This is a genomic window from Bacillus sp. OV166 (genome assembly GCF_900177675.1).
Classification (GTDB): Bacteria; Bacillota; Bacilli; order Bacillales; family Cytobacillaceae; genus Neobacillus.
This window is the reverse complement of the sequence record NZ_FXWM01000001.1, coordinates 2,693,165-2,750,835: the sequence shown is the minus strand read 5'-3', so window position 1 is coordinate 2,750,835 and position 57,671 is coordinate 2,693,165. Positions and strand designations below refer to the sequence as shown.

Genomic DNA, 57,671 nt, shown 5'->3' with positions numbered 1-57,671 from the left:
TGTGTGCTTTGCACACATAAAATTACTATCCTTGCTCAGTTCGATCTTTTAGACAAAAAGCAGTATTCCCTTTTTTCATCCTTACCGACTAACAAAAATAATTCTCCTTAACTATAACAGATGGTCCCGAATAATGCAAATATATCTTAGGAATTTATTATTTCTTTTGTAAAAATATTGTAGAAATACTATTGTCTTTTTATCATTAAAAGGCAGAAACAGTACAATCCAGGCGGAATATTTCTAAGGCTATCACAAAACACTTTCATACATGATCCATAGGTTAGTTATTTTAAAATAATTTCGAAAAAATCAAGTATTCTTGTTGTATAATAGCTATAGAATTTTTATGAAGATGGTGGATGAACATGCGCACATACAACGAAAAAGTAAGTATCTATCATGGGATGGTGTCTACCATAGCTGTGAACCTTGCCAGTAATTTTTTTCCTATTTTCGCTATTTCCATTCTCGGCGCAAGCAACTATCAAGTCGGCTTGATCAGCTCGCTTCCGCCATTAGTTGCACTGATTATGACAATTCCAGCTGCTATCATGTTGAATCGTTTAGAGCAGCAAAAGAAGACCGTTGCCATGTCCGTTTTATGGGCAAGAATCTTATTTGTTTTTTTAGCTGGAGTCCTTTTTATTCGTTCGGATTATCAAGCATGGGCGTTTTTGATCATAGTGGCTTTAATGAATGTACCCGGAACGATATCAAATATCGGCTGGCAAACGCTTATTAGTGGAATGATAAACGAAGACCGAAGAGGAGCGTTTTTCAGTGATAGAAACCGACTGTTAACCATTGTAGGCATGATCACAACTTTGATCATTGGAATCGTTATGAAAAACCAAACCAACCATGCGGTCGCCTACCAGCTTTTATTTCTCATGGCCTTTCTTTTTGGATTATTAGAAGTATTTTTCTTAATGAGGCACAAGGAAACGGTACAACCGAAGTCGAACAAGGAGCAGGAGCAAAAGAATTCGTCTATGGATTGGTCAATTTTTAAGGATAAAGGATACAAATGGTTTCTGATCACTGCCTTATGTTTTAATTTCTCATGGCAAATGGCATGGGGATTATTCAATATTTATAATGTGAAATATGCTCATGCAACGATTCTTTGGATTAGTATATTTTCAGTAGCGAATCAATTAGTGCAGATATTTACCTTCCCATTATGGAAAAGATGGGCGGAACAAAAATCCAATACCTTAGTGCTCGTTTGGGTTGCTGCTGGAATGGCAACTGCACCGTTTTTGACCGTTTTGTCCACTAATCTAATCTATTTAACCTTTGTCTCGATGACTTCTGGGTTCTTTCTTTCAGGTACCATGCTGCTATTGTTCAACCTTTTGTTGGAGCAATCTCCAAAGGAAAAAAGAACGTATTGCATCACAACCTATAATGTCCTATTATCCTTTGTTGCCTTCATCGCGCCGCAAATCGGCATTTGGCTTCTCGAAGTAACCGGCATACAAAAATCAATGAACATCATATCCATCCTAAGATTCATCAGCGCAATCGTCTTCTTCTTAATGTACGTTAGATTTATGAAAAATAAAAAACTAGCAGATAATTGGAACTATTAGTTTAAAAGTTTCATATTTTTTTAGAAGGAGTGGATTAGGGAAGCAGGTGGGAAAATGATTAAAATAAATCAGCAAACGATTCACGTGGATGATCTTAGTCATACCCTTACAACGAAAGAACAGAAAGACATCGTTACTAAAATGGAGAAATATCCGGAAATTTATCAATATCAAACTTTAAGTCAATTCAAATTTGAGCTGCTGTTTCGAACCAAGACGCTGCAAGCTGCCCGAGAGCTTAATAAAAGTAAGGTACAGTTTACAACCTTTACTTATGCCTTTTGCAATAAAAGGTATTGGGATCGTCTAAGTAATGGCGGCTTTCTCTTGAAACCAAATGTAAGGCCCAGCGTCGCCATTCTTGATGTTATTAAAAATGGAGCCCTTTATGCCTTTGATTGTTCAACAGGAATCGCGATTGTCTTATATCTTGCTACCCTATATTCGATTGGAAGCACAAGGTTTGATCTACTTTTTAACCGGCTTCTCTTAATGGATTGGCAATTTGATAACGACCTGAAGATTTGGCAAAAATATGGGGATGATTTTATACCTGGTGACATCTTGCATTTCAACAATCCTGATTTTAACCCGAACGAGTCGCACTGGCGTGCTGAGAATGTGATTTTTATGGCGGATGACCAATACTACGGTCATGGAGTAGGCATTAAAAAAGCAGACACCATCATTACTTTCTTAAATAAAAAAAGAAAGCCCAATCCGCGGATCTCTGCTTATCTCATGAACCTTATCACAAGACCCGTGTATCGATCTTTTTTATAAAAAAGCTAAGACCGCTGCCATTGAAGCCGCGGTCTTTTGCATTTGATCATATGTTGCTAGTTTCTTATCTGTGCTAAAATAAACGGATCTTTGATTTTCTTATCTTCCGCGAGCAAAAGGACTTTTGAAACAATTTCGGCTGTTTTTGGGTCCTCGTCCATGAATGGCAGGAAGATTCGACCACGCTGCTGTGAATGGACGGGAACGATATAAATGGCACCTGCAGCCTGTTTATACACATTGGCACTACCCAGGTGAACACTATAATCCCCTAGACTTCCGTTAATCAGCGCAAATTTGCCCTCGATCCTTACATTTTCCAATCTCATTAATCGAACCGATTCAGTCACTATTACTTTTCTCATTTCAATCGTCGTTAGGCTCGCCTCTGGGTCCACCCCGCCCACATGGGCGATACTGACAACCAAATCAATGTCTCGCATCGTTTCCGAGAAGATCACCTTCGGAATACTTTTAATTTCTATAGGTTGATAGGTAAGACGGTCGAAAAATTCGATTGTTTCCAAGGTTGGACACTCAACATCCGATGGCGAGAACCAATCGGCTAAAGCATTTAGTTGCACGATAATATTTTCCTTGTAGTAGACTTTTTGAAGTCCCGTTTCATAGCTCGTCGTCCACAAGCGACTTTTTAATATGGCAACTGTTTTTTGCGGCTGGATTTGGTGACCCGCGTATCTTCGTGTTCCCGTTCCCAATGCAAGTTCATCCTGATTTGGTAAATATAGTTCTCGAAACACTTGCTTGAAAGGCTGTTTCACCTTCCGAGCGAATAAATCCCGTTGGAATTCACTCCATTGCCCACTCTCAAAGAGATGGACCGGGTGAGCGATGAAAATTTCATCAGTGGCCTGAATGGAATACTTGTCAACCGCCCCAACACCATATAGAGAACCGTCTTCAAAAAAGCCTAAATAGTTCCCCACTTTTAATACCAATGATGTCATCAGTGGCGTCAACACCGGATTTTTCATCATAGTATAAACTTCACTTAAAAGAAAACTATTTCCAAGCTCCATCGAGCGTTCCAACTCTTCCTTTGCTCGTTTGTATTGCTCCCTTAAATCTGATTTGATCCCTTTTAAGACAACAATATAATCATGTTTATTGTACTTGGCTGGGAGAGTTTTTAGTGCTTTATCCCCTTTTACAGCTTTGATATCTCCTCGCCCATTGGCATCAATCACGAGCTGTACAGTCAGATCATCCATCACTTTTGGCTCAAGAAATGGTGCAATCTCTTCCATTTTTTTCGCTTCCATTGCCCACTTTAACCTAGTTACATCCTTATAACCTGCATTTCTGGCGAGGTTATCAAGGGCAATCGTGACTGTTTTTGATTCACTGGCCCGGCGCTGGGCACCAAACTTCTTACTTTCCTGTAAAAATCTTTGTAAGAATATATACCGTTCGAGAACATCTTGTTCATTTTTCACTGGAATCAAACTGTAACATAATACTTGATCCTTTGTTCTTTTTTCCTGAACTAGGTTTTTAGTATTTTCAAGCGCTAATTTCCCCAAGACCGCATCCGCAAACAGCTGTGATCTGCGATGATTCGCACCTGCCGAAATGTATTTGGCACATTGATAGAGAATTTGAAACCGTTCCTCACCCAACTGTTCGTAAGACTCTTTAAACCACCTGATGTCAAAAGCACCATCTTGAAATTCCTGTGGTGAAGATGGGCGAATAATGCGCAACAATGGTTTCTTTTTCCTCGGAAAATGTCTCATTGATATGGGCATGGAAATACCAGGCGGCACTCCTCAAACCATTCCAATTTAAGTGCTTTGAAACAATGTCTAGCCATTGCGGGGCATACATCGCTGCCTCTAATAATCTTTTATCCGCTAATGCCTTTCCCTTTAAAAGATGCTTTAGTTGTGCTTCGCTGTCTCCCTCTTTTGGATAACTTGTTTTTAATAAGTGGGAGAATACTTCTTTTTTAGTGAGATCGCTGCCATGACCATAAATATAGCCGCGTACGAACGATTCTTTATCAAGGCCTAATAGGATTTGAACAAAGGAACCTATGCCTTCATGGCGTTCAATTCCCATAGCCACGGTAGTTACCTCTGTAGGGAGATCCCCTCTTTTTAGTTCAATTTCTAATATTCTTTGAACCACCCGATCTTTAATAGGAATCATATCAGGATAATTTTTTAAAAAATGATCTTTGGGATTGGTTAATTCTGATACATAATCTCTACTCGTTTCATCTCGACCCAAAAGTTCTTGAAAAATGACCTGTTCATCGATTATTTTACGTGCATAAGCTTTTGCTAAATCTTCCATCGACGGAAGAAAACTTTCAAAATTGGCCATCGTATATAACTGATAATGAAGCTTGAAATACACATCAAAGGATTCACTATTAATATCGGCAAAGTGTTCAGCCCATTCCAGCCATGGATCGATAAGAAAATCAAGCATTTTGTATTCGGTTTTGAGTTTATCTTCAGGGATCGAATGTACCAGAAAATTTAAAACAGCACTGATGTTGTCGAAAAGCTCTTTTGAATCTTGACTGGTAAAATGAGCATCGAAAAGCGTTTCTACTTGGGAACGATAATTCAAATTATCTAGAAAGCGATTCACTTCTTCGATGTTTTCGATTGCATAAATTTCTTCTAAAAATGTTTTCCTCCAGCCCTCTACCTTTGGATAATCCATAACCTCCCAAACATCCAGCCTATTACTGTAATAGCTTAAGATCCTGTCAGCGTGAAGATAAAAGGCAGTCTGAATGAGCTCTGGTGCTGTTAGCTTATGAGTATTAATATACTCCTTCCAAACTTCAGCTAATGGAAGTTGGTCGATTTGCTGTTTTTCATCCTCTTGATAAGAGTAAGTGCACCTTAATTCCTCGCCAATATGGAGTGTATCCTTTGAGCCATCGTACCACTCGACCTCATATTCCACTTGACGATGTTCATGAACCAATGCGGCTAAACCTTGAAGAAATTGCTTGCTAGAATCAGGTGATGGCTGCAAAAGGTTTTTTAACTCTTGTTTAGGGTGCTCAAGTTCAAGGTTTACCCGATGATTCGGGTCATATAATCCAAATCCATTAACCAGGTTGTATTCCTCGGTTTGAAACAATTTATCAAGTAATATTTGTTCTTTTGAGCCAGCTTTCATTTGGAGGATTGTATTTTTAAACGCTTTAACTAGTCTTTCACGTTCAGCCTGGTCGTTGATTTCTGATAAGATTTCAAGCGCACCCAATCGTTGCAACTCTGCTTTACTTGATAATAAACGGTCAAGCGCGGGTTCTAGGTGATCCTTCGGGAGTCCTAATAAAATCTGAATAGCTCCTTGTCGGAGGGCTCCAGTTTTTAATTTTAATATCGCTTCAATCTTTTCAATCTCCTCAGGCATCAACTCCATTGATTTAATATGCGCAAGGGCGATTTCTCGATTGTTCACACTTTTATCAGCAAGACTTGCAAAAAGGAAATCGCGTTGTGTTTTATTCGAATTATCCTTGATAAAAAATGAAAGCAGATCTTCTCTTAATTCAGCACTTAGCTTGTCCTTCGATTCAATTAATTGTCTTAGCCAATCCTTATCCAAGTCGTAGGCAGTTAAGAACATCATTTTTCTCGCAATTTCGTCTCTTGAGAAAATTAGGGTTAGTCCTTGATTCGTTTCTGATTCGATTTCGAGTTCTCTTTTGGGCATTTGTAAGAACATGTTTTTAAACAACTCAAACTGTCGAGATCGTTCCTTCTTGTTTTCTAACAATGGTACCTGGTTGATGGTCAGTGTGTTTTCACTTTTTTCAGATTCGTATGACCAATGGATATCATAGTCATACACATAGTTTTTGAGAAGATAATATTGCAGCTCTCCATTCTTTTCAAATAAAAACGGGTGCGCTAACTCAAATCTCATACTCGCATTTTGGCTTTGTGTTAAAAAGAATTGGGCCATCACCTTTTGATAGGTTTCGCCGTTTTCCATCAGGAATTGGATCGGTTCTTTTATATCGTCTTCTTCATTCACAGCTGTGGCCCAAAGACTGATGAAAAGCGTATTCAGATTCTCGCTTCTAACTCCCTCTTCACGCAGCTCTCGATTGGATAGAGATCTTGCCGCGTATTGAATCGATCGTTTAGTCACTCTATTGTCTGAGGCTTGCAGATCCAAACCTGTCCAAACATCAAGTGCCCTCACGACGGAACTGTAACGAATAAGTTCGTGGTCGAGGATGACTTTAAGCATGTAAATAGTAGCTTCTAATGTACCCTCATCTATATTTTCGACAATGCTTTGGCGCAGGCCCTCTTGCAGTCTGGCGGCAAGTAACAAATCACCGAGCATTGTATATCCTTCCTGGCTATGGCTTTTAAAAACGCCCTTGATCATTTCATATGTAAGCAGTGCTGTGTTATTTTCTCCGAAAATAACTTCAGATAAGCTTGGATTACCCGCTCATTTTTTTGGTCGATTTCATAGGCAATCACATCACTGATCAGTGGATTGTATATCGGCGAACCCTCACGGCAGGATAGATAATCAATAATCGAAAACTCTTCAAAATCCAAGTCAAAAATATAAAGGAAGCTCTCGATCATTCCATAGTAGTGATACTCGAGGTTTCTCGTCCGAAACGGTCGTCGCGAATGTCCTTCACTGTATGGATATTCACACTTATGGTCGATGATATATTGAAAAAGAGCCCCGTATTCTGCTCCGATTAAGGTGTGTACAATTTCCACAAGCGGTTGGAAAATGAGTGGGTCACGGGGACTTTTTTGTGTGAATAGGATATTTCTAATTTCTTGAAGATTTGTGTCGCGTACGATGTAGGTCGCGTCCATTAATTTTATGAGAAGCAGCGCCAAATTCTGCTCTGCACCAGTAAATTCTTTGTTTGCCTTCGCTTCTAAACTCTCATAATATAGATCCTTATTTTTTGCTCTCATACCGTTCCCCCCATTACCACATACGTCCTGCTAACATCGTCAGCTTTATAAAAGTAAGTTGATCTTCCTCTTGTAAACCCAATCGCTCATCTAAATCGAGCGTCTCTTTTTCATTAATGACTACTCGGTATAAACCATCTTCAAAGGCTTGGATAGCCACCCTGACTGCCGTTTGCAGATCGGCTTTTTGGTCACTATATTTAGTCCCAAACCCAACTTTACCAGCATAGACTTGCTGTTCGATTTCCTCGTTTGTTAGGAAACTTACCATGTTGGTTTCTGTTTGGGTTGTTGCATTGAACTCCTGGATTTGGATTGACACTAATTCTGTCAACAGCACTCTAAGTGTCGTCGGAAAACCCTCTAAATGAATCTCCTTTTTGGTAAGATACGCCTTCCTCATAGCCAGACTTTTCATTGTCACATAGATTTTCATGAAGCTACCTCAATAATAGATTTTACCTATATATTAGCAAACTTCAATGAGGTATACAGCAACAATCCAATAAAAAGAACAATAAAAAATGTCCACCCAGGGCGGACATTTTAATCGTTTTGTCTTTTTGTGGTGCCTGACACCAAATTACTGGCACTGACACCAATTTACTTTAAAAGTTGATAAATGCATCCTCGGCTTTTAGGGTGTCTTTTATGACTTTTTTGTCTTTTAGCCATTGGGCTGTGGTTTTCCATGTTTCTGGGTCTTGGTAGCCGAATGGTTTATCTTTTGCTTCCATTAGCGGGAGAAGGATTTCTAGGCTTTTTGTTTCGACATCCTTCTCAAGTGGTGATGTTTTATCTTCATGGTTCATTACAATCGAAAGACCATCTTCTGGATGTTCCTGAACGTATTTTTGGCCTTCCGTAATCGCAGCCATAAACTTTTTATACACTTCTGGTTTTTCTTTTAATCCCTTTTCGCTAGCGACCATAACTAATTCATAATAATCTGGAACCCCATAGTCCGCAGGATTTAATGCTCTCATCGGGTGACCTTCTTTTTCCAACAATAACTTCTCATGGTTAATATAGCCGCCGATTAAAGCATCAGTTTTTTTCGTTGCCATCGCAGGAATGAGATCCCAGCCCACATCGACCATTTTGATCTTTCCTGCGTCTCCTCCGTCAGCTTTCACCATCGTTTGAACGATCGCTTCATCTAATGGAATCGATGGGTAGCCAATCGTTTTCCCAGCTAGATCTTTGGGTGATTTTATCGAACCATCTGCTGGCACCATTAATTGATTTAATGGATGACGGACAATTGCTCCAATGGATTGAACAGGGATATCCTCACTGCGTGCCACAAGTACCTGTGGTTGATAGCTAAGTGCCATGTCAATTTGGTTGGCCGCAACTAGTTTAAGCGGGTCATTGGTATCTGCTGGCATTTGGATATCAACATCTAAGCCTTGTTCTTTAAAATAGCCCTTTTCTTCAGCGACAAAAAGAAATGAGTGCACTGCATTTGGATACCAATCTAGCATTAAGCTAACTTTTTGTAGTTTATCGACAGCCCCCGTGGCTTTATCTGATTCCTTTTCATTGCTTTTACCACAAGCACTTAGTAGTAGTAACAATAGACTTACCATGATCAAAAAACTTTTCTTCATTTGAGTTTACTCCTTTTCTAGTTGCGAATCTTATTTTTCAATAGCTGTTTTTCCAATAATCCAATCAATAAAAACAACACAATCCCTAAAAGCGATAATAAAAATATTGCCGCAAACACGGAGTCTGCCTGTAAGTTACCAGACATTCGTCGACTGAAGTACCCTAAACCTTCACTTGCCCCCAGCCATTCACCAACCGTCGCTCCGACAACACAATAAACAACTGACAACTTCAATCCTGAAAAAATGGCTGGCAACGCCATTGGAACCTGGATTTTTTTAAAAATTGTCCAGCGATTGGCGCCCATCGTTAACAGTAATTCACGGTATTCACTTCCACCAGATTTCAACCCATCATATGTACTTACGACGATGGGAAAGAAGGCGGTTAAAATGGTCACGGCAATTTTGCTCCAAATCGAATAGCCAAACCACATAATAAAAATCGGTGAAATTGCAATTAGCGGCACCGTTTGTGAGATAACAAGAAATGGATATAGTACCTTTTCAATGGAACGAGAAAAGTGCATAGCAACTCCCAGCGATAATCCACCGATTACGGAGAGCACAAAACCGATCAGAACTTCCTTTACAGTAGCCGGCAAATGCACTTCAAATAAAAGCTGTCGGTTTTCTTGTAATGACCCCCAAATAGCCGAAGGAGCTGGCAAAATAAAAGAAGGAATCATGCCTTGCCTGACGACCCATTCCCATATGCTGAGAAGGAGGATCACCACGATCAAAAACAAACCGTACTGTTCCGTCCATTTTTTCAAACTAGCTTTCATTTTGAATCAGCCACTCCAGTTCTTTTCTCATCGTAATAAACTCTGATTGATAGATTAGCTGTGAACTTCTTGGTCTCGCCAGGTTGACCTTCATTTCTTTGATTCCGGTGTCTTGGAGCAAATAGATTCTATCGCTCAACAAAACTGCTTCTTCAAGATCATGGGTAATAAACAATACCGTCTTTTGTAATTCCCCCCACAGTCCTAATAACCAGCTATGCATGTTCCGTTTTGTCAGGGAATCGAGTGCGCCAAAGGGCTCATCCAATAATAAAAGATCTTTCCCTGTCATAAGGGTTCTTAAAAAGGCCACGCGCTGCTTCATTCCTCCCGAAAGTTCATTCGGATAAGCTTTTTCATATTCTGCCAAACCAAACCGCGATAACCACTCTCGTATTTCAGGAATTCTCGCTTGCTTTGGTTCCTTTGTCACTTCTAAAGGTAGTAACACGTTTTCTAAAACGGTTCTCCATGGTAAAAGCAGATCCTTTTGCGGCATGTAACCGATACTCCCTAATCTCTTACCAGTCTTTTGACCATTGACCATAATATCTCCTTGATCAGGTTCAAGTAAACCAGAAATCAATTTAAAAAGAGTGCTCTTTCCAGATCCACTTGCGCCTATCACTGAGACAAACTCTCCTGGCTTAACGTCTAGTGAAATTTGATTGAAAATAGGATTGGAGTTTCCTTCACTTTGAAAAGAGTAGGATAAGTTTTTTATAGATAACATGGTTGAGTTAGACAGGCCACTCGCCTCCCTGATAGACCATATCCCAGAACATATATTCAAATTTTGATGTAGTCAGGAAGTGTTCTTCTAAGTTGGCTAATTCCCGCTCCGGTTTACCCTCTGTCAATCTATCTAACAAATCGATCAACCAAGTTGTTAAAGAACCAAATTCATCAGAAGAGTACATTTTCACCCATTCTCCATAAAGATGGTGGTCACTAGCATTTGGATAGGTATCTGCTAGCATCTTGCTAATCTCCCAGTAGCTCCACATACACGGCAAGAGAGCAGCAATTAATTCCTCGAGCGAACCTGTTTGAGCGACATTTAGCATGTAACGAGTATAAGCTAAGTTAACCGGCGTTGGTTTTGTTTCCTCCAGCTGTTGATGGGTAATTCCAAACCTCTCAGCATACTGTCGGTGCAGATCCATTTCCCCGTGCAATGTCTCATGCAAAAGCTTCGCAAATGCGGCCATGGTTTCAATATCCTTTGCCTTAACAGCCCCTAAAGCAAACAGCTTAGAGTAGTCAATTAAAAACACATAGTCCTGTTTCATATAGCGGATAAAGGATTCAACAGGCAGATCCCCTGTACCTATTCCGACTACAAATGGATGCTGATGGGTTTTCTGCCATACATCATTTACTGATTGATAAAGTCTTTCGGTGAGTTTCATTTCCATACTCTTCCTTCCTCGTGTTGCACCATTCCGCGATAAATACAGCTAGTACTTTAGTAAAATCTAATAATTGCCGAATTTCAACTTTTTCATTGACTGCATGGGCATCTTCCAATTTACCAGGTCCAAAGATGACCGTTGGAATTCCAGCTCGACCCAGCCAGCCTGCATCTGTAACGGTGGTTGACATGCCCACCGTCGGCTTGTCTGTTAACAATTTTTCATAGGAATTAGCTAAAACCTTCGTTCCAGGATGATCAGAATCAATTTCTAACGAAGGAAAAATTTCACCACGATCGACAATCATAGATTTTCCGCCCCAAACAAACTGTGGCGGATTCTCGCGAAGCCAGGGATCTGCCGCTGCAACTGCACAAATATGTTGTTCTATTTCTTTAATTACCTCTTCATAGTCTTCATTCGGGTAAAAATGAACGGTAACCCATAAAGCACAGCGATCAGCCACAAATGCCGCATGCCTGCCACCTTCAATAACGGCAGGATTAATCGTATTTGTGCCGGGAGGAAAGCCCTGATAACTTTTCGTAACGGCCCAGTGGCGTTCTAAGTCTTGTAGTCCCGAAATAATCTTCATCATTTTCTCGATCGCACTGGCCCCTTTAACACCGCCACCTGCATGAATCATCTTCCTCCGGATTCCATCATGATAAGTTTCTTTGCTTTGAATGGTAATCCATCCAGTTATGACGCCGCCTTGTCCTTGAATATGTAAATCACTTGTATCAACCACTACTGCATAGTCAGCGGTATAACCCCTCTCAGTGCATGCCAGCGTCCCAGCCTCTCCAACTTCTTCACCGATAACAGATTGAAATTGGAGATCACCTTTGAGCGGGATACCCAGATCTTTTAAAAGTTTAATTGCGATTAGGGATGCTGCAATTCCACCTTTCATATCTGCCACACCACGTCCATATATGTAGGAATCTTTGCGATAGGCAGAAAACGGAGAATAATCCCATTCTGTATTATCACCAACTTCCGCGACATCCACATGACCATTTATAATCAAACTATTATATTGATCAGAAGATTCTCCAGGTAAGTGGCCAACCACATTCGGATCTCCGGGATAGACATCCCACTTATCTGTGGAAAATCCCATGTTTTCTAAATACCCTTTTATAAATCCCTGGATATCATTTGTATTCCGTGCAGGAGGACTAACGGTTGGAAAAGCGATAAGGTTGGTCAACAATTCGATTAATTCCGCTTTTCTCGCTTCAACTTCTTGTGAGATTTTTTCAAGCAAATCCTCTTTCATTTGTTTACTCCCATGATTAGTTTCTGATAGTGGTATCATTTTCACTAACAATCAAAACTTTCTTTCTTAAAAATACGGTTAAAATAATAAATCCAATCAGCGCTCCAGCAAACGAGCTAAATATAAATAATGGAATAAACCCAAATAATGTGGCCTTTTCACCGAGAAAAAGAATAGCGATTGGGTAAGAAAGCAGTGCCCCAATGATACCCGTTCCAATTACTTCACCGATAAAAGCAAGATAGATCTTCCTAGTCTTCCAAAATAATAGCGAGGCCAGTAAGGCTCCAACCATACTTCCGGGAAAGGCAAAAATCGAACCAGTTCCCATCAGATTTCTTAGCAGGGAAACGCAAAAGGCCTGAGCTACAGCATAATAAGGTCCTAAAAGAACGGCTGATAAAACGTTCAAAAAGTGCTGAACCGGGAAGACCTTTGTAAATCCAATCGGTATATAGAACAGGTTGCTTGAAATGGTACCAATGGCTATCATCATAGCAGTTAACGTCAGTTTATGTGTTTTGTTCATTTGAATACCTCTCATGAATACCGACACTTTTTCTTAACGCTCTGGCTGCTTCGATTGGTGATTCTGCATGACTTATTGCCGTAATAACGGAAACCCCATTTGCCCCAGCTTCCACTACCGATTGAGCGTTTTCTACCGTGATCCCGCCGATCCCAACAATCGGAATATCAATGCCATCTTTTCGTAATTTTTCGATCAGTATTGTTCCCCGTGATGGCTTGGCATCCGCCTTTGTTTTTGTCGGAAAAACAGGGCCAATGCCAAAATAGTCAGCACCACCGCTTATTGCAATCATTGCTTCTTCCGTTGAATGGACTGAAACCCCAAGGATTCTCCTATCGCTAATCTTCTCTCGAACTGTGAATACCGTTTCATCCTCTTGTCCGATATGTACACCGTCCGCATCAATTGCCACAGCCAACTCGATATCGTCATTAACAATGAAAGAGATATGATGTGCTCTGCAAATTGCTTGAAGTTCTTTCGCAAGTGCATATTTGTCAGCTCCAGTTAATGCGCCGTCACCCTTTTCTCGATATTGAAAAAGTGTAATCCCACCGGCAATTGCCTCTTTTAATACTTCGGCTGGATCCTTTAAACAGTTGGTACTGCCCATGATAAAATAAACACTTAAAGCCGCTTGTAGGTTTTTCATAATTCAGCCAGCTCCTTAGCGCTTTTCCTTTTTCGATATGCCCAATGGTTAGTTGGACCATGTCCTTGCCCGATCTCCAAATGGTTCTCAATTGCCGCCTGAATAAAATCCTTTGCTATACATACTGCTTCATAAAGAGTTTCCCCTTTTGCTAGTTCAGCAGTAATTACTGCTGAAAAAGTACAACCTGTTCCATGTGTGTTCTTTGTCTGAATTCTCTTGCTGGTAAAGTAGGAAAATTCCTTTCCATCAAATAATAAATCAGTGGATTCAGACTCATTTTCATCATGGCCACCCTTAATCACGACATTTTTTACGCCTAACGCATGTAGTCTTTTAGCAGACTCCAGTTTATCTTCCACCGTCATAATCGACATGCCCGTTAGTACTTCCGCTTCTGGAATATTCGGGGTGATTACCGTTGCTAGCGGCAATAAGTATTTTTTCATGGCAGAAATGGCTTCCATTTGCAACAAGGAAGCGCCACCTTTAGCAATCATGACTGGATCGACAACAATATTTTGCCATTGATAATTCCTGAGCTGTGCAGCGACGGCCTCGATGATTTCAGCATTAAAAAGCATTCCTGTTTTCACCGCATCCGCACCGATATCCTCGCCGATCGCTTCGATCTGTTTTACGACTGCCTCAGCTGTCATTGGATAGACAGCATGGACTCCTAATGTATTTTGGGCCGTTACAGCGGTCAATGCTGACATTCCGAAAACCTCTAATTCCTGAAATGTCTTTAAATCCGCTTGAATTCCTGCTCCACCGCCGCTATCAGAACCAGCGATTGTTAATGCTTTTTTCATTCAAATTACCCCCATTTATCGATTAAACTTTTTAAAAGAAGCATGTGAAATGATATCTTCGGAAGAAACTAAAGCTAATTGGTTTAAAAATTCGATTTGGAAACTTCCAGGTCCCATTTCAACTGTTTTTGCCGCTGCCTTTTCTGCCGCGATTCCATAATACGTTAAAGCAGCCACTGAAGCTTGAAGCAGGTCCTTCTCCACTCCTGCAAACGCTCCAATCACTGAGGTTAATAAACATCCAGTGCCTGTCACCTTCGTTAAAATTGGATGTCCATTTGACACGACATAGGTTGTTTTCCCATCCGAAACAACATCCTCTTTTCCAGTGATGACGACAAGACCATTCAATTTTTGTGCTGAAGTAATAGCTAGTTCAATGATATTTCCTTTTGCATCCCCAGCATCGACGCCCTTAATTTCCCACTTTTCACCAACCACATTGGCAATTTCGGCTGCGTTTCCTCTAATCACAGAGACATTTACCTCGTTCATAATTCTTTGCGCGGTTTCGGTTCGATAGCGGGTAGCCCCTGCACCAACCGGGTCAAAAATGACGGGAACACCGGATTCATTGGCCGCTTTTCCGGCAATGATCATCGAATCTACTGTCTGTGGGTTTAATGTTCCAATGTTCAATACTAATGAACTTGCAATCTTGGCCATATCTGCTACTTCCTCGGCTGCATATGCCATGACCGGTGAGGCACCAAGGGCAAGAAGCCCATTTGCCGTAAAATTTGTAACAACCACATTGGTAATATTATGTACCAGCGGGTTAACCTTTCTAACTTCTTCCAACGTTTCATACAAACTATTTTTTTCCATCTCAATTTCCCCGTTTCTTTTTTTAAAATAAAAAAACCAGATCCAATAATGGACCTGGTTAGTTAGTCAAAGAAATAATTAACATTCACTTGGCTACTTTCCTACGCTGGTATTACCCAGATCAGGTCCGAAGGGTTGAAAATTTCTCCATTTTCTCTCAGCCTGTTTACAGGGCACCCCTAGTAGATCTAATACTTTATTTAATTAACTACATAATATTCCTATAGTACTAGAATGTAAAGGAAAAAGTACCAGTTAACATAACATTATTATTGTTTGCCTTTATAAAGGAAAGTAACAATAAATGTTGTCCCTTTATCTTTTTGGGAATGAATTTCTATCTGTCCATTTAATTTTTCCAAGCTTCTCTGCACCAATGATAAACCGATTCCTCGATTTTCACCTTTGGTGGAATACCCTTTTATAAATAAGCGATTTTTTACAGCCTCATCGATTCCTTTTCCTGTATCATGAACCTCTAAGGCAAGGACATCATCGTAATAGTCAAACCTTAAGGTAACTTTTTTTTGCGGACGGTCCGTAACAGCATCTAGTGCATTATCTATTAAATTCCCAAGGATCGTTACCACTTCATGCGTTATTTCCTGCTGTTGTGGTTCAGGTAGACTTCCTTCCCCATCAATGATTAATTCACAGCCATTTTCTCTAGCGAAGCTAAGTTTTCCTACAATAAAACCTGCTAAAACAGGATCTTTAAAACGACTAATAACAAATTCTACCTCAGTTTGTTGGTGATCGACAATTTTGGTAATGTATGACGAGACCATTTGATAGTCTTTCATATGAATTAAACCTGATATTACATGCAGTTTATTCATGAATTCATGTGACTGGGTTCTCAGTGCTTCCGCGTATAGCTTTACACCGGTTAATTGTTCAGCTAATTGCTTGATTTCGGTTTTTTCTCGGAACGTAGCAATCGCACCGACAATCTTTCCTTTGACAACAACCGGAACCCGATTGGTTAAAATGGTAATATGATTGATTTCTTGTTCTTGGTCTAATTGAGATTCCCCCGTTTCTAGAACAGAAGATAGCATAGAATTTGGCATGTAGTCATCCACTTTTCTTCCTAAAAAGGACCCATGAATGCCAGCTTTTTGAAGAAGTCGGATCCCCTCATTATTTACGAGAGTGGTAAACGCATCCTGGTCAACTGCCAAAATTCCTTCCTTTGTGGATTGAAGCATCGCACTACGTTCCTCAAGCAATTTTGCCATCTCACTCGGCTCAAGTCCAAAAAGAATCGCTTTGATTTTTCTAGCTAGAAAAAGGGCACCTAGAATCCCAACTAGAATTCCTACTCCCACTCCGATCAAAATAATTTTCCTACTTTGTTCGATCGCCTGATTAACTTTTTCTAAAGAAATCCCAACCGCGACTGCTCCTATTTGATTATTTTCTTGATCATAAACAGGAACAAACGAACGTAAAGACAATCCCAATGTCCCTTTGGCAATGGAAATATGCTCTTTCCCTTTTAAAACAGGTCCTTCATCTCCACCGACAAAATGCAAACCTAATAGGTTGCGGTTAGGATGTGATTTTCTTGTTCCATACATGTCCATTACGACGATAAATTCAACATGCGTTGATTGTTTAATATCATTCGCAAATGTTTGGATATCCTTCTCTGCTGTTTTATTTTTAAGCCCATTCATGACAATCGGAGACCTTGCAACAATCCTCGCAATATCTGTTGCTTTCTCGGCTTGGCTTTTCTCTGTTTCCTGTGAAATTCTGTTGGTGATTAAAATCTCGGTTACTAACAATGCCATCACGACCACGATACAAACCAGCAGGGTTATCGTCGATTGTAAACGAAGTTTTGGTTTGGACAACCTTATTTTCCACCCCAACTTGATTCCCCCTTTCTCACAGGCAATCTTTTCAAGGTATTTGCGTTAAACACCGTAACGGTTGATTGGTCTTCCGACGCCGCCGTAATGGATATGAATTTTGACTTTTCCTTCTTTTTCTAAGTAATCAAGGTATCTTCGAGCCGTTACCCGAGCCATTCCTATGCTTTCCGCTACTTCTTCCGCAGAAACAGGTTCTTTTTCCTGCGAAATGAAATTAGTAATTTTTATTAACGTATTCATATTTAATCCCTTTGGTAAACTCTCTCTTTCACTTTGTTCTTTGCTATCAATAAATAAAATTTGATCGAGCTCCTCCTGTAAAAGAGCTTTCTTTTCTCCTAATTTCACTCGATAGTTTTTATAATTATCAAGTGATTTTTTAATTCGATCAAAGGTAAACGGTTTTATGATGTAATCAACAGCCCCTTGTTGTCGAACACGGTGGATGGTTTCGATGTCGCTCGCAGCTGTTATCGCAATCACATCCACAGAATAGGCCTCTGAACGAAGTTCGCTGAGCATTTCCAATCCACCCATATAAGGCATATAAATATCGATAATCGCCAGATCCGGACTGAGTTCTTTCACTAATCTTAACCCCTCCATCCCATTGGAGGCGATTCCAATTATCGAAAACCCTTCAATCCTATCAATGAATTGGCGGTGTACCTCTCGAACCATCGGATCATCTTCAATCAATAGTACTTTTAACGGAAACATCCCCCTGCTCCCCCTTACATTAAATGAAACTGTATTTCCCTTTATATTATTATCATGGCCTATTTTATTAAAATAGTAAATTCATAGATAGCATTTTTTGTTCGATTTTTATGAGAGTTATTTAAGGTATTTTCTATAACAAAAGGAACAATAAGACCAATATGACCAAAACCTTACTATTATCTGAATTTTCATTTATTATGTGCTTGGGTGGTTTGAAAGCGGTAACAGTTTTATTAAAAAAAGGGGTGTATGAGAAAATGAAAATTAATTTCAAAAATTTGACCGTCCAAGTATTATTGGGGATCTTACTTGGGATTGTCATCGGATTTCTTTTTCCGAAATTCGGTACAGAATTAAAGGTTTTGGCGGATATCTTTATCAAGTTAATTAAAATGGTCATTGCTCCAATTGTATTTTTTACAATAGTCATTGGTATCGGTAACATGGGGGATTTGAAGAAGGTTGGGCGTATCGGCGGGAAAGCGCTCCTGTATTTTGAAATTGTAACGACATTTGCTTTAGCGATTGGTTTACTCCTAGTTAATATCATTAAGCCAGGATCTGGGTTTAATACAGATTCCGTAAAAGGCGGAGATATTTCACAATTTACCACGCAGGCTAAAGAAACAAGCCATGGATTTATCGAATTTATTTTAGGAATTATTCCTGATAATTTTGTCGGGGCAATGGCGAAGGGCGAGCTGCTTCCAATTTTATTCTTTGCGGTCCTGTTTGGAATTGCACTTGCTTCCTTAGGGCAAAAAGGAAAACCAGTTGTTGCCTTGTTTGAGCAATTTACGGAGATATTCTTTAAGATTGTTAATATCGTAATGAAATTTTCACCCATTGCAGCATCTGGTGCAATGGCCTATACGATTGGTAATTTTGGTCTAGGTTCTTTAGTTTCTCTTGGAAAATTGATGGGAAGCGTTTATGCAACGATGTTTCTTTTCATCGTCTTAGTCCTAGGTTCGATCGCGAAACTTTATGGATTTAATATTTTAAAATTTATCGCTTATATTAAAGAAGAAATTCTCTTGGTGCTAGGTACTTCATCCTCTGAATCCGCTTTACCAAGAATGATGGAAAGACTTGAAAAATACGGCTGTTCCAAATCAGTAGTTGGTCTTGTCGTTCCAACCGGGTATTCCTTTAACTTAGATGGTACTGCTATTTATCTTTCAATGGCAGCGCTCTTTATTGCTCAGGCTTACAATGTCGATATTACGATTTGGCATCAAATCACTTTATTAGGTATTCTTATGTTGACATCTAAAGGTGCTGCCGGTGTAACGGGTTCTGGTTTTATTACACTAGCTGCTACTCTATCTGCTTTCCCGGTAATACCAGTTGAAGGGATTGCCTTGTTACTAGGTGTCGATCGTTTTATGTCTGAAGCACGTGCAATTACCAACTTAATCGGAAATGGTGTAGCAACTGTGGTTGTTTCTAAGATGGAAAACGAATTCCACCCTACCGCTGAAATTCAAAGTACCAAAACAGATAAATCAATTAGTGCATAAAAAATTACAGAAAAATGGCTTGGGGGATTTTACTCCAAGCCATTTTTGTACTGAATTGACAGCTGCACCTTAACTTTTTGCTATTTCTATTAGTTCCTTTAATTCATTTGTAAATCCTTTCACTGCTCGATTATCAACCACAGTAACAGGAACCCCTAGAAAGCCGTATTTCTCCACTTCCTCCTGATATTCAGGGTTTGCCAACACGTCCCTGGATTCAAAGGCAATTCCTTCCTCATTAAGAACTTTTTTGACCATCGTACATTCAATACAGTCTTTTGTTGTATAGACGATTACTTGTTTATTCATTGTTTATTTTCCCCTTTTACATATTTTCAGAATTCTGTTTAGTGAAAAAGATATGTTTAGACTCCAATGTTACCCTTATTGGCATTTGGTTAACTGAAATACAGATAATTTTCATTGGGCGACTCCAAACTTTAACTAATAAAATAAAGTATATCCCAAAAGGATTAATTTTTCATATGACACGTTTCCATTTAAATAAATTAATTCCATTCTGTTGGGAAATAGACAGGGTATATCACATGAAAAAAGTATCGATAATTGTCTAATCATGCGCTTTCCCGAGGAATAATTAAGATTTATTTCCCCAAAATTTATTTCCCATCCAGACATTAACCGCAATAAAATACTGATTTTTCTGTCAATAGAAACCATTTACATCTAGTCTACTATTCCTTAAGGTGAAGTGGCTCCCTATCTATTCCGTAATAGCACCACAATTTACGCCAATAAAGGGCTCGATATTTCGTTGACTTGCCTCGTGAATAAAGCGCGCCAGTACCTCTTTTCCTGTTCCGGTTTCACCCTCTATTAAAACAATTACATTTTTCCCGGCTACTTTATATGCTGTTTCTATTAATTGATTCATTTCAGGGTTTTTTCCAATAATCAACCCTATTTTATTGGCTAGATCATTGATAAGCTGCTGGGAAGTGCTGCCTGTCGAAATTAACAGCTGATCAATTTGTTTTTCCAATAAATCAATATCATCGAACGGTTTTTCGATATAATCACTTGCTCCAGATTTTATCGCTTCCACCTCCGTGTGAATCGTACTGTACCCCGTCATTATTACGGCTTTACATCGGGGCTGTTGTTTTTTCAAATCCTTCAGGAGTGTTAACCCGTCTGCATCCGCTAGCTTTAAATCAATCATTGCTGCATGAAAGTTACTCTTTGAAAAATCGATTTTGGAGAACTCTTTCCCGCTATTAACTACCTTGACGTTATAGCCTTTCGATTTAAAAAGATGGGACAGGAAGTTTCCAACCTCGATTTCATCATCCACTATTAATAGATTTGTCATCCTCCGACCTCCAACTCTTGAGACAGCGGCAATGGTAGTCGTAAAGTGAAGGTACTACCTGTTTTGACGGTGCTGCTCACTTCGAGTGTACCTCCATGGGCATTAGCGATTCCGAAACTTACAGAAAGACCCAGGCCGGTACCCTTTTCTGCTTCTTTTGTTGTGTGAAATGGATGGAAAATTTCAGATAATCTATTTTCCTCAATCCCAATTCCATTATCTTTGATGATTAATTGCACTTCATCTTCTTGTTGAGAGGTGATGATTGTAATTTCTTTTTTGGCTTTATCTGCGAGCTCTAAAGCGTCTCTCGCATTTAGCATTAGATTAATAATGATTTGTTCTATTTGCTGCTGACTCCCCTCAATTTCAGGGAGGTCCTCATCCAGTTCAAGGATTATCATAATTTCATTTTTTTCTAATTGGTATCTAAGTAAATTAAGAACTTGGATTATTCCATCGTTTAATGAGAAAGATCCAAATATGTACTCATCCTGTCGGGAAAAAGTCAGTAAACTTTTAATTATTCGCTACAGCGGTCCCCGCAGTTTTTTATATCATTTAAAAGTAATAAGGCAAAATCCTTTAATTTCCCTAAATTATTTGGAGATTAACTAAAAAAGCCAATGTCCACGCGAGGTGGACATTGGCTGAATAGTGTCTTTTTGTGGTGCCTGACACCATTAATTTTTTATCGAAGCATTACACCTGTTAAAAAGGTTAGAAATACGTGTGTGCCGAGTTTTACTGTTGGCTGTACATGTGTGTCTTTTAGTGGGTCAAGGCAGACGATGTCCATTGCTTTAACTTTTGGATGCTTGGCTGCCGCTAGTACCCCTTCCAGCAGTTCTGCTGTTGTCATGCCCCCCGGCGTTGAGGCCGGTACCCCTGGAGCATAGGCAATATCAAGAACATCCATATCGACTGTTAAATAAATGGTATCCACCTTTGAAGCAAGCGCTTCTAAACAGGCAACAACCGTTTCTTCAATCCCCTTTTTTCGAGATTCACGAAGCGTGAAATAGTTGACACCTTTTTCATCAGCATAGTTCTTCAAATCTTTTGTATTAAAAAATCCATGCAGGCCGATGTTGTACATATTACTACCCTCAACTACTCCGCTTTCAATTAAATTCCGCATTGGAGTACCGTTGGACGGGCCGTTATCGGTCATATCCCTTAAATCAAAATGGGTATCAAATTGCAGGATGCCAATTTTTTCATTAGGCCTCACTTGATGCAGACCTTTGACCATCATCGCTGTTATCGAATGATCACCGCCAATGGCACACACCTTTGAGGCATCAAAATGTTTATGAAGGGCAGCAGATGCTTCGATGATATTATCATGACACCGCTGGATATTCGTGACATGCATCGGCACATCACCAACATCCACAGCTGTCATTTCCGACAAATCGATATCCTCATCAAGGTTATAAGTAGTAAAACTCCGCCACGAGCGCCGGAATGCCTCAGGAAATTCCGAGGCACCCGAAGCACTAATTGATGAGCGAGACAGCGGAACACCGACGATAACAAAGTCGGTGTCCTTGCTTTTTTCAGGATCCGAGGCAGCTGTCAGAGGTTGGATCCACTCGTGAACCTTCGCAACCTCTGCCCCTTCATCAGGTCTCACCCATGTGAAACTCGGTGGATTCAGTTTAGGATAGAGAAAGCTCTTCAACTAACTGACCTCCCCTGACAACCACCTGTCCATTTTTCACAACGGTATCCGTATGATTCACTCCATAAGAGTATTGCAGTTTCATATAATTCCCTACGTTAAAAATCGTGACATCTGCTTTTTTTTCGACCTCTAAACTGCCAATTTCTTTGCCTCGATTAATGGCATGTGCAGCATTAATTGTCGTAGCAGTAATCACCTCTGCAGGTGTCATCCCCATTTTTAAACAGCCTAGATTCATAATGAATGGCAGTGAAACAGTTGGTGATGAGCCGGGATTACAATCTGTCGATAGTGCCACCGGTACACCCAAATCTACCATTTTACGGCCATTTGCAGACTCTGCCATTAAAAAGTAAGCTGTTCCTGGAAGCAACACGCCAACTACACCTTTTTCAGCCATTGCCTTCATACCTTTTTCCGAAGCCTTTAATAAGTGATCCGCCGAAATTGCGCCAACCTCTGCCGCTAATTCTGCCCCTTCATAAGGCTCAATTTCATCCGCATGGATCTTCGGAATCAAGCCATATCGCAGGCCTGCTTCAAGAATTTGCTTCGATTGCTCTGGAGTAAAAACACCATGTTCACAAAAAACATCATTAAATTCTGCCAGTCCGAGCTCTGCCACCTTTGGAATCATTTCGTCAATCAGCAAGCTTACAAACTTATCAGGATTTTGTTTGTACTCTTTCGGTACAGCGTGGGCTCCCATGAATGTTGATACAACATCAATCACATGCTTGTCATTAAGCTGTTGGGCCACTTCCAGCTGCTTTAGTTCCGTTTCCCATTCCATCCCGTAGCCACTTTTCGCTTCAACCGTTGTGACACCGTGGCGCAGGAATTGATTCAAGCGCTCAAAGCTTTCTTGAAATAGCTCTTCATGTGTCGCAGACTGCGTCCGTCTAGTCGTCGCATAGATTCCACCGCCGCTGTTCATGATTTCCATATAAGTAGCACCTTGTAAGCGCATATTGAACTCATTTTCTCTGCTGCCAGCAAACACAAGATGTGTGTGCGGGTCAACTAGCCCTGGAGTTACCAGTTTTCCAGTTGCATCCACTACCTCCGCTTCACCTAATCGCTCCGCGTATTTTTCTACCAGCTCTACGTCCGTCCCGACAGCTTTGATCACTCCCTCTTCCATCCAAACACTGCCATTCTCAATAATGCCAAGCTCAGACATCGCGCCCTTTACAAGAGGAGCATCGGAACTCCCTTGTAAAGTCACAAGTTGAGAGGCATTTCTAATAAAAATTGGTGTACTCATTAATCTACCATCCTCTCAGTCTTAGTCTTGCTTAAGCATTGGCATTTTGATGCCCTTCTCTTTTGCTGTTTTAATCGCAATCTCATACCCTGCATCGGCATGACGCACAACGCCCATTCCAGGGTCAGTCGTTAATACACGTTCTAAGCGAATTTCCGCATCCTTTGTACCATCTGCAACAATTACCATACCGGAATGTTGAGAGTAACCCATGCCAACCCCGCCGCCATGGTGTAAGGAAACCCAGCTCGCGCCGCCAACAGCATTAATCATCGCATTTAAAATTGGCCAGTCAGAAACGGCATCACTTCCGTCTCTCATGGCTTCAGTTTCACGGTTTGGTGAAGCAACAGAGCCTGCATCTAGATGATCACGACCAATAACGATTGGTGCTGAAACTTCTCCAGAAGCAACCATATCATTGATAATCTTTCCAAAACGAGCACGGTCACCGTATCCAAGCCAGCAAATCCGAGCTGGAAGGCCTTGGAAGCTGATTTTTTCTTGGGCCATCTTCACCCATTTACAAAGATGTTCGTCATCTTTATACTCACGTAGCAAGGCTTCATCAATTTTGCGAATATCTTCTGGATCACCCGAGAGTGCTGCCCAGCGGAATGGACCTTTTCCTTCGCAGAATAATGGACGGATATAGGCGGGAACGAAACCAGGGAAATCAAATGCATTTTCCACACCTTCATCCTTCGCTACTTGACGAATGTTGTTACCGTAGTCAAACGTTACCGCACCTTTTTGTTGCATAGTAAGCATTGACTTCACATGTACAGCCATGCTTTGTTTTGAAAGTTCTACATACTTAGTTGGATTTTCTTTTCGTAATGTTGCCGCTTCTTCTAATGTAAAACCAACTGGAACATATCCATTGAGCGGGTCGTGTGCAGATGTTTGATCCGTTAATACATCTGGATTAAAGCCTTTTTCAATCATGATTGGTAAAATTTCAGCTGCATTACCTAATAAACCAATCGATAATGCTTTACCTGCAACCTTTGCTTCTTGAGCCATTTTTAATGCTTCCTCAAGGTCATTTGTTTTAATATCAAGGTAAGCGGTTTCAATACGGCGGTCGATTCTTGTCTCGTCCACATCAATTGCGATACATACCCCATCGTTCATTGTTACGGATAAAGGCTGTGCTCCACCCATGCCGCCTAGACCTGCTGTTAGAGTGATGGTGTGTTTCAATGTTCCTCCGAATTCCTGACGGGCAAGCTCGGCAAATGTTTCATACGTTCCCTGGACAATTCCTTGGCTGCCGATATAAATCCAGCTGCCAGCTGTCATTTGCCCATACATCATCAAGCCCTTTTTATCTAACTCGTGGAAATGCTCCCAATTCGCCCAAGCCGGAACCAAATTGGAGTTGGCGAGTAACACGCGCGGTGCATCCTTATGCGATTTCCAAACAGCCACTGGCTTACCAGATTGAATCATTAACGTTTCGTCATTCTCCAATTCTAGGAGCGTTTTCACGATGGCATCATAAGACTCCCAGTTCCGAGCGGCCTTACCAATTCCGCCATAAACGACTAAATCCTCCGGTCTTTCGGCAACCTCTTGATCGAGATTGTTCATCAGCATGCGCAGTGCCGCCTCCTGGATCCAGCCCTTTGCATGTAATTCGGTACCTTTATAATTTTTAATGATTCTTGATTTCGCAGTGTTTGTTTCCATTGTTTCCACTCCCTTTTTGTTTTAGGTATATTTTTATTATAAAAATAAAATCTTCTGAAAAATACGAATGGAACATTAGATAATAGCTAATATTTATCGTTTGAACCAGATTTTTTTTAGATAGTTCGTCCTTATAACTATAATATCTTTATAAATTAGATATTATCTTTAGGTTTTATTACATAAAAAATAACCCAATCACTTTCCGGATGGGTCCAATTCTGGCTTTATTTTAAGGAACACAAACAAAGTATTAATTTTTATTTTGGAGGGCGGTATGTGCCCTGTGTTCTTCATCTTTTTTTACAAAAATATCATATTGTGTTTGATCCTTAAACCCAGCGTCATTGTGAAAATTCACAGGAGTTTTGATTTTATATTTTACTCCTGCAGCATTTAACTTAGCAATAATCATAAAATATTGATCATGTCCAAACGCCGTGTAAACCAGCTGCCATTTTCTATTAATAAAAAGTTGAAGTAATGAAATGAACAGGAAAAATAAAACCAAGATAATGATTACTGTCTTCATTTTTTCCCACATCTCCCCTCATAAATTAACAAAAATCAGTCTGTTTCCCTCTCGCTTTTAAACATATTCGCTTTATTCATACGAAATTCTCTCGGTGAAGTACCTACTAATTCCTTAAACATCCGGCTAAAATAATTAGAATTTTGATAGCCTGCAAGGTTTGAAATTTCTTTAATTGATTTGTTCGTTTCAATCAGTAAGCGTTTTGCTTCCTTCATTCTTATTGCCGTCAATACATCTGTAAAGCTTGAACCGGTTTTAGTGTTCATCATATGGCTGAAATAGGAAGGATTTCGGTCAACATACAGCGCCACATCTTCGAGCCTGAGCGAACTATTGGAAAAATGAGTTTCCATAAATGATATGCCACGTTCAATCGGATCTTGATTATTTCTGGTGCTATTCTCTGCACCTATAAACAATTTTTGAATAAATAAGATGAGATTTTGAACAGTACGGTAAAGGACCTTATCGTACAAAATTGAATTGAAAATATAACGGTACTCCAGTTCATAGCTTTGGTTCTCGTCTAAGCTATTGGTCTTCATAAATCTTCTAACCTGGGCGAGGATACTCGTAAGCTGGATTCTAACCAATCCTGGATCAGGAAATGGTTCTTGTAATTGTAAAAATTCCTCGTACAGCCACTTCTTTATTTTTTCTAAATCGGTATTAGTCAGCATGTCGACCCATGCTCTCTGTTCAGGAGGGGCTAAAAAAGGGTCAATATGTACCCATTCTGGTGAGCTTTCAAATTCAGCTACTTGGCGATAGCCTTTATAATAGGTGAACTCCAGCATTTTTCGGGTTTGGAAGTATTGTTGATTCAAGCTCATTGCCGAAGAATTTCTTTTATGGACAACGATGGCAAGAGGGTCAGAAAATTCCTCCTCCCATTTTCGCATTGCTTTTTGACACTGCTCTGTTAACTGATGTCCCGTTTCCTTAAACAAAATCACAACCATATCGTCCATTGCGAATATACCTTGGACACCCTTGAAAGGAAATTCTCTTAAGAAAGAATGCAATGAACTTATCTTACCTATACCTTCTGTTTGAAAAGCCGCTAGATGAAATTTTTCTGATAAAGATGGTTGAGAAATAAATAAAGCTTCATATGATATTTCCATATATGTTTTGGGACTAAGGATTCCGTCTGCCTGATTTTTGGTTCCAAGTTTTCGTGAGGATTTATGGAAAGAAGATGTAACCTTGGTTGCCGACAAAGGTTTAATCATTAAATCTAACGCTTGCATGTCAATGGCAAGTCGAGCTTTTTCAAAGGTTCCTTCTGCGGAAGTTAACAGTAAGACCGGATCATAGATCTGCATCAGGTCACGGAAGGTTGTCCAATCCTCCTTGGAGATCATATCAAGTTCGATTAAGACAACGTCTGGCCTTTCTTGTTCAAACCTAACGACAAATTCCTGGTAATTTGAAGCCAATAATATGTTTGTGACAGGAATGGATGACGTTTTCAACAGCCATTTCAATCCCTCACGTTCATTCAAATCGCGATCGGCAATCAACCACTTTCCTTCCATCGTGATGTCCCTCTTTCTTTCGTATTAATTTTTAAAACGATAGGCTGTACTCATAATACTTAATTTCTTCGAGGCCAATACTACGCCTTTTTTCCCCGATTGGAGAAAATAATACCGAAAACCAGGCTAATTATAATAGCCATTAAAAAAATAGTTCCTGTTGATATCGACAGAAAATTGATGATCATTCCGTAGCTTTTACTAACTAGACTTAACATAATTCCCTTAAAAAATGGTGTGTAAATGATGAGATAAGGGACGAGCACTAAAGGAACTGCCAGCCAATAGTGACCTATTACATATTTGGTCAATAGAAAAGAAATGATTGCAAACAATACAGCAAATCCGTAAACAAACCAATTGATGTATTGGAGAGCACGTTCTGGCTGGTCCAAAAAAGCTAATATATTGAGGCATACAACCCAAATGATTGCAAAAATAATTGAAAGAACCTGTGTTTTAAACAAAAATTTCATAAAAAAATCCATCCTCAAATCAAAATAAAATAGTTAACTCCACAATACCCCAAACCAAAAACCCTGTCCATTTAGATAGTCTAAACAAAGAAAAAAGGACAAAATGGTCAATCGACCTTTTTGTCCTTTTTTCTTTCAACATCTTAACCTACATTTAAGCCGAAGTCTGTTGCGATGCGTGCTAGTCCACCTTGGTAGCCAGAACCTACGGCAGAGAATTTCCACTCACCATTGTGTCGGTATAATTCACCTACAATGATGGCGGTTTCAACGGAGAAATCCTCCCCTAAATCATAGCGAATGATTTCTTGGTTTGAATCTTCGTTTACGATTCGGCAGAATGCATTAGAAACCTGTCCAAAATTCTGACCGCGCGCTTCTGCATCATGAATCGTAATAACAAACGAGATTTTCTCCACTTGAGAAGGAACAGTGCTAAGGTTAACTTTTACTTGCTCATCATCCCCGTCACCTTCTCCCGTGCGGTTATCACCTGTATGTACCACGGAACCATTTCCGCCCTCTAACTGATTGTAAAACACAAAATCCTTTTCAGAAGTCACTTTTCCATTTGCTCCTAATAAGAATATACTTGCATCTAAATCGAAATCTTTCCCGCCGTCATAACGATTTGTATCCCAGCCAAGACCGACAACTACTTTCGTTAAACCAGGATTTGTTTTTGTTAAATCAACCTTTTGCCCTTTAGACAATGAAATAGCCATAAAAACACCCTTTCTAATTTTATTATTTTATATCACCTTCTATTATAAATAGAAAGTTCATAACAATCGAATCCTACCAAGAATTATTTACCTTACGAACATAATTAAATCAGTAAAATTACAACACTTTCCTTAAGTTTACAAAAATAAGGAATATTTTTCTACCCTTATTTACTCACTCCAATATAATCAAATAGTTTCTGCTCAACTGGTTTTGAGGAGTGAAAAATGGTTAAAATAAGAAAGTCAAATCTAATTAACAAAGTTTGTGCTATAATGAACTGTTAGCAAAACGGGGACACCGTTTATTTTAAGCAAGGAGCGATTTTCTTAATGATAAAAATTGAAATACCTAATCCTGATATAGTGATTACGAAAAAGAACCAAGTTGGAGAAAAAATTGAGGCGCCGCTAAGCAGCGTTTATGGATTTACTGATTACAATAAAATCCCTAGAGACAAAGGCGGGATTATTCTATTTTCAAACGCAAATGACGAATTACTATTTGTTGGAAAAGCAAGGAAGTTACGCCCTCGCGTAAAAAGACATTTTGAAGATACTGTTTCGCCGATCAAATTACATCGAGATGAAGTTTATAGAATTGCAGTATGTGTTGTGGAAGATCCGATGGAGAGAGAAATCTATGAAACCTTTATCATTAATACCTTACATGCAAAATACAATATCGATAAAGTTTTTTATAAATAAACTTTCCTAATAGAGAAAAGAGCGGGTAGATACAAAAAACCTGCTCTTTTCTTTTTTTGCTTATTTATTTAACTAATATCGCCATATTTCAGAATCATTTCCTTCTCAATATGACTTGCTCGAATTCCAAACCTTGGTTTGACTACTTCCACCTCTTCACCAAGTAAAATCTTGATGGCTTGATAAGGCAAGTTAATCCCTGACAAGCAACTAATGTGCATTCCCCCGCTCATTCGCGGATTAATCTCCAACAGTTTCGGCACACCATTGTTGTTATATTTTACCTGAATATTGAATACATAAGGCAATCTGAACTCGTGATGAAAATCATGTGCTAATTTAATGAGTTCCGACTGTTCCACAAGCTCCCTGACTCGTCCATCCCCCTTCATTCGAGGAATAGCAGCATACAACTTTTCATGGGACGATAAACAATCAATACTATATTCTCTGCCTTCTAGAAATTCCAACACCATTAAGTCAGGGAAGGTATCTTGCTGGCTCAAAATTTCGCAGGCATGGGCATAGGGAATACGGAAACCAATTCCATGATTGAAAAACTGGTCAATGGACACAATTTGGTCTATTATGACCCGAAATCCATTGGCACCTTCACCAATCACTGGTTTAAAACAAACCGTATGGCCTTTTTCCTTTAGTTTTTCATACGCCCTCTTAAAATCTTCAAGATTATTGACGACATAATAGTCCGGTATCAAAAATCCTGCTGCTCCTTTGGATAAAAGTTGATAGGTATCTGCTTTATTATCCATTGTCTCCATCAACTTTGCTTCAGGGCAAACTAGTACTTTAACACCCAAAGCCTCAAACTCATTAAGCCTTTTTGAGATGAGGACATTTTCTTTCCTTGGGACAAAAATATCGATCCCATGCTTCTGACAAAATTCAAGACAAAAACCAATATATTCTTCACCAGATATATCTGGCTCGACAAAGGCGTAATCACAATTTTGTAAATAAAGGGCATCTTTGTTCGGATGTGTCCCATAAATGATAAAATTCCGCTTATCTCCATTGAACCGGATCATATCAATATAATGGGAAACCGTTGTAAACCATCTGTTAAACCAAATTTTCATTTAAATCCTCTTCCTTATTGTATTAAGACCTCTTTCATTATAGTCATTGTTTCTTGTTTTTATAAGCAAAATTTGACAAAAAATTCATATTCCAATGTGGGACATCGAATAAATTGTCTATAAGCCCTTAAAAAACAACAAAAAAACGTTCTGCAAAAGCAGAAACGCTCTCATTCCATTTTCAAGTTAATAACCTGATACTAAACAAGACTTTTTATATTATTTAATTTGGACGCAAATTCCTTGATGGCCTCATAATCTAAATTGGATTGATCAATGGTTGCACCGCTCACTTTTTTTACAATTTGTTTTTCTAGAAAGTTCATTTCAGATATGAGAAATTCTCCGCCAAATAACCCCATTGCGGCGGAATTTTTGCGCAATTCTTGTGGAAAGGCATTATTAAATTGCTCGATGGCGGTCTCGCCATCATACATGCAGCAAAGGAAAAGACCGACGTCTTTTTCCAAAAGTGTTTCTAGGTTGTTTCTTATAAATTGTTTTATTTTTCGTTGAATATTCCCTGCATGAATCGAGCCGCCAATGATAACGGTATCAAAATTTGACAGATCGAACTTTTCTTTGTCCCGCTTCAAATCCACTGCTAAAACTTTCCCTTCAAGACTTTCACTTAAAAATCTTACTGCTTTTTCTGTAGTACCATGAGACGAGCAATACACAATTAAACTTTTCATGTCAATTACCCCTCCTTCATATTACATTACAAAAAAAAACGCCACATTTACTTGCAAACGTGTAGGGTATGAAGATTTAATCTCATTATATAACTAAATTCAATCCCCGCCTGTGGTAATATTGGCAATATTATTACAATTAAACAAAGGTACAACATGGTGTCAGGCACCGCCTTCTTAAATAAAGAAGAAGAAGGCTCTCCATTAGAGCCTTCCAGATTGTAGACAAAAGGCATTCGAATGAGCCCATTCGGATGCCTTTTTATTGGATTTTTGCTCATAAGAGCAAAATTTAGACCTACCTTTGACTATTATTACGCCAATTCTGGACCTTTCCACGTCCAGCTGGCCATCTTTTTCAAGTTCATGGCAGCAAAAGTAAGCATCGCTTGCATGGACAATTTTTTTAAGCCTCTTAAGGTTGTCCAACGCATACCATGCTTTTCCTTAGCATCCGCAAAGACCCGTTCAATCGTTTCTTTACGTCTTGCGTAAATGCTTTTATTTTCTTGTGTGTGACGAAGATGATCGGCTTCTTCTATGTAATGTTCCCAAACATGTCGCTCAATCAATTTTTTATGTTCTTTACTCTGCGTGCATTCTGAAAGTAAAGGACAATTTTGGCACTCAAACGGATTAGAGAAGTATTGACGCTTTCCATTCTTCGTCGTCGTTGCATATTTCAGTATTTGTCCTTGCGGACAGATATAACAATCGTAGTATTCATCATAAATATACTCATGTTTTTTCATATAACCGTCCTTCGTACGAGGTCGTGTATATGGTAATGCAGGAGTCATATCATTTTCAATTACGAATTGAGCAATAGCAGGTGTTTTGTATCCAGCATCAGCAGCAACAGCTTCAGGTTTCCCGTGTTTTTCAATGACCTTCTCAAGTAGTGGCTCGAAAATGACGCTATCATGGATATTCCCCGGGGTTACAATTGCACCCAAAACAAAACCATTTCGATCCGAAGCCGCATGAAATGAATATGCGAACTGTTTCGTTCGCTCATCCTTTACGTAATAACCACTTTCTGGGTCAGTGGTACTTTCTTTAATTTCCTTTAATTCTTCTTTTTCAAATTTATCTGGAGGAAATGGCTTTTTTCCGTGATCATCCCGGTCTTTATTAATCTCTTCTTGTAGACGTGTTTCATAAACCTTCGATTCCTTTCGAACTACTTTCTTTTCAAATTTACGCTTATTTGCACTAGCTTTAACATGTGTAGAATCAATAAATACGTGCTCGCTACTAATCAATTTCTTTTCTGAGGCTTCCTTTAAAATACGATAGAATATCTGTTCAAATAAATCAGTATCCTTAAAGCGTCGCTCGTAGTTTTTACCAAACGTTGAAAAGTGAGGTACCTTATCATAAAAACCAAAGCCGAGAAACCAACGATATGCCATATTCGTTTCGATTTCTGCAATGGTTTGACGCATAGAGCGAATACCGAAGGTATATTGAATGAAAGCCATCTTTATCAATACCACAGGGTCAATACTCGGACGTCCCCGTTCAGATGAGTACATATCTTGAACAAGTGAATAGATAAATGAAAAATCAATAGCAGCTTCTATCTTACGAACCAAGTGGTTCGCGGGTACAACTTGTTCTAAAGCTATCATTTCTATTTGATCACGATTCATCTGTGTATTTTTAGTTAGCATTTCATCCACCTCATCTATATGTCTGTATCTTAATTATACAAAGGACTGATTTAAAGGTCATTATTGATTTTAAAACTTGTTGATTGGAGCGGAAGGCGCGAAGACTCCTGCGGGAGTACGGAGCAGGGGAGACCCCGCAGGCGCTTAAGCGCCGAGGAGGCTCCCCGCTACGCCCGCGGAAAGCGAAGCGCCTGGAGCGCAAATCAACAAACAATTTAACAAAGACATAAAAAAGACTGCCGGCAAACCCAAGTTTTTCGGATTTGTCGACAGTCTGGAAGGCTCTCCATTAGAGCCTTCTTCCTTTTTAGTGATTATGCTGTTTGGATGCACCTCTAACCAAATAGACACGTTCAGGACGGCCCACCGATCCGTAAGCTAAATCTGCTGCAATTTTTTCCTCTGACATGAGATGTTCAAGATACCTTCTTGCTGTTGTCCTGCTTACGCCTATTTCTTTGGCGACAAATTCTGCTGTTAATCCGAAGTCGACTTTCGACAGGACATCCAAAACCTTTTCAAGTGTAAGCGGATCAATTCCCTTCGGCAAATAAGCTTTCTCGCTAAGGGATCGATCAATTTCTTTTCGCAGCAGCTTGTCCACCTGTTTTTGGGTGACATGAAGATTTTCATTCCTCAATTCAACTAGCTTGGTATGAAATTCCTGATACCTAAGCAATGATTGTTTGAATCTCTCGAAAATCACTGGTTTAATGATATAATCAAACACACCTATACTAATTGCCTCTTGAACCTTATGAATCTCTTTTGTGGCTGTAATCATGATTACATCCATTTGTTTATTTTGCTGCTTTGTTTCTTTAAGTAAATCAATTCCATTCATGTCTGGAAAATATACATCCAGCAAGAGAAGGTCTGGCTGTAGTAGATCAATATAGGTCTTTGCTTCTTGATAACTTGCCGCAATTCCTATCGTTTGAAAACCAGCAATCTGTTCAATAAATCGTTTTTGAATTTCTGCAATTCGTAAGTCATCCTCAACAATTAACACTTCTATATCCGGGTTCTGCTTCATTCAAACACCCCCTGCTTTTTGGTATCGCTACTGTGAAAATGGTCCCTGCTCCTTCATTCGAGGAAAAGGTGATATATCCCCCTAAGTCCTTTATGGCTTTCTTAACAAGACTTAACCCAATCCCCGCATTGCTTTGACGGTTTTTCGTTGAAAATCCATCTTGAAAAATTTGTTCACTAAGGATCGGGTCAATGCCTTTGCCGTTATCTTCTATTTCAATAATCAATTCTTTTCCCAGGTCAGTTAAAAACAAAGAAACTCTTTTTTCTTCCTTACCATTTTCTCTTACAGCATCGAAGGCATTATTGACAAGGTTACCTATAATTGTGACTAACGTATCCCTACTGATTTCCGCTGGAACATCCATAAAGCTGCTCTCTCGGTCTATTGTAAAATTGATTTTTAACTCGCTCGATAAACTGACCTTACCTAAAATAAAACCGGCAATGATCGGGTCAGGAATTTCCTTCATTAGGAAGCTTATGAAACCTTGCGCGACATCCACTTCCCTTGAAATAAAATCAATCGCTTCTTTATAAGAACCAAGCTGAATCAAGCCAAGAAGTGTGTAAAGACGATTGGAATATTCATGTGTCTGTGCCCTTAGTCCTTCAGCATATGCTTTTACATGGGACAATTCCTGAATCAGATTGGAAAGCTCTGACTTGTTTCTGAAGCTAGCAACTGCTCCAATTACTTCTCCCTTTTTATTAAAAATAGGAATACGATTAACCAAAAATACCTCTCCAAAAATGGCAAATTCCCGATCATACTCCGCAAGACCCGTTCGAACAACTTCATATAGATGCGTATTTTCAAGTACATCTTCAATTCTTTTTCCACGGAGAAGGACCTCTTTCGGAACATTAAGAAATTTATGTGCGGTTTCATTGACTACAGTTATTCGCCCATTCGTATCGACAGCGATAATTCCTTCATGGATGGATTCTAATATGGCATGTTTCTCCTGGTACATCCAAGCTATTTCTTTTGGTTCTAGTCCGAAAATCGCTCTCTTAATATTTAAGGAGATTAATAATGCGGCTAGTAATCCTCCCAGTAATATAATCATTGTTACCATAAAGATTTTTCTTCTAATCTTTGAAACTTCTTTATTAATATCCGTTTGAAGATATCCTACTGAAACCACTCCAATAACTTCGCCATCACTAAATATGGGTGCTTTTCCTCTCAAGGAAGGCCCAAGGGTTCCAATCGATTCTGAGATAACCGATTCTCCTTTAAAGACTCGATCATTATCTCCGCCAACCATTTTTTGTCCTAATCGGTTCGGGTCTGGATGTGAATAGCGAATCTCCTTTCGATTCCCGATAACAATAAATTCCGCTCCAACCTGTTTTCTAATTTTTTCTGCGATCGGTTGTATACTAGCAGCAGGATTGGAACTAGAAAAGGCTTTTTGAATATCTGGCATATTTGAGATGGACTGTGCCACCGATAAGGCCTTCGTCCCTTTTTCGTGCTTAAGATTGGATTCCATAATATTTTTAAAAGTTATTTCAAAAACCCCGCCAATTAGGAGGATTAATATAAAAATACCTAACATTAATTTCGTATGTAATCGCATACAAACACCTCTACATTTATCATATAGAAAAAAACCCCTTAAAAAAAGGGGTTTTTTGCAATAATCAGAACTTTAAAAAGATTATCCTTCTTCGTTAATAACGACATTTTTTCCTCTCATCTTCATTATGACCGGAATAACCAACCAAAGAACGGTCATAATTAAGAAACTTAATGAGATAGGACGTGTGAAAAAGGGTCCAAAATCTCCATTTGAAATCGTTAAGGCTCTTCGCAGGTTATTCTCAATCATTGGACCTAGTACAAGTCCTAACACCAATGGTGCAATCGGGTAATCATGTTTATTAAGAAAGTAGCCAACTAAACCGCATCCTAATAGAAGCAACAGATCATTAATCGAAACTTGAACCGCATAAACTCCGAAAATAGAGATGGCAATAATGATTGGAATCAAATATTGCTTGGGTGTCTGAATGATTTTTGCAAATACCTTAACAAGCGGGAGGTTGAGTATTAACAGCATGATATTTCCAATAAACATACTCGCAATCAACCCCCATGCAACCTGGGGATGATCTTCGAATAATAACGGACCTGGCTGTACGTTATACATCATCAGTGCCCCCATCAGGATGGCAGTTGTGCCGGAGCCCGGAATTCCTAATGTTAACAATGGGATCATCGCTCCACCTGATGCGGCATTATTCGCAGATTCTGGTGCTGCCACACCAGCAATCGCTCCAGTTCCAAATTTTGAGGGGTCTTTGGAGATCTTCTTTTCTAAAATGTAAGAAAAAAAGGATGCTAGAGTAGCCCCTGCTCCGGGTAAAATCCCGATAAAAAAACCTAAGATGGATCCTCTGGCGATCGGTCCAGCCGATTCTTTCAACTCTTCTTTTGAAGGCAGTAAATTATTAATCTTTGCCATTTGTGTATCTTCTTCATCTTTTTCTAAGATTGTCTTAAACACCTCGCCAAGGGCAAACAAACCTACGGCAATGGTCAAGAATTCAATCCCTTGGTATAACCAAGGGATATCAAAGGTAAAACGGCCTATCCCAGAAACATTGTCAATTCCGATCGTAGCAAGGAGCAGCCCACTTACCGTCATAATTAAGGCTTTCGTAACGGACTTTCCTGCCAATCCGCTAACAGCGCCTAGTCCTAAGAGCATCAGAGAGAAATATTCAGCAGGACCAAATTTAAGTGCTAGATTTGACAATGGTTCCGCTAAGGCAATTAGTGCGACCAACGTGAAGATTCCAGCCACAAACGACCCAATTGCCGCAATCGATAACGCACTACCCGCTCGTCCTTTCTTTGCCATCTGATAACCATCTAATGTTGTCACTACTGACGATGACTCGCCAGGAGTATTTAATAGAATAGAAGTGGTTGATCCACCATACATGGCTCCGTAGTAGACACCAGCGAGTAGAATGATGGCACTAGTTGCGGCTTGTTCAGGAGGAAGTCCTCCCGTAATGGAAGCGGTAACAGGAATAAGCAAAGCAACGCCGCTCATCGGACCAATCCCCGGTAACACCCCAACGGCTGTCCCAATCAAAACTCCAACAAATGCAAAAAGTAAATTATACCAAATAAGTGCCGAACCGAATCCGTGCATCAAATAATCAAGAGTATTCATTACATATCCCCCTTTCCTTCCAAGAAACATGGTGCCTGACACCATAACTTAATTGACTAAAACCAAATTGGCCAGCCTGGAAGCGTTCCTTTTAATATTTCGACAAATATGAAATAGACAAGGCCCGAAAAACATCCAGCGATTATTAGTGAGGTCAGCCATTTAGCACGTTCCATTGTCTGAAAGCAGACAAAAAGAAATAAAAATGTTGTGATCACATAACCAACTGATTCTAGCGTCAAAATATAGATTAATGTGGCTGCCAATATGATTAAAAAAGGCTTATACTGCAATTTTTCTTTTTTCTTTTCCTGCGTTTTTCCATTAAAGGTTTCATAAAATAAGCGAATACTTAAGATCGTCAGCAAAACCCCCAGAAAAAATGGAAAAATATCTGGACCGACTACACTTCCATACGAAGAGCTTGCAATACTTCTGCTTCCGATAATAAATAGGACTCCTACAGCTAGAAACACTATAGCAGCGATGCGATCAAATTTAATGTCCATCCGCAATCCCCCCAATCCGTGCGTTTTTAAAATGAAAGGGAAGGAGAAAGTCGTTCCTTCCCTCTTGGATTACTTCTACTTCTACTTCTACTTCTACTTCTGCATTCCTAATGCTTCTAATAATTGTTGTACTTGTGATTCCTGATCTTCTAAAAACTTTTTAAAATCTGCCCCATTTTTATACTCTAATTCCCAGCCTTGTGTCTCGACTTCTTTTTTCCATTCAGATGATTGAACTAATTTATCAATGGTTTTTTCCCAATAACCTTTTGCTTCTTCGGACATTTTTTCTGGACCAAATACACCACGCCAAATCGTAAATTCTGCATCGACACCTTGTTCCTTCGCTGTTGGAACATCTTTAAAGTCACCTGATAAGCGTTCAGTGGATGTAATCGCCAGCACCCTTACTTTGCCAGCCTTAAGAAACTCTTTTACACTAGAGGCATCCGTCCCAATTACATCTGCGTTTCCTCCAAGTAATGCGGTAATCGCTTCGCCACCGCCATCATAGGAAACGTATTTAATTTTGGTTGGGTCAACCCCATATTTATAGGCTGGTAAAATGGAAACTAAATGATCCATCGAACCTGGTGCTGAGCCACCAGCAAAAGTCAACTTACTAGGATCCTTCTTTACTTCTTCCAAAACCGATTTTAAATCTTTAAATTTGGAATCGGCTTTAACAACTATTGCTCCATAGTCTTTCGTAAGTTGTGCTAATGGTGTGGTATTCTTATAACCGTACGGACTGTTTCCTTCTTTCTTTAAATTGTTGATAATAATCGGCGGTGAATTGACAAACAGCATGTCATTATTTTCCACTTGCTGGGTTGCATATTCGGCCATAAAAACTGCCCCTCCGCCCCCAGGCTTGTTCTCAACTGTTAGCGGCTGCTTAACTAGCTTTGTTTCATTTAACACTTTTGTAAACGAGCGGGCTGTTAAATCCCAGCCACCACCTGCTCCTGATGGTGCAATGACACTAATAGCCTTTGTTGGATAACCGGTTCCTTCCTCTTTTTTACTTGTACTCGCTGTTTCCTTACTGCTGCAAGCCCCCAAACTTAATGCCAATGCTCCTGCACACATTACTGCTGAAATTCTTTTGATAGAAAACATTTCATTTCCCCCTTTGTAAACGTTTTCTTAATTTTACAAAAATTTTGAGGTTTTCATAGATTATTCATTTAAACAGCATTAAAAACTTAACTACCATTTTGTTCATAAAGTTCATAGGTTGAATTATTGTTATCAACACGTGAAAGAACTCCTGATTCAGGATCTCAGGAGTTCTCAGATTTTCGTTTATAACTTGGACCCAATATCTGGCCAAGGTATGCTTAAAAAAATTATTGGAAGGTTTTCTTTAGGTAATTCCCTATTTCACTTACAGCCTTTTTCGCTTCAGGTAAAGTATCACCACTAATTTGCCAGACATGCCACATCTTGTCCCATACTTTAAAAGTGACATCAACACCTGCATGACGTGCTTGTGTGGCGAGCAATTCTGCATCGCTTTGCAAGATCTCATGATTCCCTGCTTGGATGAATAATGGCGGAAGCCCGGTCAAGTCTGCAAAGACAGGTGATACGAGCGGATGGTTGAGGGAATTCTCATTCCCCGCATACATTAGTGCTGCATCCCTTACACCTTGCACACTTAAATAGGGATCAACTTCCTTGTTTTTACGGTAACTTTCCCCGCTGCTGGTTAAATCGACCCAAGGAGAAAGACAAATAATGGCCGCCGGTAACGGTTCATTTTGATCCCTTAAGACCAAAGTGGCAGCAATGCTTAAGCCACCTCCTGCAGAATCTCCTGCCAAAATAATCTTGGAGGAATCATAACCTTGTCGCAATAGCCAGCGGTACACGGTAACAGCATCCTCGATTGCAGCTGGGAATGGATGCTCCGGTGCTAGACGATACTCCGGAAATAACACCTTTACACCCGCCGCTTTCCCAATTCGAGCCGCTAGTGGGCGGTGGGTATTGGCTGAGCAAAATGCATAACCACCACCGTGTAAATAAAGGATCACCCTATCTTCTAAGATGTCTTTGGAAGTAAGCCACTCAGCGTACAAGCCTTCAATTTCAAGTTGCTCAACCTGGCAGTTTTTTGGGAGTTTTCCCAGTTTTCTTGCAGCCGTGTCGAGCATCTGCCGCTGTTCATCCTTCGCCAGGTCTGATATCCCCTTCTTTAATGCTCTTTTTACCGAAAGTTTAATCCCTTTTTCAAAAAAATAGCTTCGGATACTTGGCATCTACTTACCCCCATTAATCCAGAATTTGCTAATATCATTATACTAGAAAAACCTTCTATTAAATCAATGCTTTCAACAATATTGTAAATATTCTGTAACCATTCTTCCATTTCCGCCTACCTGTAGTACAATTGTAGTAAGAGGTAGATATTTTCGGAGGTTTTCCAATTTATGAAACGACTGACTGACCATTTAATTATCATTTCATTTGATTGCCTTTCAGCCTTAGATTTTCCTAAGTTAAAAGAACTACCACACTTTCAAACCCTATTAAAAAATGGGACCTATGTAGAAAAAGTCGAATCCATTTACCCTTCCGTCACTTATCCTTGTCATGCAACGATTGTCACTGGTAATTATCCGAACCGCCACGGTGTAATTAATAACACACTTCTACAGCCAGGCATGGTTTCTCCTGATTGGAACTGGTTCAGAAATTGTATTCGAGGAACAACCTTGTATGACGAAGTAAGAAAGGCAAATATGACTACAGCTGCTTTATTATGGCCAGTAACAGCCAAAGCAAAAATTGACTATAATATGCCCGAAATTTTTGCGAACCGCCCTTGGCATAATCAAATTCTTGTTTCACTGATGAGTGGAAGTCCCCGCTTTCAGTGGGATCTAAATAAACGTTACGGGCATATCCGAAAAGGCCTTAGTCAACCGGAATTGGATGACTTCGTCTTGGAGTCAACCGTCGATACCATTAAAACCAAGAAGCCGAATTTATTGATGGTCCACTTTACGGATTTAGATACCCAGCGGCATTACCATGGTTTTTCTTCGGAGGAAGCACTCGCGGCAATCGACCGCCACAATAGCCGACTTGGCAGAATTATCGAGGCCTTAAAGGAAAGCGGTATCTATGAGAATTCCACTGTGGTTGCACTAGGTGATCATAGTGCATTAGATGAAAATAAAGCCGTCAACCTAAATGTTCTTTTTCATGACCGAAATCTGATCACCACTTATGGAAAAGGAAAAATAATTAATTGGAAGGCATATTGTAAAAGTTGTGATGGCTCTGCATATATTTACATTAAAGACAAACAAGATTTCGCCACACAGGATACCGTAAGACGATTGCTAGATTCCTTACATGTTGATCCTAAAAACGGGATTGAAAACGTTCTCACAGGGGAACAAGCGGCTGAAAAAGGCGCAGATGGAACATGTTCCTTTATGGTTGAAGCCCAAAGAGGATTTTTCTTTTTAGAAGACTTCGAAGGGGAGTTCATCAAAACGATCACGAAGGAGGACGTAAACGCGGATCATAAATACACCTTGGCCTGTCATGGCTATTCACCTGAGAAAGAAAATTATGGAACCATTTTTATGGCAGCTGGAAAAGGGATAAAATCAATCACCCTGCCTTCTATCCGTCTCATTGATGAAGGTCCAACATTTGCAAGGCTTCTAGGAGTAAATTTAGGCCAGACAGATGGAAGGACGATAGAAGAAATGTTGAAGAATGAAAAGGGGGAAAATCTATGAGTCGGATGTCAAAGCAAGAAAAGAGCTGGGCGTTATATGATTGGGCAAACTCTGCTTATTCGATCCTAATCACAACCGCAATCTTTCCGCTTTATTTTAAAGCAGCAGCTACCGAGGCGGGACTTGAAGCTTCCACTTCCACTGCCTATTGGGGCTATGCTAATTCGTTTGCCACCCTGCTTATATCGATTTGTGCACCTATTTTAGGAAGTATTGGGGATTTCAAGGGGTTTAAGAAACGATTTTTTACCTTTTTCTTTTCATTAGGAATTGTATTTACCTTGCTGCTTGCTGTCGTACCTAGTAATCAATGGCTATTTTTATTAATTTGTTACATGATTACCGTGATTGGTTTTGGCGGAACAAATATTTTCTATGATGCTTTTCTTGTCGATGTAACGACTGAGGAGAGGATGAACCAGATTTCATCAAAAGGCTATGCAATGGGGTATATCGGAAGTACAATCCCCTTTATTATCAGCATTGCTCTGATTATATTATCGCAGCAAAACATCCTCCCAATATCTGTTACGGTTGCAAGTAAAGCGGCTTTTGCGATTACCGCCTTATGGTGGGGCTTATTCACGATTCCGATGCTAAAAAATGTCAAACAGGTTTATTATAAAGAATCCGTTCCAAATCCCATTTCCAATGGCTTTAAACAGCTTGTTAAAACATTTAGGAAGATTAAATTGTACCGTCCACTGTTTCTGTTTTTAATTGCCTATTTCTTTTATATTGACGGAGTGAATACGATTATTACCATGTCTACAGCATACGGATCTGACCTAGGAATAACTTCCACTAACCTACTCATTATCTTGTTTGCGACACAAGTAGTTGCTGCACCATTCGCGATTTTATTTGGAAAGCTTGCCGATAAATTTAAAGGCAAAACGATGCTGCTAGTTGGAATTTTTGTTTATATCATCATTTGTACGTATGCTTATTTCTTAAAAACTACGTTAGATTTTTGGATTTTGGCGATGCTCGTTGCCTCCTCCCAAGGTGGAATCCAGGCCCTAAGCCGCTCCTACTTTGCGAAACTAGTTCCAAAAGAAAACGCCAATGAGTTCTTTGGCTTCTATAGTATTTTTTATAAATTTGCAGCTATTTTAGGGCCATTCCTTGTTGGATTCACCGCACAGATAACCGGAAATACCAACAGCGGTGTGTTTAGCTTAATTGTTCTTTTCATCATTGGAGGCATCCTCCTCCTTCGCGTACCGGAGTCAACCTCCATATCACAATCAAATTCTATTTCTCAATAAAAATTTCAAGACCTCATCTTGAGGTCTATTTTTTTTACTAAAATGGTGCCTGACACCAATAATCTTTCAAAATTTCTATATAAAATTAAAACCGATTTTCTTGTAAATTCGTTTATTTATGTATAGGGATCAGGAAATGAACAGGAGGACTGCCTTTTTTATGCAAAAATTGAGTGATGCCGAGTTAATGCTTTTAATTAAAGTTAAGCATCGTCCGGCTTTAGAAGAATTATATGACCGCTATATTAAACTGGTATACTCCTTCGTTATCAAATCAACAAAGGATGCAGACAAAGCTAGAGTGATTGTACAAACTGTCTTTACACGAGTATGGACGACGGAGACCGGTTATAACCCGGAAAAGGGACATTTCGTCAATTGGCTTCTAACAATCACTCGTAATATCACGATTGATCATCACCGCAAGGAAAAAAAGGAACAAGCAATCGTCTCAATAGACCAAGAACAATTGGAGCAGATTCCCGGTCATCAATCCTCCAATCCCGCAGAGATTTTATCACGCAAGCTCGTCCGAGAACAAATACAGAAAGCCTATCAATATCTATCAAAAAATCAAATCGAACTAATCCAGTGGTTATATTGGGAAGGATACACGCTTAGTGAAATTGCAGAAATGAATAAGGAACCAATCGGCACAATAAAAAGCAGGCTGCATCAGACTCTGAAGGTTTTGCGGAAACACGTTGTCGTGGAAATGGGGGAATGAAAATATGAGTTTAAATAGCAACTGTTCATTTTCCAATGAATTAGTCTCTTACTTGATAAGTGAAACTACTAACGAAGAACGGATTAGGATGGAAAGGCACCTTTTGAATTGTTCGTCTTGTCAAAAAGACATACAAGATCTGCAGGAGGCGTGGACTATGCTCCCTTATGAATTAGATGAAGTGGAGGTACCTGTTGATTTAAAGGATGAAGTGATGAACGCCATCTTCCCTCCTGAAAACACTTCCCAGACTGTGATTGTAAGGAATAATCAAAATGGATCAAAAAAGAAATTAGTCCGAATTCGCTCCTCTCTTTATGGATTGGCTGCCGCCGCTCTCCTCTTTTGCTTTGGAGGAGTCATTTGGAACAATATAAATCTCCGAGATCAGGTAACAGAATTAACGGAACAAACGCAAACTCCAGCCGAGGTTATCCAGGTATACGCGTTAAAAACAGCAAATCCTGCAGGAGATTCTGCTCAAGGGCAGGCATTAATTTACAAGCAAGGAGATAAAAAACAGCTTGTTTTTCAGGCCCAAGGACTGGCGAATACCAAGGGCTCTGAGGCTTATCAAGTGTGGCTCATTGATGATGGAAACAGAAAAAGTGCCGGGACCTTCCATGTGGATAAAGAGGGCAATGGCTACCTGACCTACCAATTGAACAAGGAAATATCTTTTGATGCGATAGGAATTTCACTCGAACCAGATGCCAATGGAACCCAACCACGTGGCAAAAAGGTTCTAGGAACATAAATGAAGAAAGCCCATGAATCTCAGACTGAGAATCATGGGCTTTTTATTTAAGTATAAGTTTCTTATTGCTTATTTATTAATACTTTCCGTTGGTGATGTAATAAACCAACCTACAGGTGCAGCTCCGACCGGATGAGTTAACGTTCTTCCATCGATCACTGATTGTGCATTGTTATTTGCAATCGTCCCATCACCTTTGAAATTGTAGTAAATACTTCCCTTGTTAATATCCTTATCTTTAAAGCTGAACGTGAGTTGTTTATTATTAAATCTATCTATTATCTGACCGGTCTCTAAATCTATGACTCTAAACGCGAAATTCATGATCACGGTTTCTCCAGAAGGAGCCACCTTTTGGAATTTACTATTATCCCCTTCAAGCACTTGAAACGTGACGTCGTGGGTAAAAGCTCCTTCGGGAATTTGAATTTTAATTCCGCTGTGACTTAGTTTTGCAGCTGCCCCTGCCTCAATCTTCCTTTCTGCGACCACTTTAGAAAATCCCAGTAGTGTAAAATCTGTTGCTGCGAATGCAACTGCACCAAACAAAAACATCGACATAATTGACATCCCAAGTAATACTTTTAAACGCTTTTTCATTTACATGCAACTCCTTCATTCTTATTGGTTCTTCGTTAAAGGTAACGAGGATAAATCCCAATCGGTTTGAAGGAAATTCAAATTTTATTATTTATTCTGCTTTTTTCGTAAATCATGTTGTTATCACTCAAGGGGAGCCTCATCAAAATGATATTTAGTATAAAATTACACCCGATTTTGGGCATTTATGATTTATTTAACGACTTATCCCATTCATGGGCGAATTTTTGAGGTTTACGGGCGAATCTGAGGGCTTTATGAGCGAATTTTTGGGTTTTATGGGCGAATCTAGTGCTTCTATGGGCGAATTTAAGAATCTACAATCTTTTGGAAAGAGCGCGTTTATTTTTTACTTTTTATAAAGTGAACGATTGTCCCACCAATAATGGAACCAATCGCAACGGATCCAAACATCATAAAATAGATTCTCTCAGCTAAATCACCCATTCCTTCACCTGGATAAAATACCGCCTTCGCACCCATTATGATTGTTGCTGCTAAAAAGAATACCGCTGGGATCCAGTTTACCAATCTAGAATCTATTTTCATTAATATGAATGGAATGACCATCCCAATAAGAACTAACCCACAGAAAAACATGTGCACCCACCCTTCCTTGTAAATATTATATTCACCTTTTGAATGGAACGTTCTTTAAAGATGGTGTATCCCAAATAAAAAAAGCCGGAAAGTATACTAATATTAGTACCTTTCCAGCAAGAGATTGCTTAGATTTACCTATTTCATATTAATGAAAGTTAGTACATTGACAATTACCAAATTTTTACAATGTCCTAAAACTACTTAACTGTTACCGCCACATTTGTTAACTTTCCACCAGAAGTAGAGACCAGTGTGAGAGTTCCCCCTTGAACTATGGACTTGGCTGAATTAATAGTAGTGAAAGTAAAAGCCCCTCTGTTATTTACATTCACACTTGTGAGCAAGTTTGCTGGGACTGCATCACCAATATAAATGGAAACTTTTACACCTGGCCCAAATATATCTGACGTTCCATTAATAGTCCATCTTTTACCAATTTTTCTATATTCTGCAGTGGTGACGGTCAGTTTATCGGGTTGAGTGGAAATTGTAACTTCATCAGTTGATTTCTTACCTTCTGCCCCAATTGCAGTAAGTTCAAAAGTCAGGTTCTCCATTTTTTTCGGAGCCGTAAAAGTTGGTTTAGCTGGATTCGTTAAATTTAGTGTAACATTCGTACCTCCTGTCTGTTTCCAGGTGTATGTGGTTGCATCTGTTGAGGTACTGCCATCTAGCGTGACAACAGTATTTTGTTTCACACTTTGATCGGCACCTGCATTTGCGACAGGTGTAGGAACTGGGTCTGGGATTGGATCTGGGTCTGGTTCTGGGCTAGTTACAATTACCTTGACCGTGCTCATTGAAGTTCCAGCTGGCCCTGTAAGGGTTAATTTAAATAAAAACTCTCCACCCTCGGCAGGCGCCTTGAAAGTAGGGTTTAACGTATTTGCACCAGTTAATTCAACTTTTGGCGCCACAGGTGAAACTTGTTCCCAAAGGATCGAAGTTACTTCACCCCCAGTATTTGCACCCTGAAGTGTTACATCACTGCCTGGTTGCACTGTCTGTTCCGTTCCTGCATTCGCAACAGGTGCAGGTGCTACCGGAACATCCGTAATGGTAACAGGCACAGTAACAGTACCATTTTTAGAAGAGGTGACTGTTATATTAGGTGGAACATAAGATGGATTTTTCATCGTCAATCCCTCTTGAGGTACCGTTTGCTTGAAACCTGATACCGTAAGGATCGGTGATGCAACTTGATCACTCGATGCTGCGGTAATGACTAAAGTTTTTGAATTGACTTCATAAGTTGCAGTTGCGGTGATTTTGTCGACAGGTGTTATCGTTTTGACACTGTCTGGATTATCACTTGTATTCGTTACTGTAATATTCGGTGTGGTTCCGCTAAACGCAACACGAGTAAAATATTGCCCGCTTGAACCCTCCATTACAACTGGATCAATTCCTACTCCTTTAACTTCGATGGTTTGAGCTTTTTCTTCTTCTGTAGAGGCAAAAACATCTATCGTTCCTCCATCTGTTGTACGGCTATATGTAGCCCGAGCTATATCCACACCTGCTGTTGTGGCCTTTTTCCCCATTAAACTAAATAAATCTGTTTGGATACAGTTGTCACTTTTTACTGGACATTGATTAGCTACAGGTGCACCTTTACCAATCCCTGGCCCTTCAATTTTGAACATGTTTTGATTATTGATACCACCGGTAATCTTATGGTCTACGTTCGGATCACCGATATAGCCTTCAGGTGCACCCTTATCCCATTCTAAAAAGGTACCAATACGGCTTTTCTTTGCAGCTTCAAATCCACCTGAAATACCAATGTCTTCTACAAATCTTACTTCACCTACAGTTGGTGTATCTTCATCCTCTTCTACTGCTACAAATTTATCGACACCATAGGGATGTGTGATCGTGTACTCTTTCCCTGTCACCAACCCATCAACCCTTAGACGGACCCTTCCGAATACGATTTGGTCACCATCTTGCGCGATCTCATTTGCCCATGCCGCTTCAAGTGCAAAGGTGGCTACAGCCCTGCCTCCATTCGGAAGGTCAATTGTAGAACTAGCCAGCTGATAAAAGGCTTCAACTGGAAAATTACCATTTTTTAATGAAATGGGTGCGGCTGGATTAGGTATTTCTGCGGGATCCAAAGCACATAATGGATCATTTACATCTAAACAAAGCTGCAGTCGAGTACCTTTTGAATCCTTATACCAGACTGGATATCCATTATCTTCGTGGATTGGACCGACCTTGGCTAATCTAGGGAAATCCATTGGAACAGTTTCAGCCTCTGCCCAAAATATACTACCACTTAACGTGATCAAAACGGTTAACGTAACAAGGAATAACCGCTTGATTGCTGACTTTCTTCTGTTGGAAATTTTCTGTTTTGCATTTTTAATCTTTCGAGATTCCATTTTTTGCAGCCCGCCTTTTCAATTGAAATTAGTAAATATAATGAAGAATTAGGGGATTACCACACTTAACTGACCTTATCCCGTTCTTCAACTGCTTTGTTGAACCCTGAGAGTTCCTTTCCTATTTTATCTACCTCTATTTTGGTCATTTGATAGCTGCGTTCTATTTGTGGATCCTCTTCAGTTTTTATCTCAACAAACTGATTAAGGGCTTTAAGAACCTTAGTCTCTACTTTAACTAGATCTTCCTTTTGACTTGCTTTGGTTTTTATCCTGCTTATATTCACAATAATTTCCTTACTATTGAGTGATTCATTTCCATACTTATCTACAGACCTAATGGAATAGGAGTAGCTTGGAAGTGGCAGTATTTCTTCTTCTGTAAATGAACCACTTCTATTAATCTCCTTATTTACCTTCTTAAAGGCCTTTTCCGGAATTGCTTTTCTGTAGATGTTAAAACCAACTATATCTTTGCTTTCAGTCATGTCCCAATTAATTGAATTTGGTTTGGTCCCCTTCCTAACATTGATCGGAGCTTTCGGGAGGCGGTCCGGTAATGAAAGAAGTTGATTTATTGGTTGGTCATGAACTCGGAGGATTCCCCATAATCCCCCCTCTAGGTATCTTCTAAGTTTCATTTCTCGGTATAGATAATCACCTGCTGGATTAAAAAAGCCTTCCTTTTGAATTGGTATAATATCAAGCGATTCTCCTGGTGTAAGCGAACCTTGGCTTCCCACCACCTTGGAATTCGGATCAGTCCACTGATAGCGCCACTTATTACTGTGTAGAGTGAAGACACTTCCCCTCGACCGATCTGCTGTTTGCATCACACGTAGTCTGATAGGATCACCCATATAGGCTTCTGGAATAGGAGTTGATGGGTCTCCATGCACCACTGAGCTAAAAATCAATGACTTATCAGGATTGTTAGCAAGGCGATGTTTAAAAGGCTCCGAACTATAATTAATTCCTTTTTCTCCATGGTCCTCCAGATCCGCATGTTCACCTGTTTTTGGATCTATTTCCCCTGGTGTTGGCGCGCTTCCATCTTTTCCAATCGTAAAGAGACCATCAGAGAACATTAACGCCTGCTCTCGGAAATCAGGTTTATTCGGCACAATAATATCAGCAAGTGCACCTGACAGGATCGATTCACCTGTTTTAGGGTTTCGATAGACAGCGTCCTTCGGCTCAATAATCAATGCTCCGTATCCACCATGCAATCGATGACTGCGGATATCTCCATAATCGTATAGAATCGTTCCGCCATGTTCCTTATCTGCATACCATTCATAAGAAATCGTTTCACCTGGACCGATGGTTTGATCATAATTATAGCCAATAGTTGCTCCATCAGACCCTTGAACATCATATTGAACCATTTGCGGATGCAGACTTACGCGGTTAGAGTTCTTCCAATCTACTTGATTAGCCATTAGCAGGGCAGGATCATTCTTATTTTCTGGCGGGTTTATTGGTAAGTTATTTTTCAACCTAATCCTGATACATTCTCCCTCATTGGCCCGAATAACCAAAGGCTCTGTTGGTTTTGTACCGTTTCTTATTGCAGAAACATCATTCGTTAAAACGAACATAAGTCCATATGGATCATGATCTCCCGCTTTATTGTAGACAATGTCTTTCATAAATGCGGTCACATCGAATGTTTTTATTTTGGCTGTTTTTGGACAAATTTGGCCCATACCTCTTGCTTTCTGTAGGCCAGTTCTTTCTTTTTTCATCTTCTTAAATTTATTCATGTCAATCTTTTGCTTAACCTCGACTCGATCCGGCAGCTTTTTAAGGTTGGTATTCTGTTCACCCCAAACCCTGACAAATCCCCACAAACCGCTCCACAAATCTTCAATTGGCTGTGAAGACCAAAGATAATCACGCTGTCTAACTCCAACAGGATTGGGCTGAATGTCCATAGTGAACTGTTCGGACATACCAATCGTTTGTGTAGAAGTTAATTCGGAATCTTGTTGTCCTGATTCTTTTTTCCAACTTAGTCCGTGTAAATTAAAGTTATGCTGCGTTTCATGGGCACCTTGAATTAATCGTATCTTAATAGGGTCATTCGGATAACTTTCGATAATAGGTGTTTGTGGATCGCCATGAACCCATGAACTAAATACGTAGGCTGGGTCGGCATTATTTCTTCTGAAAAATGGGGCATTCGAGTAATTGACTGCCGCATATCCGTGTGCCTTATGTGTGTTGGAAGGGTCGGATTCTAGTGGCAGCAAGTTCCCGTTTTTATCCCACATTCTTGCAAAATCATGATAAACAAGTACTTGTTCACGAAAATCCTCTTTTTCCGGGGTAACAATCATAGCTTCAGTGCCTGATTTAATTTCCAAAACCGTCTTTGGATGCAGCCATTTTGAGCCTTTTGGTTCAACAATTAACGCCCCAAAAGTACCATGAAAGCCTTTTTCTCCTGCTGACATATGGTCGTGGAAGAAGATGTTCCCTTCTTCATCCGCAAACCAGCGGTAGCGTATTTTTCTCCTGGTTCTGTCCCTTGATTATAGTTCCAGCCAACCGCTGTTCCATCTGAACCCAAGGGATCAAAACCAACATAATGAATGTGCATCGAAAGTGCATTAGGTTCATCCGCATTAAATAAATGGTTTTCCAAGGTGACTTCCACACAATCTCCTTCGTTGGCACGAATCACCAGTGGACGCGGTCTTAGAGTCCCGTTTAATATTTTTGCTTCATCTTCGGCAAGGACAAACATCCGCCCATCTTTGTCATGATCACCCTCGGTATTGTAAACAATATCCGTTTGGATACCCACGACATTATATTTGCGAACCTGTGCCGTTTTTGGACAGCGATCAAAATTAGGTGCGCCCGGTACAAGTGCTCCTAAAGCTTCTTTTTCTTTTTCCGTAGCTGGACGGAGTTCCGGATCTGGTGGCTTCGGTGCACGTTTCCCCTGCTCCCCAGGAATGTAATTCGGGAATCCAGGATTTTGCTTTGTTGGTTCGGCAAGTGGCTGCCGGTCCATTAACGGCAATAAGTCAGGCTGCAACTTATCAAAAACTCTCAAAAGTCCCCACATTCCTTGTAAATAATGAGGGAATAGATGGCAATGCCATAAATAATCGCCTGGTGCTCCTTTACCATTTTGGATATATCCAGCGTCATTTGTTAGTTCGGCAGTTTGGGAGCTGCCTATATTAAGTGTTTCGGAGTCTACCGTATTTGTTTTCTTTGTATCACTTTTCCAGCGATGCCCATGAAGATGAAAAACATGGTTTTCTTCCTCATTTGCCCCAATAATTCGAAATCTAACAGGATCCCCAACGTAAGCCGGGGTTATTGGCGTTGCCGGGTCGCCATATACCCAGGAAGAATAAAACATCGTTGGGTCTTTCCCATCTTCCGTAATGGCGTTTTCCATTCGTTCATCTAGAGGTTCCGCCCGATAATTGACTGCATAAAGTTCTTTTTCGACTCCATACTGATCATTTTCCGGATCAGCAGGGTCCTTACCACCATCAGCGGGATTTTCTTCATTATCCGCAGGTTCACCGTCCGTATGGGGAGGTTCAGTTCCAACTGGTTGATTCTTCCCTAGTGCTTCCACTCCATCATGAAAGAAAAGCGCAAACTCACGAAAATCCGGTTGATTAGGGAGCTCGATATTAGCATATAACCCGCTCGATAATTCTCCTCCTGTTTGTGGGTCGGTCCACTTGGCACCGATCGGTTCGACGATTAATGCACCGAACAATCCATCTCCCATGGTCCCTTTTCCACCGGTTGGATCCGTATAGAAAGTCAAATCCGCCCCATTATAAAAAAAGAAAGTTCCTTCCTCTTCCGTATTCCAACGGTAAATGATCTCAGCATTTGGAACAGCAGTTGAATTGGAATTATATCCAACTACGGTTCCGTCAGATGTTTGCACATCGTAACCTACCCCATCAATATGGATCGATGCTTTTTCTGTTAACTGATTGGAGAAGGTAACCTCTATGCAGTCCCCTTTATTGGCACGAAGAGTAAGAGGCTGTAATTCTTTTACTGGCTTTCCAGGATTGGCCTCAATTGATTGTTGTATTTTCGCCACATCCTCTTTTAATGCATAAACCTTAGCAGAGGGATGGTGGTCGCCAAATTTGTTGTAAACCATGTCCACATTTATTGCGGCGATAGTAAATTTACGAACTGGTGCATTTTTTGAACACTGATTGTTTAAATTCATTGTTTCATTTGTAAGAATAATATTACTATTATTTGCATTTGTCTTTGACGATTGATTTTCTAGGTTGCTAGATGAATGGCTGCTGTCGATTGTTGCAACGTTTTTACTAGAGGTATGAATTGGAATGGGAATATGAATTTGATCATCTGATTCGATGGAATTCGATGCCACCTTATTTATTGCTGTAAAATTCTCGGTATCTAAATTAACCGCAAACATCAAGCCTAAATAAATGGTGATTATAAAACAAGTACCAAAAACAATCGCAAGGGTATGACTCATCAATTTATAACTAATAAGGATAAGAAATAAAAATAACAGTGAAATAACTATTAATAGAGCGGAAGATATCGTTGGTACAAGTTCTACTTGACCAGAAATAAACGTATTTTTTGCAAGTAGCCATTCTAGCCATGTCGGATTTGCCGCCAATGTCTGTGTGGCATCAACTTCATGTGGCGGGGGTAATGTCCCCAGTACACCAGTACAATAAAAGACAATTAATAAAGTTAGGCTCTCAGCTTTGATCCATGGTCGTGGATTAAAGCTTGGGAGCTTGACTGTTTTTCTTGAAAGGAAGCCATTAAGGAACGCAAAGGTTAAAACAGGTATAATGCTAATATGCTTGATGAGTAACATCCGTCCGTACGGAACCTGCCAACTGTTTAAGTATTGTTCTTTATTTACAACCACAAACATGATCATAAATCCTGTTATTATAATGACTACAAAGCAGCCGATTGCAAGTGGTGTAAACCAGCGTAAAAAACTGGACCAGTTTTCTCGATTACTCGAAAACCACCCCACATGAAGTAAAACACCTACCCATACTGACACTACTAGAAAATGAATAGAATGCGAAAATACACCAGGCCAGAAGTCTATCGATGCCACATGGCTGGCATTTCCGATAGCAAAGATCATCAAAAGTAACCATTGAGCACGAAAAAATCTCGATCCATTTACATAAATCGTAATCCATAGGAGTACAGCTAAAATGCAAATAAATATCCATGCCCTGCCAATCTCAAAATCTGTTAGAACAGTTAATACCGCTGATAGAAAACCACCACTATTATTAAAATAGAGAATAACTTGTAAAAGAGGCGCAAACGTAAAAAGAATAATCCCAAGCGGACAAAGAAGTAATAGTGGCTTACTGATGTGAATTTTGGGTTTTCTCGTTTCGGGAATGAATAGCAAAACTACGTGTCCTACTAATATCGAAAATAATAAATAATGTCCAAATTCAGTAATAGGAATAATGTAGCCCATCTATTCATCACTTCCTTCTGAATAACAGAAAAAATCCGATAACCAAAATTACTAACAAACCAATAAAAATAATAACAATTAAGTTGTTTGATGATTTCTCAGGGTCTTCTTTGTTGATTATTTCAGCCTTTTCCACGTTAGTTTGCTGGGCTGTTGTAGTCGATGGATTTTCTTTTACCTCACTATTTGTTCCTTGATTTTGATTCTGCTCACTTGTTGATCCTTGTTCTTGATTTGTTGTCGGTGTATTGGGATACTGACCAGACTGATTCTTTTGAACTTGAAATTGTATTTCACCAGTAACAGGATGACCATCCTGTCCGGCTATTTTCCATTGAAGTCTGTATGTACCATTATCTAAGGGTGTTATTAAGGTACCTACCATTTTTGCTCCTTGAATTTGGATCTGATTAAGCGGGATTTCTTTATCACCCTCTAGCAGTCCCATCGTACTTAATTTTTCAATATTTCCTTCAAAGGTAAGCGAAATCTCCTTGATATCCTCAGAAATAACTTGTCCTTGTTGTGGGTTAGAACCTGAAAGTTGAGTATGTGCGCTTGCTATCGTTGGCAAGAACAAGATTGCCCCTAAGAATAATACGATGAATTTTTTCAATGAATCTACCACCTTCCTATCTCCCATGTAAATATACTTTTTGCTGAATACTATCGATATTGTTGCCAAATGAGATTATCCACTTGGCAACGACATTTGTACTATTATCCTTTGAAAAAAACTCCCCATTTTAAGGGAAGCTGCTATTTTTCATTATTTTCGTTCTTTATGAATCTTATAGATAAGAAGGGGGAAGTTTATCCTTCGATTCTTTTTCAGGTTCAAAATTAAAATCGGACAAGGTTTCTCTGGTAGATTTTTTAAACTCTTTCAATGTGGTTCCTACCGCACGCCCTAACTCAGGAAGTTTACTCGGTCCGAACACGATTAATGCTAGGACTAAGATCAAGATTAGTCCAGGGACACCAATATTACTAAACATCTACTTTCCCTCCTGTTTCATGTCGGCTTCATCATTTTTTCTATTGAACTACAAACGGAATCCTGCCATTAAATAGAAAGGCATCGCTTAGATGATGTCTGTACTCAACCTGTGCATAGGAGTTCATAGGCTTTGTTGTTCGAATCAGGACATCACAGCGCTGCGCAGTACTCATTTCAATCGGCGTACCTGCCTTAATGGTATACGGATAGTTATACTTGCCAAACGGAGGCACACCAAGGGAACGTCCATCATAGGCGATACAGACAACATCCACTGTGAAAACCACCTTTATCTTGACAAAGGCTGCACAGAGCATCCGGACAAGGATTGTTTGATTTACCTTTGCATTAATTGAAACCTGCATTCCTTTTACCCCGCTATTTAATTCAGGGGGAATCGTCACACCAGTGCGGATGGATGCAGCACCGCCTACACGGCCAGGGAAGTTTTGACCGGTCACAACGAAGTAGTCAGGGTTGTAATCATGAAAGGCAAAGAAATCGTAACTTCCTTTGTCATTATTATGAAAATCGTCATTGACTCCAGGCTGATCACCATGCTCAGGAAAGGTTTGATGGGCATTCTCTGCCTGTTCACGCCATACAGAATCAATGTCATCAATGACCCAAAGGGCTTCTACATCATATGGTACGGTCATCGCATGAGGGTCACCGCTCTCGAGATTTCCGCCTACAAATCCAGGAAACACTGGATAATTCGCTAGATTTGCTGCCGTACGTCGTGGGTAACCTCCGACATTTTTACCATCCTTCGGATCATAGGCATCAGGTGGTTCGATGATTAGGAACCCGTATAGGCCGAACTCAAAATGCTGGATCGTATTTCTATGACAATGGTAGAAATAACTGCCGATATGGTTTGGCTGCCACTGGTACGTGTAGTCCCCTACCTCCATCGAGGTGTGCCCGACCCCGTCGTTAATGGCAGTAGGCTCAATTCCGTGCCAGTGGATCGTGTGTGGTGGCTGCCCATGACCTTCCACTTGTCCGTGAAAGACAACACCACGTGGTACTCGGATCGTTGGTCCAGGAAAAGTGCCGTTCGCAGCCATGGGAACATCAGGATTTCCGATTAGAAAATATTCAATTTTCTTGCCATCCCACATTTTCAGGTCTGTACCGTGCATTAAGTGAACCCTTTGCGTATAGGGCAGTGCCATTATTGCTCCAGGAACATTTGCAGCAACAAACGCAGGAACCGGATTCGTCGGTTTAAGCAAATCCGGTGTAGGTGGACTTGCTTTGGGGGGATCAAAGGATTTCACCCATTCGGCTTCATGGCCGGCTACGGACCTGCGTGGGATTTTGTGCCCAGGTTTCGAAAAAGACATATCATTTCTCCTTTTCGTTTTCCAATTTTATAGTTTTATTTTTTAAAATCTAAGCCTAATGATCTGAATGAGATATGTCTGGTCCCGCCGCCGTACCTGACATATCAGGACCATGAGATGATGGAGGATCTGGGAAGGTTGTTACTCCTCCAGTTATATTGCGATCACCTATAAAATGTATCCCGCTCATCATTCCGAGTCCGTAGTTACCGCCCTGTGCGGATTGACTCGCTTCAGAGTGGTCATGCATTGGGTAACAGATAGGGGACATTCTTACAGATATATCGAAATCTCCAGCTTTCTCGCCTTTTTCTGGTAAGAAGGTGTTCAACTCTTCAATCGGCGGCCAGACCGGGTGCGGCTGGGAGCCAGAGATGGCGGGATTCGCAATTGACATCAACGGCTCATCTGCTAGACCGATACCACGCTTATTAGGAACATCCGGTGGTCTAATATAAGGAACCGCCCATTCGACGATTTCCAGTGGATGAGCTGTATACGTGTCTATCCAGTATGGGTTTCTTTGGACCTCACCATTAACCCCAGTTACATAGATATGGTTCGCATGAATATGCAGCGAATGCAAGGACATACCGGCATTTAGAATTCGGATGATACATGGTTCCCCGACCCGATGGTTTGGTGTAATATAGGGGTTGTGCGCTGAAAACCATCCAGACTGTCCGCTTATTGTAAAGAATTCGGGTTTTTTGTTTAACCCATCTGATCGGAATTTATCAGTCTGATATGCCTTGACAAATTGTGCTGCCGGATAATCTTTTCCAGCCGGGTACTTTCCAACTTCCGCAAATAGGCGCGAACTTGCAGCGTGAAGAATCCAGATATACTGCCGAAAGGCTGGAGTATTGGTCGCATCATCTCCTTCCTCCCATGCTAATCCAGGGAAGTGAGCAGCGGTCCCAAAATCGTCAAAAAGCTGTTGAACTGCGGGTGTTGGGTTAGAGTAAGGAGTGAATCTATGGCCTGCTTTTGCCTCTTTGGGCATGACAACAAGCGCACCATGGAGACCCATTATTCGGTTCACAGGGGCATTCAGGTTGTCATAATATAAATAGGTTCCTGCCTCAGCCGGAACGAATTGAACTGTTTTTGTAGCTCCAGGACGTATTGTACCAGTGTCGACTAATCCTCCTATGTAAAACGCATGGGGTTCATCCAATCCATTTGTTACTGTAACCTTAACTGTACTTCCCACAGTGGTAAAAATATGGGGGCCAGGTACCTCTGCAGGGAAGTTTTTCTCTTTGTAAAGCCAGAAATAGCATTGCGCTTTGTTAATAGCATTATGTGATGCCATATCCTTTATCGCGTCGGTAATTGTAAAGTTCAGTTCTTGAACTTGTTGTGATGCAAAAAGCTGGTTACCTGCAATCCACGAAGGCATCATACTTCCTACGAATAACGTAGCAATACCGCCCCCTGCATACTTAACAAAATCTCTACGCTTCATGTTTTCCTCCTTTTCATAAAACTATCTTAATAGTACTAAATAACTATTCATGAATAGTTGGGAAAATTCCTAAAAGGATTGACATTTTTTGTTTTGTGATATTTTTACTGAGGTAAAAAAGGTCCAGTCATTTTTTCATATTTTAGAAGGTAAAAAAGCAGGTAAATCGTACAATTTTACTAAAAAAATCACGATTGAGGAATATGCAGGTCCAACTTTTTTCCTCGTTTCCCATCACTCACGACAATAATGTTTTTAGAGATGGTTGGGAAAAATCCTTTGAATTTTTATTTATAATAATATATTTATCAGAATATTTCAAATATATTATTCGACGTTTCTTTCAATTTTTCTTCTTAAATAGACCTAATTTCCTATAAAATAAAAAAGAATGTACCAGGGTACATTCTCCTTCGAAAAATATTATTTTTTGGTTGTCCTTAGAACACCAATAGATTAGATTATTTTTTCATTAATTTTTGGATGGTGACGAGAACTTCATCCAAGACTTCAAAATCACCTTGTTGAATTCTTTCGACAACACAGCTTTTCATATGACCTTCAAGCAGGATTTTGGCGACACTGTTTAAGGCGGATTGTGTGGCTGATATCTGGTTAATGACATCATCACAATATGTATCTTTTTCAATTAAGCCTT

At 39.9% G+C, this 57,671-nt stretch carries 51 protein-coding genes, 1 pseudogene and 1 riboswitch (1 of these 53 cut by a window edge); of the genes and pseudogenes, 8 read left to right on the top strand and 44 right to left on the bottom strand.

Going from position 1 to position 57,671, the window contains the following annotated elements; all coding sequences use genetic code 11:
* Nucleotides 1-368 precede the first annotated feature (368 nt).
* Both CCK98_RS13185 and CCK98_RS13180 read left to right on the top strand, forming a co-directional pair.
* Nucleotides 369-1,598 (top strand): MFS transporter, encoded by a 1,230-nt coding sequence (locus CCK98_RS13185; protein ID WP_088087011.1) that lies wholly within the window; start codon nt 369-371, stop codon nt 1,596-1,598.
* Between the two features lie 54 nt (nt 1,599-1,652).
* On the top strand, nt 1,653-2,381 hold the full coding sequence (locus CCK98_RS13180) for a protein-glutamine gamma-glutamyltransferase (RefSeq protein WP_088087010.1): 729 nt from the start codon (nt 1,653-1,655) through the stop codon (nt 2,379-2,381).
* A gap of 56 nt (nt 2,382-2,437) precedes the next feature.
* Here the strand turns inward: CCK98_RS13180 and CCK98_RS36255 are convergent, their stop codons facing one another.
* From CCK98_RS36255 to CCK98_RS13115, 15 genes are all read right to left on the bottom strand, one after another.
* Nucleotides 2,438-4,108, bottom strand: coding sequence for a DUF4132 domain-containing protein (locus CCK98_RS36255; RefSeq protein WP_256942337.1), 1,671 nt, complete (start codon nt 4,106-4,108; stop codon nt 2,438-2,440).
* On the bottom strand, nt 4,053-6,731 hold the full coding sequence (locus CCK98_RS36250) for a DUF5724 domain-containing protein (RefSeq protein WP_256942336.1): 2,679 nt from the start codon (nt 6,729-6,731) through the stop codon (nt 4,053-4,055). Before CCK98_RS36250 ends, CCK98_RS36255 begins: the two co-directional genes overlap by 56 nt.
* 41 nt (nt 6,732-6,772) lie before the next feature.
* Nucleotides 6,773-7,336 (bottom strand): hypothetical protein, encoded by a 564-nt coding sequence (locus CCK98_RS36245; protein WP_256942335.1) that lies wholly within the window; start codon nt 7,334-7,336, stop codon nt 6,773-6,775.
* A 13-nt stretch (nt 7,337-7,349) separates the two neighbouring features.
* The gene (locus CCK98_RS13170; RefSeq protein ID WP_088087009.1) at nt 7,350-7,772 is read right to left on the bottom strand and encodes a hypothetical protein; all 423 of its coding nucleotides are present in this window, start codon (nt 7,770-7,772) and stop codon (nt 7,350-7,352) included.
* Nucleotides 7,773-7,944: 172 nt separating this feature from the next.
* Nucleotides 7,945-8,949, bottom strand: a complete 1,005-nt coding sequence (locus tag CCK98_RS13165) for an ABC transporter substrate-binding protein (protein ID WP_088087008.1) — start codon at nt 8,947-8,949, stop codon at nt 7,945-7,947.
* 17 nt (nt 8,950-8,966) lie between these two features.
* Nucleotides 8,967-9,737: an ABC transporter permease gene (locus tag CCK98_RS13160; RefSeq protein ID WP_088087007.1), complete on the bottom strand. Its 771-nt coding sequence runs from the start codon at nt 9,735-9,737 to the stop codon at nt 8,967-8,969.
* Nucleotides 9,727-10,470, bottom strand: a complete 744-nt coding sequence (locus CCK98_RS13155) for an ABC transporter ATP-binding protein (protein ID WP_088087006.1) — start codon at nt 10,468-10,470, stop codon at nt 9,727-9,729. Before CCK98_RS13155 ends, CCK98_RS13160 begins: the two co-directional genes overlap by 11 nt.
* Before the next feature lie 7 nt (nt 10,471-10,477).
* Nucleotides 10,478-11,149 carry a thiaminase II gene (gene tenA / locus CCK98_RS13150; RefSeq protein WP_088090396.1) on the bottom strand — a complete coding sequence of 224 codons (672 nt, stop codon included), beginning with the start codon at nt 11,147-11,149 and terminating at the stop codon, nt 10,478-10,480.
* Complete coding sequence (locus CCK98_RS13145; RefSeq protein WP_088087005.1) at nt 11,112-12,437, bottom strand: acetylornithine deacetylase; 1,326 nt, start codon at nt 12,435-12,437, stop codon at nt 11,112-11,114. The genes tenA and CCK98_RS13145 overlap by 38 nt, the downstream gene beginning before the upstream one ends.
* Nucleotides 12,438-12,453: 16 nt before the next feature.
* The gene (gene thiW / locus CCK98_RS13140) at nt 12,454-12,966 is read right to left on the bottom strand and encodes an energy coupling factor transporter S component ThiW (protein WP_088087004.1); all 513 of its coding nucleotides are present in this window, start codon (nt 12,964-12,966) and stop codon (nt 12,454-12,456) included.
* Nucleotides 12,950-13,621, bottom strand: coding sequence for a thiamine phosphate synthase (gene thiE / locus CCK98_RS13135; RefSeq protein ID WP_088087003.1), 672 nt, complete (start codon nt 13,619-13,621; stop codon nt 12,950-12,952). The genes thiW and thiE overlap by 17 nt, the downstream gene beginning before the upstream one ends.
* Nucleotides 13,618-14,436 carry a bifunctional hydroxymethylpyrimidine kinase/phosphomethylpyrimidine kinase gene (gene thiD / locus CCK98_RS13130; RefSeq protein ID WP_088087002.1) on the bottom strand — a complete coding sequence of 273 codons (819 nt, stop codon included), beginning with the start codon at nt 14,434-14,436 and terminating at the stop codon, nt 13,618-13,620. Before thiD ends, thiE begins: the two co-directional genes overlap by 4 nt.
* Before the next feature lie 15 nt (nt 14,437-14,451).
* Nucleotides 14,452-15,264: a hydroxyethylthiazole kinase gene (gene thiM, locus CCK98_RS13125; protein WP_088087001.1), complete on the bottom strand. Its 813-nt coding sequence runs from the start codon at nt 15,262-15,264 to the stop codon at nt 14,452-14,454.
* An 81-nt stretch (nt 15,265-15,345) separates the two neighbouring features.
* Nucleotides 15,346-15,455: riboswitch (TPP riboswitch) on the bottom strand.
* A gap of 78 nt (nt 15,456-15,533) precedes the next feature.
* Nucleotides 15,534-17,132, bottom strand: a complete 1,599-nt coding sequence (gene dcuS / locus CCK98_RS13120; protein ID WP_088090395.1) for a DcuS/MalK family sensor histidine kinase — start codon at nt 17,130-17,132, stop codon at nt 15,534-15,536.
* 57 nt (nt 17,133-17,189) lie between these two features.
* Nucleotides 17,190-17,867, bottom strand: coding sequence for a response regulator (locus CCK98_RS13115; protein WP_088087000.1), 678 nt, complete (start codon nt 17,865-17,867; stop codon nt 17,190-17,192).
* A 260-nt stretch (nt 17,868-18,127) separates the two neighbouring features.
* Here CCK98_RS13115 and CCK98_RS13110 point away from each other — a divergent pair, with 260 nt between their 5' ends.
* Nucleotides 18,128-19,393 (top strand): dicarboxylate/amino acid:cation symporter, encoded by a 1,266-nt coding sequence (locus CCK98_RS13110; protein ID WP_088090394.1) that lies wholly within the window; start codon nt 18,128-18,130, stop codon nt 19,391-19,393.
* A gap of 69 nt (nt 19,394-19,462) precedes the next feature.
* On the opposite strand, the gene CCK98_RS13105 is transcribed toward CCK98_RS13110, so the two are convergent.
* The 10 genes and pseudogenes from CCK98_RS13105 to CCK98_RS13060 all read right to left on the bottom strand — a co-directional run bounded on the left by CCK98_RS13105 (nt 19,463) and on the right by CCK98_RS13060 (nt 28,655).
* Nucleotides 19,463-19,702 carry a glutaredoxin family protein gene (locus CCK98_RS13105; protein ID WP_088086999.1) on the bottom strand — a complete coding sequence of 80 codons (240 nt, stop codon included), beginning with the start codon at nt 19,700-19,702 and terminating at the stop codon, nt 19,463-19,465.
* Between the two features lie 418 nt (nt 19,703-20,120).
* Nucleotides 20,121-20,726: pseudogene (locus CCK98_RS13100) on the bottom strand (sigma-54-dependent transcriptional regulator); the annotation flags it as partial.
* The gene (locus tag CCK98_RS13095) at nt 20,723-21,130 is read right to left on the bottom strand and encodes a sensor histidine kinase (protein ID WP_256942334.1); all 408 of its coding nucleotides are present in this window, start codon (nt 21,128-21,130) and stop codon (nt 20,723-20,725) included. The gene CCK98_RS13095 and the pseudogene CCK98_RS13100, both read right to left, overlap by 4 nt.
* A 287-nt stretch (nt 21,131-21,417) precedes the next feature.
* A complete protein-coding gene (locus CCK98_RS13090) occupies nt 21,418-22,413 on the bottom strand; it encodes an agmatinase family protein (RefSeq protein WP_088086997.1) in 996 nt (331 codons plus the stop codon).
* Nucleotides 22,391-23,683, bottom strand: coding sequence for an imidazolonepropionase (hutI, locus tag CCK98_RS13085; RefSeq protein ID WP_088086996.1), 1,293 nt, complete (start codon nt 23,681-23,683; stop codon nt 22,391-22,393). The genes CCK98_RS13090 and hutI overlap by 23 nt, the downstream gene beginning before the upstream one ends.
* Nucleotides 23,684-23,704: 21 nt before the next feature.
* Nucleotides 23,705-25,378 carry a urocanate hydratase gene (gene hutU / locus CCK98_RS13080; RefSeq protein WP_088086995.1) on the bottom strand — a complete coding sequence of 558 codons (1,674 nt, stop codon included), beginning with the start codon at nt 25,376-25,378 and terminating at the stop codon, nt 23,705-23,707.
* 253 nt (nt 25,379-25,631) lie between these two features.
* Nucleotides 25,632-25,910, bottom strand: coding sequence for a hypothetical protein (locus tag CCK98_RS13075; protein WP_142292150.1), 279 nt, complete (start codon nt 25,908-25,910; stop codon nt 25,632-25,634).
* A 35-nt stretch (nt 25,911-25,945) separates the two neighbouring features.
* Nucleotides 25,946-27,454, bottom strand: a complete 1,509-nt coding sequence (locus CCK98_RS13070; protein WP_088086993.1) for a helix-turn-helix domain-containing protein — start codon at nt 27,452-27,454, stop codon at nt 25,946-25,948.
* An 80-nt stretch (nt 27,455-27,534) separates the two neighbouring features.
* Complete coding sequence (locus CCK98_RS13065) at nt 27,535-27,930, bottom strand: hypothetical protein (protein WP_088086992.1); 396 nt, start codon at nt 27,928-27,930, stop codon at nt 27,535-27,537.
* Between the two features lie 143 nt (nt 27,931-28,073).
* Nucleotides 28,074-28,655 carry a TerD family protein gene (locus CCK98_RS13060; RefSeq protein WP_088086991.1) on the bottom strand — a complete coding sequence of 194 codons (582 nt, stop codon included), beginning with the start codon at nt 28,653-28,655 and terminating at the stop codon, nt 28,074-28,076.
* Nucleotides 28,656-28,988: 333 nt separating this feature from the next.
* Between CCK98_RS13060 and CCK98_RS13055 the strand changes: the two genes are divergently transcribed.
* On the top strand, nt 28,989-29,363 hold the full coding sequence (locus tag CCK98_RS13055) for a nucleotide excision repair endonuclease (protein ID WP_088086990.1): 375 nt from the start codon (nt 28,989-28,991) through the stop codon (nt 29,361-29,363).
* Nucleotides 29,364-29,431: 68 nt separating this feature from the next.
* On the opposite strand, the gene CCK98_RS13050 is transcribed toward CCK98_RS13055, so the two are convergent.
* From CCK98_RS13050 to CCK98_RS13010, 9 genes are all read right to left on the bottom strand, one after another.
* Entirely contained in the window at nt 29,432-30,463 is a 1,032-nt protein-coding gene (locus tag CCK98_RS13050) for an ATP-grasp domain-containing protein (RefSeq protein ID WP_088086989.1), read from the bottom strand.
* A gap of 200 nt (nt 30,464-30,663) precedes the next feature.
* Nucleotides 30,664-31,158: a flavodoxin domain-containing protein gene (locus tag CCK98_RS13045; RefSeq protein WP_088086988.1), complete on the bottom strand. Its 495-nt coding sequence runs from the start codon at nt 31,156-31,158 to the stop codon at nt 30,664-30,666.
* 314 nt (nt 31,159-31,472) lie between these two features.
* Nucleotides 31,473-32,834 (bottom strand): IS1182 family transposase, encoded by a 1,362-nt coding sequence (locus CCK98_RS13040; RefSeq protein ID WP_088085959.1) that lies wholly within the window; start codon nt 32,832-32,834, stop codon nt 31,473-31,475.
* A 307-nt stretch (nt 32,835-33,141) separates the two neighbouring features.
* Nucleotides 33,142-33,870, bottom strand: a complete 729-nt coding sequence (locus CCK98_RS13035) for a response regulator (RefSeq protein ID WP_088086987.1) — start codon at nt 33,868-33,870, stop codon at nt 33,142-33,144.
* Nucleotides 33,833-35,458, bottom strand: coding sequence for a sensor histidine kinase (locus CCK98_RS13030; protein WP_088086986.1), 1,626 nt, complete (start codon nt 35,456-35,458; stop codon nt 33,833-33,835). Before CCK98_RS13030 ends, CCK98_RS13035 begins: the two co-directional genes overlap by 38 nt.
* An 81-nt stretch (nt 35,459-35,539) precedes the next feature.
* Nucleotides 35,540-37,066 carry a tripartite tricarboxylate transporter permease gene (locus CCK98_RS13025; RefSeq protein WP_088086985.1) on the bottom strand — a complete coding sequence of 509 codons (1,527 nt, stop codon included), beginning with the start codon at nt 37,064-37,066 and terminating at the stop codon, nt 35,540-35,542.
* 56 nt (nt 37,067-37,122) lie between these two features.
* Nucleotides 37,123-37,575 carry a tripartite tricarboxylate transporter TctB family protein gene (locus CCK98_RS13020; RefSeq protein WP_088086984.1) on the bottom strand — a complete coding sequence of 151 codons (453 nt, stop codon included), beginning with the start codon at nt 37,573-37,575 and terminating at the stop codon, nt 37,123-37,125.
* A 93-nt stretch (nt 37,576-37,668) separates the two neighbouring features.
* A complete protein-coding gene (locus CCK98_RS13015; RefSeq protein ID WP_088086983.1) occupies nt 37,669-38,697 on the bottom strand; it encodes a tripartite tricarboxylate transporter substrate binding protein in 1,029 nt (342 codons plus the stop codon).
* 230 nt (nt 38,698-38,927) lie between these two features.
* A complete protein-coding gene (locus tag CCK98_RS13010; RefSeq protein ID WP_088086982.1) occupies nt 38,928-39,842 on the bottom strand; it encodes an alpha/beta hydrolase in 915 nt (304 codons plus the stop codon).
* A 171-nt stretch (nt 39,843-40,013) separates the two neighbouring features.
* Between CCK98_RS13010 and CCK98_RS13005 the strand changes: the two genes are divergently transcribed.
* The 4 genes from CCK98_RS13005 (at nt 40,014) to CCK98_RS12990 (ending at nt 44,094) form a co-directional block, all read left to right on the top strand.
* Nucleotides 40,014-41,339: an ectonucleotide pyrophosphatase/phosphodiesterase gene (locus CCK98_RS13005; RefSeq protein WP_088086981.1), complete on the top strand. Its 1,326-nt coding sequence runs from the start codon at nt 40,014-40,016 to the stop codon at nt 41,337-41,339.
* Nucleotides 41,336-42,610: an MFS transporter gene (locus tag CCK98_RS13000; protein WP_088086980.1), complete on the top strand. Its 1,275-nt coding sequence runs from the start codon at nt 41,336-41,338 to the stop codon at nt 42,608-42,610. Before CCK98_RS13005 ends, CCK98_RS13000 begins: the two co-directional genes overlap by 4 nt.
* 160 nt (nt 42,611-42,770) lie before the next feature.
* A complete protein-coding gene (locus CCK98_RS12995; RefSeq protein WP_088086979.1) occupies nt 42,771-43,337 on the top strand; it encodes an RNA polymerase sigma factor in 567 nt (188 codons plus the stop codon).
* 157 nt (nt 43,338-43,494) lie between these two features.
* Nucleotides 43,495-44,094: an anti-sigma factor gene (locus CCK98_RS12990; RefSeq protein ID WP_179195790.1), complete on the top strand. Its 600-nt coding sequence runs from the start codon at nt 43,495-43,497 to the stop codon at nt 44,092-44,094.
* Between the two features lie 69 nt (nt 44,095-44,163).
* On the opposite strand, the gene CCK98_RS12985 is transcribed toward CCK98_RS12990, so the two are convergent.
* The 10 genes from CCK98_RS12985 to CCK98_RS12940 form a co-directional block, all read right to left on the bottom strand.
* Nucleotides 44,164-44,694, bottom strand: coding sequence for a hypothetical protein (locus CCK98_RS12985; protein WP_088086977.1), 531 nt, complete (start codon nt 44,692-44,694; stop codon nt 44,164-44,166).
* Between the two features lie 342 nt (nt 44,695-45,036).
* Nucleotides 45,037-45,294 (bottom strand): hypothetical protein, encoded by a 258-nt coding sequence (locus CCK98_RS12980; RefSeq protein ID WP_088086976.1) that lies wholly within the window; start codon nt 45,292-45,294, stop codon nt 45,037-45,039.
* Nucleotides 45,295-45,494: 200 nt separating this feature from the next.
* Complete coding sequence (locus CCK98_RS12975) at nt 45,495-47,687, bottom strand: IPT/TIG domain protein (protein ID WP_088086975.1); 2,193 nt, start codon at nt 47,685-47,687, stop codon at nt 45,495-45,497.
* Nucleotides 47,688-47,752: 65 nt separating this feature from the next.
* Nucleotides 47,753-50,146 carry a hypothetical protein gene (locus CCK98_RS12970; RefSeq protein WP_088086974.1) on the bottom strand — a complete coding sequence of 798 codons (2,394 nt, stop codon included), beginning with the start codon at nt 50,144-50,146 and terminating at the stop codon, nt 47,753-47,755.
* On the bottom strand, nt 50,101-53,190 hold the full coding sequence (locus CCK98_RS12965) for a multicopper oxidase domain-containing protein (RefSeq protein WP_088086973.1): 3,090 nt from the start codon (nt 53,188-53,190) through the stop codon (nt 50,101-50,103). The genes CCK98_RS12970 and CCK98_RS12965 overlap by 46 nt, the downstream gene beginning before the upstream one ends.
* Before the next feature lie 7 nt (nt 53,191-53,197).
* Nucleotides 53,198-53,806, bottom strand: coding sequence for a copper resistance CopC family protein (locus tag CCK98_RS12960; protein WP_179195789.1), 609 nt, complete (start codon nt 53,804-53,806; stop codon nt 53,198-53,200).
* A 175-nt stretch (nt 53,807-53,981) separates the two neighbouring features.
* Nucleotides 53,982-54,188: a twin-arginine translocase TatA/TatE family subunit gene (gene tatA, locus CCK98_RS12955; protein WP_088086971.1), complete on the bottom strand. Its 207-nt coding sequence runs from the start codon at nt 54,186-54,188 to the stop codon at nt 53,982-53,984.
* Between the two features lie 40 nt (nt 54,189-54,228).
* Entirely contained in the window at nt 54,229-55,542 is a 1,314-nt protein-coding gene (locus tag CCK98_RS12950; RefSeq protein ID WP_218780156.1) for a multicopper oxidase domain-containing protein, read from the bottom strand.
* A 55-nt stretch (nt 55,543-55,597) separates the two neighbouring features.
* Complete coding sequence (locus tag CCK98_RS12945) at nt 55,598-57,013, bottom strand: multicopper oxidase domain-containing protein (protein ID WP_088086970.1); 1,416 nt, start codon at nt 57,011-57,013, stop codon at nt 55,598-55,600.
* Between the two features lie 461 nt (nt 57,014-57,474).
* Nucleotides 57,475-57,671, bottom strand: the 3' portion of a protein-coding gene (locus CCK98_RS12940) for a metal-sensitive transcriptional regulator (RefSeq protein ID WP_088086969.1). Its footprint extends 151 nt past the window's final position; only the last 197 of its 348 coding nucleotides appear in the window; the start codon falls outside the window, past its right edge — the gene reads right to left on this strand; the stop codon is at nt 57,475-57,477.

Excerpts from the sequence above, each read along its gene's own strand:
- CCK98_RS13185 (WP_088087011.1), top strand. The coding sequence starts at position 369 with ATGCGCACATACAACGAAAAAGTAAGTATCTATCATGGGATGGTGTCT.
- CCK98_RS13180 (WP_088087010.1), top strand. The coding sequence starts at position 1,653 with ATGATTAAAATAAATCAGCAAACGATTCACGTGGATGATCTTAGTCAT.
- CCK98_RS36250 (WP_256942336.1), bottom strand. The coding sequence starts at position 6,731 with ATGCTCGGTGATTTGTTACTTGCCGCCAGACTGCAAGAGGGCCTGCGC.
- CCK98_RS36245 (WP_256942335.1), bottom strand. The coding sequence starts at position 7,336 with ATGAGAGCAAAAAATAAGGATCTATATTATGAGAGTTTAGAAGCGAAG.
- CCK98_RS13170 (WP_088087009.1), bottom strand. The coding sequence starts at position 7,772 with ATGAAAATCTATGTGACAATGAAAAGTCTGGCTATGAGGAAGGCGTAT.
- CCK98_RS13165 (WP_088087008.1), bottom strand. The coding sequence starts at position 8,949 with ATGAAGAAAAGTTTTTTGATCATGGTAAGTCTATTGTTACTACTACTA.
- CCK98_RS13160 (WP_088087007.1), bottom strand. The coding sequence starts at position 9,737 with ATGAAAGCTAGTTTGAAAAAATGGACGGAACAGTACGGTTTGTTTTTG.
- CCK98_RS13155 (WP_088087006.1), bottom strand. The coding sequence starts at position 10,470 with ATGTTATCTATAAAAAACTTATCCTACTCTTTTCAAAGTGAAGGAAAC.
- tenA (WP_088090396.1), bottom strand. The coding sequence starts at position 11,149 with ATGAAACTCACCGAAAGACTTTATCAATCAGTAAATGATGTATGGCAG.
- CCK98_RS13145 (WP_088087005.1), bottom strand. The coding sequence starts at position 12,437 with ATGAAAGAGGATTTGCTTGAAAAAATCTCACAAGAAGTTGAAGCGAGA.
- thiW (WP_088087004.1), bottom strand. The coding sequence starts at position 12,966 with ATGAACAAAACACATAAACTGACGTTAACTGCTATGATGATAGCCATT.
- thiE (WP_088087003.1), bottom strand. The coding sequence starts at position 13,621 with ATGAAAAACCTACAAGCGGCTTTAAGTGTTTATTTTATCATGGGCAGT.
- thiD (WP_088087002.1), bottom strand. The coding sequence starts at position 14,436 with ATGAAAAAAGCATTAACAATCGCTGGTTCTGATAGCGGCGGTGGAGCA.
- thiM (WP_088087001.1), bottom strand. The coding sequence starts at position 15,264 with ATGGAAAAAAATAGTTTGTATGAAACGTTGGAAGAAGTTAGAAAGGTT.
- CCK98_RS13115 (WP_088087000.1), bottom strand. The coding sequence starts at position 17,867 with ATGTTTCCGTTAAAAGTACTATTGATTGAAGATGATCCGATGGTTCGA.
- CCK98_RS13110 (WP_088090394.1), top strand. The coding sequence starts at position 18,128 with ATGAAAATTAATTTCAAAAATTTGACCGTCCAAGTATTATTGGGGATC.
- CCK98_RS13105 (WP_088086999.1), bottom strand. The coding sequence starts at position 19,702 with ATGAATAAACAAGTAATCGTCTATACAACAAAAGACTGTATTGAATGT.
- CCK98_RS13095 (WP_256942334.1), bottom strand. The coding sequence starts at position 21,130 with ATGATAATCCTTGAACTGGATGAGGACCTCCCTGAAATTGAGGGGAGT.
- hutI (WP_088086996.1), bottom strand. The coding sequence starts at position 23,683 with ATGAGTACACCAATTTTTATTAGAAATGCCTCTCAACTTGTGACTTTA.
- hutU (WP_088086995.1), bottom strand. The coding sequence starts at position 25,378 with ATGGAAACAAACACTGCGAAATCAAGAATCATTAAAAATTATAAAGGT.
- CCK98_RS13075 (WP_142292150.1), bottom strand. The coding sequence starts at position 25,910 with ATGAAGACAGTAATCATTATCTTGGTTTTATTTTTCCTGTTCATTTCA.
- CCK98_RS13070 (WP_088086993.1), bottom strand. The coding sequence starts at position 27,454 with ATGGAAGGAAAGTGGTTGATTGCCGATCGCGATTTGAATGAACGTGAG.
- CCK98_RS13065 (WP_088086992.1), bottom strand. The coding sequence starts at position 27,930 with ATGAAATTTTTGTTTAAAACACAGGTTCTTTCAATTATTTTTGCAATC.
- CCK98_RS13060 (WP_088086991.1), bottom strand. The coding sequence starts at position 28,655 with ATGGCTATTTCATTGTCTAAAGGGCAAAAGGTTGATTTAACAAAAACA.
- CCK98_RS13055 (WP_088086990.1), top strand. The coding sequence starts at position 28,989 with ATGATAAAAATTGAAATACCTAATCCTGATATAGTGATTACGAAAAAG.
- CCK98_RS13050 (WP_088086989.1), bottom strand. The coding sequence starts at position 30,463 with ATGAAAATTTGGTTTAACAGATGGTTTACAACGGTTTCCCATTATATT.
- CCK98_RS13045 (WP_088086988.1), bottom strand. The coding sequence starts at position 31,158 with ATGAAAAGTTTAATTGTGTATTGCTCGTCTCATGGTACTACAGAAAAA.
- CCK98_RS13040 (WP_088085959.1), bottom strand. The coding sequence starts at position 32,834 with ATGCTAACTAAAAATACACAGATGAATCGTGATCAAATAGAAATGATA.
- CCK98_RS13035 (WP_088086987.1), bottom strand. The coding sequence starts at position 33,870 with ATGAAGCAGAACCCGGATATAGAAGTGTTAATTGTTGAGGATGACTTA.
- CCK98_RS13030 (WP_088086986.1), bottom strand. The coding sequence starts at position 35,458 with ATGCGATTACATACGAAATTAATGTTAGGTATTTTTATATTAATCCTC.
- CCK98_RS13025 (WP_088086985.1), bottom strand. The coding sequence starts at position 37,066 with ATGAATACTCTTGATTATTTGATGCACGGATTCGGTTCGGCACTTATT.
- CCK98_RS13020 (WP_088086984.1), bottom strand. The coding sequence starts at position 37,575 with ATGGACATTAAATTTGATCGCATCGCTGCTATAGTGTTTCTAGCTGTA.
- CCK98_RS13015 (WP_088086983.1), bottom strand. The coding sequence starts at position 38,697 with ATGTTTTCTATCAAAAGAATTTCAGCAGTAATGTGTGCAGGAGCATTG.
- CCK98_RS13010 (WP_088086982.1), bottom strand. The coding sequence starts at position 39,842 with ATGCCAAGTATCCGAAGCTATTTTTTTGAAAAAGGGATTAAACTTTCG.
- CCK98_RS13005 (WP_088086981.1), top strand. The coding sequence starts at position 40,014 with ATGAAACGACTGACTGACCATTTAATTATCATTTCATTTGATTGCCTT.
- CCK98_RS13000 (WP_088086980.1), top strand. The coding sequence starts at position 41,336 with ATGAGTCGGATGTCAAAGCAAGAAAAGAGCTGGGCGTTATATGATTGG.
- CCK98_RS12995 (WP_088086979.1), top strand. The coding sequence starts at position 42,771 with ATGCAAAAATTGAGTGATGCCGAGTTAATGCTTTTAATTAAAGTTAAG.
- CCK98_RS12990 (WP_179195790.1), top strand. The coding sequence starts at position 43,495 with ATGCTCCCTTATGAATTAGATGAAGTGGAGGTACCTGTTGATTTAAAG.
- CCK98_RS12985 (WP_088086977.1), bottom strand. The coding sequence starts at position 44,694 with ATGAAAAAGCGTTTAAAAGTATTACTTGGGATGTCAATTATGTCGATG.
- CCK98_RS12980 (WP_088086976.1), bottom strand. The coding sequence starts at position 45,294 with ATGTTTTTCTGTGGGTTAGTTCTTATTGGGATGGTCATTCCATTCATA.
- CCK98_RS12975 (WP_088086975.1), bottom strand. The coding sequence starts at position 47,687 with ATGGAATCTCGAAAGATTAAAAATGCAAAACAGAAAATTTCCAACAGA.
- CCK98_RS12970 (WP_088086974.1), bottom strand. The coding sequence starts at position 50,146 with ATGTCAGCAGGAGAAAAAGGCTTTCATGGTACTTTTGGGGCGTTAATT.
- CCK98_RS12965 (WP_088086973.1), bottom strand. The coding sequence starts at position 53,190 with ATGGGCTACATTATTCCTATTACTGAATTTGGACATTATTTATTATTT.
- tatA (WP_088086971.1), bottom strand. The coding sequence starts at position 54,188 with ATGTTTAGTAATATTGGTGTCCCTGGACTAATCTTGATCTTAGTCCTA.
- CCK98_RS12950 (WP_218780156.1), bottom strand. The coding sequence starts at position 55,542 with ATGTCTTTTTCGAAACCTGGGCACAAAATCCCACGCAGGTCCGTAGCC.
- CCK98_RS12945 (WP_088086970.1), bottom strand. The coding sequence starts at position 57,013 with ATGAAGCGTAGAGATTTTGTTAAGTATGCAGGGGGCGGTATTGCTACG.